The 57,671-nt window shown below is 37.1% G+C and carries 60 protein-coding genes, 1 pseudogene and 1 riboswitch (1 of these 62 running past the window's edge); of the genes and pseudogenes, 38 read left to right on the top strand and 23 right to left on the bottom strand.

Annotated elements, in window-relative coordinates:
* The 3 genes and pseudogenes from mnmA to AC1DFT_RS06385 form a co-directional block, all read left to right on the top strand.
* Window positions 1–468, top strand: partial view of a tRNA 2-thiouridine(34) synthase MnmA gene (mnmA, locus tag AC1DFT_RS06395; protein ID WP_477918360.1) — the end only. 648 nt of this gene lie to the left of the window's left edge; 468 of the gene's 1,116 nt are visible here — the last part of the coding sequence; its start codon lies off the left edge, out of view; its stop codon occupies window positions 466–468.
* Between the two features lie 16 nt (window positions 469–484).
* Window positions 485–708, top strand: a pseudogene (locus tag AC1DFT_RS06390) (cytochrome c biogenesis CcdA family protein); the annotation flags it as partial.
* Window positions 709–734: 26 nt separating this feature from the next.
* Window positions 735–983: a glutaredoxin family protein gene (locus AC1DFT_RS06385; RefSeq protein WP_477918359.1), complete on the top strand. Its 249-nt coding sequence runs from the start codon at window positions 735–737 to the stop codon at window positions 981–983.
* Between the two features lie 100 nt (window positions 984–1,083).
* Here AC1DFT_RS06385 and AC1DFT_RS06380 read toward each other — a convergent pair whose 3' ends face one another.
* A complete protein-coding gene (locus AC1DFT_RS06380) occupies window positions 1,084–1,842 on the bottom strand; it encodes an MBL fold metallo-hydrolase (RefSeq protein WP_477918358.1) in 759 nt (252 codons plus the stop codon).
* A gap of 116 nt (window positions 1,843–1,958) precedes the next feature.
* Here AC1DFT_RS06380 and AC1DFT_RS06375 point away from each other — a divergent pair, with 116 nt between their 5' ends.
* From AC1DFT_RS06375 to AC1DFT_RS06325, 11 genes are all read left to right on the top strand, one after another.
* Window positions 1,959–2,369, top strand: coding sequence for an Lrp/AsnC family transcriptional regulator (locus tag AC1DFT_RS06375; protein ID WP_477918357.1), 411 nt, complete (start codon window positions 1,959–1,961; stop codon window positions 2,367–2,369).
* A 105-nt stretch (window positions 2,370–2,474) separates the two neighbouring features.
* Entirely contained in the window at window positions 2,475–2,735 is a 261-nt protein-coding gene (locus tag AC1DFT_RS06370; protein WP_340779741.1) for a metal-sensitive transcriptional regulator, read from the top strand.
* Between the two features lie 79 nt (window positions 2,736–2,814).
* The gene (locus tag AC1DFT_RS06365; protein ID WP_477918356.1) at window positions 2,815–3,042 is read left to right on the top strand and encodes a sulfurtransferase TusA family protein; all 228 of its coding nucleotides are present in this window, start codon (window positions 2,815–2,817) and stop codon (window positions 3,040–3,042) included.
* A gap of 69 nt (window positions 3,043–3,111) precedes the next feature.
* On the top strand, window positions 3,112–3,477 hold the full coding sequence (locus AC1DFT_RS06360) for a rhodanese-like domain-containing protein (RefSeq protein ID WP_477918355.1): 366 nt from the start codon (window positions 3,112–3,114) through the stop codon (window positions 3,475–3,477).
* Window positions 3,478–3,494: 17 nt separating this feature from the next.
* Window positions 3,495–3,791 (top strand): rhodanese-like domain-containing protein, encoded by a 297-nt coding sequence (locus AC1DFT_RS06355; protein ID WP_477918354.1) that lies wholly within the window; start codon window positions 3,495–3,497, stop codon window positions 3,789–3,791.
* A gap of 58 nt (window positions 3,792–3,849) precedes the next feature.
* Window positions 3,850–4,245: a DsrE/DsrF/DrsH-like family protein gene (locus AC1DFT_RS06350; protein ID WP_477918353.1), complete on the top strand. Its 396-nt coding sequence runs from the start codon at window positions 3,850–3,852 to the stop codon at window positions 4,243–4,245.
* Window positions 4,246–4,283: 38 nt separating this feature from the next.
* Window positions 4,284–5,411: an MBL fold metallo-hydrolase gene (locus AC1DFT_RS06345; RefSeq protein ID WP_477918352.1), complete on the top strand. Its 1,128-nt coding sequence runs from the start codon at window positions 4,284–4,286 to the stop codon at window positions 5,409–5,411.
* Window positions 5,412–5,473: 62 nt separating this feature from the next.
* Window positions 5,474–6,262 carry a sulfite exporter TauE/SafE family protein gene (locus AC1DFT_RS06340; protein ID WP_477918351.1) on the top strand — a complete coding sequence of 263 codons (789 nt, stop codon included), beginning with the start codon at window positions 5,474–5,476 and terminating at the stop codon, window positions 6,260–6,262.
* A gap of 58 nt (window positions 6,263–6,320) precedes the next feature.
* Window positions 6,321–6,764, top strand: coding sequence for a DUF6526 family protein (locus AC1DFT_RS06335; protein ID WP_477918350.1), 444 nt, complete (start codon window positions 6,321–6,323; stop codon window positions 6,762–6,764).
* Between the two features lie 72 nt (window positions 6,765–6,836).
* Complete coding sequence (ytxJ, locus tag AC1DFT_RS06330) at window positions 6,837–7,163, top strand: bacillithiol system redox-active protein YtxJ (protein WP_477918349.1); 327 nt, start codon at window positions 6,837–6,839, stop codon at window positions 7,161–7,163.
* 53 nt (window positions 7,164–7,216) lie between these two features.
* Window positions 7,217–7,546 carry a thioredoxin family protein gene (locus AC1DFT_RS06325; protein ID WP_477918348.1) on the top strand — a complete coding sequence of 110 codons (330 nt, stop codon included), beginning with the start codon at window positions 7,217–7,219 and terminating at the stop codon, window positions 7,544–7,546.
* Window positions 7,547–7,707: 161 nt separating this feature from the next.
* On the opposite strand, the gene ahpF is transcribed toward AC1DFT_RS06325, so the two are convergent.
* Both ahpF and ahpC read right to left on the bottom strand, forming a co-directional pair.
* Window positions 7,708–9,237, bottom strand: coding sequence for an alkyl hydroperoxide reductase subunit F (gene ahpF / locus AC1DFT_RS06320; protein WP_477918456.1), 1,530 nt, complete (start codon window positions 9,235–9,237; stop codon window positions 7,708–7,710).
* 12 nt (window positions 9,238–9,249) lie between these two features.
* Window positions 9,250–9,819, bottom strand: coding sequence for an alkyl hydroperoxide reductase subunit C (gene ahpC, locus AC1DFT_RS06315; protein WP_477918347.1), 570 nt, complete (start codon window positions 9,817–9,819; stop codon window positions 9,250–9,252).
* Between the two features lie 497 nt (window positions 9,820–10,316).
* On the opposite strand from ahpC, the gene AC1DFT_RS06310 reads away from it, so the two are divergent.
* The 3 genes from AC1DFT_RS06310 to AC1DFT_RS06300 all read left to right on the top strand — a co-directional run bounded on the left by AC1DFT_RS06310 (window position 10,317) and on the right by AC1DFT_RS06300 (window position 11,572).
* A complete protein-coding gene (locus AC1DFT_RS06310; protein ID WP_477918346.1) occupies window positions 10,317–10,508 on the top strand; it encodes a helix-turn-helix domain-containing protein in 192 nt (63 codons plus the stop codon).
* A complete protein-coding gene (locus tag AC1DFT_RS06305; RefSeq protein WP_477918345.1) occupies window positions 10,505–10,792 on the top strand; it encodes an IclR family transcriptional regulator domain-containing protein in 288 nt (95 codons plus the stop codon). Before AC1DFT_RS06310 ends, AC1DFT_RS06305 begins: the two co-directional genes overlap by 4 nt.
* Before the next feature lie 147 nt (window positions 10,793–10,939).
* On the top strand, window positions 10,940–11,572 hold the full coding sequence (locus AC1DFT_RS06300) for a LysE family translocator (protein ID WP_477918344.1): 633 nt from the start codon (window positions 10,940–10,942) through the stop codon (window positions 11,570–11,572).
* A gap of 102 nt (window positions 11,573–11,674) precedes the next feature.
* Here the strand turns inward: AC1DFT_RS06300 and yiaA are convergent, their stop codons facing one another.
* A complete protein-coding gene (yiaA, locus tag AC1DFT_RS06295) occupies window positions 11,675–12,145 on the bottom strand; it encodes an inner membrane protein YiaA (RefSeq protein WP_477918343.1) in 471 nt (156 codons plus the stop codon).
* Window positions 12,146–12,319: 174 nt separating this feature from the next.
* Complete coding sequence (locus AC1DFT_RS06290) at window positions 12,320–12,646, bottom strand: YflT domain-containing protein (protein WP_477918342.1); 327 nt, start codon at window positions 12,644–12,646, stop codon at window positions 12,320–12,322.
* A 156-nt stretch (window positions 12,647–12,802) separates the two neighbouring features.
* Here AC1DFT_RS06290 and AC1DFT_RS06285 point away from each other — a divergent pair, with 156 nt between their 5' ends.
* Window positions 12,803–13,300: a flavin reductase family protein gene (locus tag AC1DFT_RS06285; protein WP_477918341.1), complete on the top strand. Its 498-nt coding sequence runs from the start codon at window positions 12,803–12,805 to the stop codon at window positions 13,298–13,300.
* Window positions 13,301–13,947: 647 nt separating this feature from the next.
* Window positions 13,948–14,343, top strand: a complete 396-nt coding sequence (locus tag AC1DFT_RS06280; RefSeq protein ID WP_477918340.1) for a VOC family protein — start codon at window positions 13,948–13,950, stop codon at window positions 14,341–14,343.
* A gap of 59 nt (window positions 14,344–14,402) precedes the next feature.
* Here the strand turns inward: AC1DFT_RS06280 and AC1DFT_RS06275 are convergent, their stop codons facing one another.
* Window positions 14,403–15,440 carry a PTS sugar transporter subunit IIC gene (locus AC1DFT_RS06275; RefSeq protein WP_477918339.1) on the bottom strand — a complete coding sequence of 346 codons (1,038 nt, stop codon included), beginning with the start codon at window positions 15,438–15,440 and terminating at the stop codon, window positions 14,403–14,405.
* A gap of 222 nt (window positions 15,441–15,662) precedes the next feature.
* On the opposite strand from AC1DFT_RS06275, the gene AC1DFT_RS06270 reads away from it, so the two are divergent.
* Window positions 15,663–15,941, top strand: a complete 279-nt coding sequence (locus AC1DFT_RS06270) for a hypothetical protein (RefSeq protein WP_477918338.1) — start codon at window positions 15,663–15,665, stop codon at window positions 15,939–15,941.
* A 188-nt stretch (window positions 15,942–16,129) separates the two neighbouring features.
* Here the strand turns inward: AC1DFT_RS06270 and AC1DFT_RS06265 are convergent, their stop codons facing one another.
* Both AC1DFT_RS06265 and AC1DFT_RS06260 read right to left on the bottom strand, forming a co-directional pair.
* Window positions 16,130–16,867, bottom strand: a complete 738-nt coding sequence (locus AC1DFT_RS06265) for a metallophosphoesterase family protein (protein ID WP_477918337.1) — start codon at window positions 16,865–16,867, stop codon at window positions 16,130–16,132.
* A 39-nt stretch (window positions 16,868–16,906) separates the two neighbouring features.
* Entirely contained in the window at window positions 16,907–17,596 is a 690-nt protein-coding gene (locus tag AC1DFT_RS06260) for a TVP38/TMEM64 family protein (protein ID WP_477918336.1), read from the bottom strand.
* A 245-nt stretch (window positions 17,597–17,841) separates the two neighbouring features.
* On the opposite strand from AC1DFT_RS06260, the gene AC1DFT_RS06255 reads away from it, so the two are divergent.
* On the top strand, window positions 17,842–19,101 hold the full coding sequence (locus tag AC1DFT_RS06255) for an erythromycin esterase family protein (protein WP_477918335.1): 1,260 nt from the start codon (window positions 17,842–17,844) through the stop codon (window positions 19,099–19,101).
* Window positions 19,102–19,139: 38 nt separating this feature from the next.
* On the opposite strand, the gene AC1DFT_RS06250 is transcribed toward AC1DFT_RS06255, so the two are convergent.
* Window positions 19,140–19,955: a DUF2785 domain-containing protein gene (locus tag AC1DFT_RS06250; protein ID WP_477918334.1), complete on the bottom strand. Its 816-nt coding sequence runs from the start codon at window positions 19,953–19,955 to the stop codon at window positions 19,140–19,142.
* A gap of 406 nt (window positions 19,956–20,361) precedes the next feature.
* Between AC1DFT_RS06250 and dacB the strand changes: the two genes are divergently transcribed.
* From dacB to AC1DFT_RS06230, 4 genes are all read left to right on the top strand, one after another.
* Window positions 20,362–21,846, top strand: coding sequence for a D-alanyl-D-alanine carboxypeptidase/D-alanyl-D-alanine endopeptidase (dacB, locus tag AC1DFT_RS06245; RefSeq protein WP_477918333.1), 1,485 nt, complete (start codon window positions 20,362–20,364; stop codon window positions 21,844–21,846).
* A 138-nt stretch (window positions 21,847–21,984) separates the two neighbouring features.
* Window positions 21,985–22,560, top strand: coding sequence for a TetR/AcrR family transcriptional regulator (locus tag AC1DFT_RS06240; protein WP_477918332.1), 576 nt, complete (start codon window positions 21,985–21,987; stop codon window positions 22,558–22,560).
* Between the two features lie 97 nt (window positions 22,561–22,657).
* Complete coding sequence (locus AC1DFT_RS06235) at window positions 22,658–24,751, top strand: MMPL family transporter (RefSeq protein ID WP_477918331.1); 2,094 nt, start codon at window positions 22,658–22,660, stop codon at window positions 24,749–24,751.
* A gap of 208 nt (window positions 24,752–24,959) precedes the next feature.
* Window positions 24,960–26,699, top strand: coding sequence for a methyl-accepting chemotaxis protein (locus AC1DFT_RS06230; protein WP_477918330.1), 1,740 nt, complete (start codon window positions 24,960–24,962; stop codon window positions 26,697–26,699).
* Window positions 26,700–26,815: 116 nt separating this feature from the next.
* Here AC1DFT_RS06230 and AC1DFT_RS06225 read toward each other — a convergent pair whose 3' ends face one another.
* Entirely contained in the window at window positions 26,816–27,544 is a 729-nt protein-coding gene (locus AC1DFT_RS06225) for a polysaccharide deacetylase family protein (protein ID WP_477918329.1), read from the bottom strand.
* A 178-nt stretch (window positions 27,545–27,722) separates the two neighbouring features.
* Here AC1DFT_RS06225 and AC1DFT_RS06220 point away from each other — a divergent pair, with 178 nt between their 5' ends.
* Window positions 27,723–29,270, top strand: coding sequence for a histidine kinase N-terminal 7TM domain-containing diguanylate cyclase (locus AC1DFT_RS06220; protein ID WP_477918328.1), 1,548 nt, complete (start codon window positions 27,723–27,725; stop codon window positions 29,268–29,270).
* A gap of 135 nt (window positions 29,271–29,405) precedes the next feature.
* Here the strand turns inward: AC1DFT_RS06220 and AC1DFT_RS06215 are convergent, their stop codons facing one another.
* The 4 genes from AC1DFT_RS06215 to AC1DFT_RS06200 all read right to left on the bottom strand — a co-directional run bounded on the left by AC1DFT_RS06215 (window position 29,406) and on the right by AC1DFT_RS06200 (window position 31,514).
* Window positions 29,406–29,975: a manganese catalase family protein gene (locus AC1DFT_RS06215; protein ID WP_477918327.1), complete on the bottom strand. Its 570-nt coding sequence runs from the start codon at window positions 29,973–29,975 to the stop codon at window positions 29,406–29,408.
* Between the two features lie 15 nt (window positions 29,976–29,990).
* Window positions 29,991–30,257 carry a spore coat protein CotJB gene (locus tag AC1DFT_RS06210; protein WP_477918326.1) on the bottom strand — a complete coding sequence of 89 codons (267 nt, stop codon included), beginning with the start codon at window positions 30,255–30,257 and terminating at the stop codon, window positions 29,991–29,993.
* Complete coding sequence (locus tag AC1DFT_RS06205; protein WP_477918455.1) at window positions 30,254–30,463, bottom strand: spore coat associated protein CotJA; 210 nt, start codon at window positions 30,461–30,463, stop codon at window positions 30,254–30,256. The genes AC1DFT_RS06210 and AC1DFT_RS06205 overlap by 4 nt, the downstream gene beginning before the upstream one ends.
* 145 nt (window positions 30,464–30,608) lie before the next feature.
* Entirely contained in the window at window positions 30,609–31,514 is a 906-nt protein-coding gene (locus AC1DFT_RS06200; protein ID WP_477918325.1) for an AEC family transporter, read from the bottom strand.
* Between the two features lie 199 nt (window positions 31,515–31,713).
* On the opposite strand from AC1DFT_RS06200, the gene AC1DFT_RS06195 reads away from it, so the two are divergent.
* The 5 genes from AC1DFT_RS06195 (at window position 31,714) to AC1DFT_RS06175 (ending at window position 35,840) form a co-directional block, all read left to right on the top strand.
* The gene (locus AC1DFT_RS06195; protein ID WP_477918324.1) at window positions 31,714–32,475 is read left to right on the top strand and encodes a DUF2935 domain-containing protein; all 762 of its coding nucleotides are present in this window, start codon (window positions 31,714–31,716) and stop codon (window positions 32,473–32,475) included.
* A gap of 271 nt (window positions 32,476–32,746) precedes the next feature.
* On the top strand, window positions 32,747–33,313 hold the full coding sequence (locus tag AC1DFT_RS06190; protein ID WP_477918323.1) for an NADPH-dependent FMN reductase: 567 nt from the start codon (window positions 32,747–32,749) through the stop codon (window positions 33,311–33,313).
* A gap of 138 nt (window positions 33,314–33,451) precedes the next feature.
* Complete coding sequence (locus AC1DFT_RS06185) at window positions 33,452–33,874, top strand: MarR family winged helix-turn-helix transcriptional regulator (RefSeq protein WP_477918322.1); 423 nt, start codon at window positions 33,452–33,454, stop codon at window positions 33,872–33,874.
* A gap of 3 nt (window positions 33,875–33,877) precedes the next feature.
* Window positions 33,878–34,498: a nitroreductase family protein gene (locus AC1DFT_RS06180; RefSeq protein WP_477918321.1), complete on the top strand. Its 621-nt coding sequence runs from the start codon at window positions 33,878–33,880 to the stop codon at window positions 34,496–34,498.
* Window positions 34,499–34,556: 58 nt separating this feature from the next.
* Window positions 34,557–35,840 carry a diguanylate cyclase domain-containing protein gene (locus AC1DFT_RS06175; RefSeq protein ID WP_477918320.1) on the top strand — a complete coding sequence of 428 codons (1,284 nt, stop codon included), beginning with the start codon at window positions 34,557–34,559 and terminating at the stop codon, window positions 35,838–35,840.
* 54 nt (window positions 35,841–35,894) lie between these two features.
* Here the strand turns inward: AC1DFT_RS06175 and AC1DFT_RS06170 are convergent, their stop codons facing one another.
* The 5 genes from AC1DFT_RS06170 to AC1DFT_RS06150 form a co-directional block, all read right to left on the bottom strand.
* A complete protein-coding gene (locus tag AC1DFT_RS06170; RefSeq protein WP_477918319.1) occupies window positions 35,895–36,200 on the bottom strand; it encodes a hypothetical protein in 306 nt (101 codons plus the stop codon).
* 203 nt (window positions 36,201–36,403) lie between these two features.
* Window positions 36,404–37,510, bottom strand: a complete 1,107-nt coding sequence (locus AC1DFT_RS06165) for a 5-methyltetrahydropteroyltriglutamate--homocysteine S-methyltransferase (RefSeq protein WP_477918318.1) — start codon at window positions 37,508–37,510, stop codon at window positions 36,404–36,406.
* Window position 37,511: 1 nt separating this feature from the next.
* Window positions 37,512–38,699, bottom strand: a complete 1,188-nt coding sequence (gene metC, locus AC1DFT_RS06160; protein WP_477918317.1) for a cystathionine beta-lyase — start codon at window positions 38,697–38,699, stop codon at window positions 37,512–37,514.
* Window positions 38,696–39,817, bottom strand: coding sequence for a methionine biosynthesis PLP-dependent protein (locus tag AC1DFT_RS06155; protein ID WP_477918316.1), 1,122 nt, complete (start codon window positions 39,815–39,817; stop codon window positions 38,696–38,698). The genes metC and AC1DFT_RS06155 overlap by 4 nt, the downstream gene beginning before the upstream one ends.
* Window positions 39,818–39,895: 78 nt before the next feature.
* A riboswitch (SAM riboswitch) is annotated at window positions 39,896–40,002 on the bottom strand.
* A gap of 967 nt (window positions 40,003–40,969) precedes the next feature.
* The gene (locus tag AC1DFT_RS06150; protein WP_477918315.1) at window positions 40,970–42,709 is read right to left on the bottom strand and encodes an ABC transporter ATP-binding protein; all 1,740 of its coding nucleotides are present in this window, start codon (window positions 42,707–42,709) and stop codon (window positions 40,970–40,972) included.
* A 193-nt stretch (window positions 42,710–42,902) separates the two neighbouring features.
* Between AC1DFT_RS06150 and AC1DFT_RS06145 the strand changes: the two genes are divergently transcribed.
* From AC1DFT_RS06145 to AC1DFT_RS06135, 3 genes are read left to right on the top strand one after another with little or no spacing between them, the layout of a single operon-like run.
* Window positions 42,903–44,279 carry an ABC transporter permease subunit gene (locus AC1DFT_RS06145; protein WP_477918454.1) on the top strand — a complete coding sequence of 459 codons (1,377 nt, stop codon included), beginning with the start codon at window positions 42,903–42,905 and terminating at the stop codon, window positions 44,277–44,279.
* A gap of 19 nt (window positions 44,280–44,298) precedes the next feature.
* Complete coding sequence (locus tag AC1DFT_RS06140; protein WP_477918314.1) at window positions 44,299–45,789, top strand: ABC transporter permease; 1,491 nt, start codon at window positions 44,299–44,301, stop codon at window positions 45,787–45,789.
* A gap of 29 nt (window positions 45,790–45,818) precedes the next feature.
* Complete coding sequence (locus tag AC1DFT_RS06135) at window positions 45,819–47,630, top strand: ABC transporter substrate-binding protein (RefSeq protein WP_477918313.1); 1,812 nt, start codon at window positions 45,819–45,821, stop codon at window positions 47,628–47,630.
* Between the two features lie 59 nt (window positions 47,631–47,689).
* Here the strand turns inward: AC1DFT_RS06135 and AC1DFT_RS06130 are convergent, their stop codons facing one another.
* Together AC1DFT_RS06130 and AC1DFT_RS06125 are read right to left on the bottom strand one after the other, a co-directional pair.
* A complete protein-coding gene (locus AC1DFT_RS06130; protein WP_477918312.1) occupies window positions 47,690–47,884 on the bottom strand; it encodes a hypothetical protein in 195 nt (64 codons plus the stop codon).
* Between the two features lie 678 nt (window positions 47,885–48,562).
* Window positions 48,563–49,363 (bottom strand): TIGR00266 family protein, encoded by an 801-nt coding sequence (locus AC1DFT_RS06125; protein ID WP_477918311.1) that lies wholly within the window; start codon window positions 49,361–49,363, stop codon window positions 48,563–48,565.
* Between the two features lie 266 nt (window positions 49,364–49,629).
* Here AC1DFT_RS06125 and AC1DFT_RS06120 point away from each other — a divergent pair, with 266 nt between their 5' ends.
* Window positions 49,630–50,793: a saccharopine dehydrogenase family protein gene (locus AC1DFT_RS06120; RefSeq protein ID WP_477918310.1), complete on the top strand. Its 1,164-nt coding sequence runs from the start codon at window positions 49,630–49,632 to the stop codon at window positions 50,791–50,793.
* Between the two features lie 154 nt (window positions 50,794–50,947).
* Here the strand turns inward: AC1DFT_RS06120 and AC1DFT_RS06115 are convergent, their stop codons facing one another.
* A complete protein-coding gene (locus tag AC1DFT_RS06115) occupies window positions 50,948–52,267 on the bottom strand; it encodes a short-chain fatty acid transporter (protein WP_477918309.1) in 1,320 nt (439 codons plus the stop codon).
* A gap of 181 nt (window positions 52,268–52,448) precedes the next feature.
* Here AC1DFT_RS06115 and AC1DFT_RS06110 point away from each other — a divergent pair, with 181 nt between their 5' ends.
* Window positions 52,449–54,362, top strand: coding sequence for a beta-propeller domain-containing protein (locus AC1DFT_RS06110; protein WP_477918308.1), 1,914 nt, complete (start codon window positions 52,449–52,451; stop codon window positions 54,360–54,362).
* A gap of 259 nt (window positions 54,363–54,621) precedes the next feature.
* Here the strand turns inward: AC1DFT_RS06110 and AC1DFT_RS06105 are convergent, their stop codons facing one another.
* Window positions 54,622–56,088, bottom strand: a complete 1,467-nt coding sequence (locus AC1DFT_RS06105; protein ID WP_477918307.1) for a polysaccharide deacetylase family protein — start codon at window positions 56,086–56,088, stop codon at window positions 54,622–54,624.
* A 149-nt stretch (window positions 56,089–56,237) separates the two neighbouring features.
* Between AC1DFT_RS06105 and AC1DFT_RS06100 the strand changes: the two genes are divergently transcribed.
* Complete coding sequence (locus AC1DFT_RS06100) at window positions 56,238–56,981, top strand: threonine/serine exporter family protein (RefSeq protein ID WP_477918306.1); 744 nt, start codon at window positions 56,238–56,240, stop codon at window positions 56,979–56,981.
* A 12-nt stretch (window positions 56,982–56,993) separates the two neighbouring features.
* Window positions 56,994–57,443 (top strand): threonine/serine exporter family protein, encoded by a 450-nt coding sequence (locus AC1DFT_RS06095; RefSeq protein WP_477918305.1) that lies wholly within the window; start codon window positions 56,994–56,996, stop codon window positions 57,441–57,443.
* Window positions 57,444–57,671 lie beyond the last annotated feature (228 nt).

Here is a 57,671-nt window from a genome sequence, read left to right as displayed (position 1 = left end):
GCTCAAAAGGGGAATATGGAGACGTTCGATGGGAAATTGGTTGGGCAGCATGATGGATTAATGCACTATACAATCGGGCAGAGGCATGGATTGGGTATCGGAGGAGCCGGCGATCCTTGGTTTGTAATTGGAAAGGATATGGAAAGAAATGTGCTGTATGTCGAACAGGGCTTCCACCATGAAATGCTATATTCAGACAGCATCATCTCTGACAATGTAAGTTGGATTTCAAATGAAGGTATAGGTGATACATTTGAATGTACTGCAAAGTTCCGCTATCGCCAATTGGACAATAAAGTAACGGTAAAACGGTTGGATGATTCCAAAGTTAAAGTCATCTTCCACGAACCGATTCGTGCCATAACACCTGGACAAGCAGTTGTCTTCTATCAAGGAGAAGAATGCCTAGGTGGAGGAACGATTAATCAAGTGTATCGCGACAATGAACAATTAACATATGTAGGATAAAGTGGAGGGGTCATTGATGGCGGACATTTCAATATTACTTGCATTCAGTGCAGGTGTCTTAACTTTCATATCGCCTTGTGTATTTCCACTTTATCCTGCATTTTTATCGTATATTAATGGGATGAGTGTAGCAGAAATACAAACTGGTGAATTAAAAGGACAGCGCAAAGCAATTTTCATACATTTTTCTTTTTGTTAGGATTTTCAATAATCTATTTAGTGCTTGGTTTTGGAACAGCAGGATAATAGGAAAAGAGGATACAAAGATGAAGCATAAAGTAACGGTTTATACAACAACACTATGCCCTGTATGCCAAATGGTGAAGCAATTTTTAAATGACTCTGACATACCTTTTAAAGAGGTAAATGTGGATTTCCATCCAATTGCCATGATTAAACTAATTGGGAAAACGAAGAGACTTACGTTTCCACAAACAAATATGTATGGGGAATGGATTTCAGGATTTGATCCTGTACGGATGCTGTCAGCAATTAGTGTTGAAGGTGAAATATAAATATTTTATCATTCATTATCCCGTGCGTTTGGCATTTTTACAACTATGAAACATGAATAAAAAAACAGACAGAAATATTGTTTTTCTGTCTGTCTTACTATTAAAATGAATATGATTCCCCATCATCCGGCACCAAAACATTATCGGAAATACCTTTTTCTTGACTGAAGCTTTTCAATTCTTCTCTTGATAATGTCCAGTGATTGATAGCTTCCATATGGTTAGAAATAATTTTCGCGTTAGGGGCAGCCTTGTACACTTCATAGATATCTTCTTTCCCCATTACGAGCGAACCGCCTACTAGGAATTGATTGTCACCGCCAGCTACAACGATGATTTCTGGTTTATGTGTTTCAATCACTTCTTGAACACCTTCATACCAAACAGTATCTCCTGCTAGATATAAAGTTTTTTCACTTGGATGCTTGAAGACAACGCCACATACTTGACCGGCAAGTTCTAATACCGGGCCTCTTCCATGCTCGCCTTTTGTTTTAACTAATTGAACATCTTCAAAGAGCGTATCCTCTTGTAAAACCTCTATATTATTGAAACCAGCTTTTTGAATTACTGTCGCATCCTCCGCATTTTGAACAAATAATTTAATATCTTTCGGCAATGCTTCTATAGCGGCATCATCCCAATGGTCTAAATGCAGATGCGTGACGATTACCGCATCGACATTCATTAATTCCTCAATTGATGTAGGCAAATTAACCAATGGGTTGTTTTGGTCTTGTCTTAATGAATTAGGAAAAGGTGGGTAAGCACCTTTCTCTGCTAACATTGGATCTATTAAAAATTTTTTGTTTGCGTATTTAATAACGAGCGTAGCATTTCGAATTTGTTTAATATACATAATTACAACTCCTTTTCTTTGATTCGTATATAGTTTATACTATGGTCAATCAGCGATACATAGATAAAATCAAGTGTTTTTGCGGTTTGACTTGAGAAATGAAAGGAGTTGAATAAATGTTAGATAACACGGATATGCATATCATAGAAGAACTGTCTAAGAACAGTCGTATTACGATGAAAGAATTGGGCGAGAAAGTCCATTTAACTGGACAAGCTGCTTCTGCAAGGGTTGCGAAATTAGAGGATAACGGAGTGATTGAAGAGTACACAATTAAAGTTAATCAAGTTAAAATGGGCTATTTTATATATGCTTTTATTACGATTATCACACAAAGCACTTATCATCAACCCTATCTATCGTTTTTAAAAACTCAAGAAGCATACATAATTCATAACTATAAAATCAGTGGAGACGGTTGTTACATTCTCGAATGCAAATTTCCGTCTAATAAAGCACTGGATGAATTTCTAGAAGACTTAAACAAGCATGCAAATTATAAATTATCGATTGTCATCAATAAGTAGTGGGCAATAATAGAGTATGATTAGTTGTCAATGTTGACAATATACCGGAGAGGGTATATCATACAGCATGTCAGTAATTTTGTGATTAATAGGGAGGAGAATTCCATGGAATACAATGATCAAATGAAAAACAGAGTAAAGCGTATGGAAGGTCAACTTCGAGGGATCTTGAAAATGATGGAGGAAAACAAAGATTGTAAAGAAGTCATTACGCAGTTGTCAGCTGTTCGCTCAGCAGTAGACAGAACAATAGGTGTGATAGTGAGTTCAAACTTAGTTGAATGTGTTCAAGATGCCGGAGTAAATGGAGAAAAAACAGACGAAATGATTAAAGAAGCTGTCAACTTGCTTGTAAAAAGCAGATGAAACTTAAGGGTTGACATCTTTTTTTTCTTTCGTTAATATACCCATAGGGGTAATTATAAAAAGAAAAGGAGGAATAAAAATGAATGTTGATAAAGTATTAGATGCAAAAGGATTAGCATGCCCAATGCCGATCGTAAAAAGTAAAATGGCCATAAATGAACTTGAAGGGGGTCAATTACTAGAGGTGCACACAACAGATAAGGGAGCTAAAAACGACTTTCCAGCCTGGGCTAAATCCGGTGGGCACGAGCTTCTGAAACATGAGGAAGAAAATGATGTATTAAAGTTTTGGATTAAAAAGGGCTAATTCTATTTTTTTATATAAATTCATACCCATAGGGGTAAATAAACAATATCCATTAAGGTGGTAAAATATTTGGAATACGTTACTTACATCATTATTGTGCTTTTCTTGGTTTTCATTTTACAGCGCGCTCTACCGGCAAAAGGTGTGAGACAACTATCAACAGCAGATTTAAAGGAAGAGTTAAGTAACAAGGAAAAGCAATTTATTGATGTTCGAACACCCGGTGAATTTAATGGCAATCATATTAAAGGCTTTAAAAATATTCCTCTCCACCAACTCTCTCAGAAAGCGGAGAAGGAACTTTCAAAGGAAAAAGAAGTGATTATCATTTGCCAAAGTGGAATGAGGAGCCAAAAAGCCTGTAAGATGCTCAAAAAAATAGGCTTTACAAAAGTGACGAATGTAAAAGGCGGCATGAGCACCTGGAGAAAATAGAATAAGGGGGACTTACGATGAAAGAAATGACTGCAAAAGAAGTAGATTTTTTAATAAATGAAGGAAAGCTATTAAATATCATCGATGTGCGTGAAGTAGAGGAAGTTGCAGAAGGGAAAATTCCTGGAGCAATAAACATTCCATTAGGATTAGTCGAATTTCGTATGCATGAATTAGATAAGTCAAAAGAATATATCATGGTTTGTCGTTCAGGAGGAAGAAGTGGTCGTGCAACAGAATTCCTAGAAGACCAAGGTCATAATGTGATAAATATGCAAGGTGGCATGCTTTCTTGGGAAGGGGAAGTGGAATAAATTTTTTTGAAAGTTTTAATACCCATGTAGGTATAAGATAAATTAGGAGGAAAAATAAATGAATGAAAAAGTAGCAATTATCGCAAGCAATGGTGGATTATTTGATGCATACAAAGTGTTTAATATTGCAACTGCAGCTGCAGCAACGGATCAAGAAGTAGCTATTTTCTTCACATTCGAAGGTCTGAACTTAATCCACAAAGAGGCAAATCAGCAACTTCCGATGCCGGAAGGAAAAGAGCATTTTGCAGAAGGATTTACAAAAGCCAATGTTCCATCCATCCCAGAATTAGTTGCGATGGCTAAAGAAATGGGCGTTACATTCATTGGCTGTCAAATGACAATGGATGTTATGGGATTAGATAAAGAAGTCTTTATTGATGGAATCGAAGTAGGCGGGGCTGTTACATTTTTAGGGTTTGCTAAAGATGCGGATGTAACACTGACATTTTAATTTTTTTAAGAAAATAATATACCATAGGAGGTAAAGGTATGGATATAAATACAATGACTTCAAAAGAAGTAACACAAAAAGTATTTAACAAAGAAGAACTATTTATTTTAGATGTACGAAATACGAGTGATTTCGCAGACTGGAAAATCGAAGGTGAAAACTTTGATTATTTAAATGCTCCCTACTTTGAATTAATGGATGGGGTGGAAGGAATCTTGGATGAGATTCCTAGTGATAAAGATGTACTCGTTGTTTGTGCAAAAGGGCGTTCATCTATTATGGTTGCAGAAATGCTTGTAGAGGCGGGACTTTCTGTTTCTTCCTTAGAAGGTGGGATGAGTGCATGGAGTGAACATTTGGAACCAGTTAAAGTTGGGGATCTAAAAGAGGGTGGAGAGATTTATCAGTTTGTACGAATCGGTAAGGGATGTTTGTCTTACATGATCGTCTCCAACGGTGAGGCTGCCATTATTGATGCGGCAAGAATGACCAATGTCTATCTTGAATTTGCAGATCGTATTGGCGCAAAAATTACCTCTGTATTTGATACACATCTACATGCCGATCATATTTCTGGTGGAAGAAAACTTGCTGAAAAAACAAACGCAACATACTTGCTTCCACCAAAAGATGCTGTAGATGTAATCTTTGATTATGAACCACTAGAAGATGGAGATGTAGTGACAATTGGTAATGCTTCTATAAATATTCTTACCTTATATTCTCCAGGTCACACAATTGGATCGACATCATTTGTTGTGGACGAAAGGTTCTTACTATCAGGAGATATTTTATTTATTGATTCAATTGGAAGACCGGACCTTGCTGGGTTAGCGGAAGATTGGGTTGGAGATTTAAGAGAGAGTCTATACACGAGATACAGAGAATTATCTGGGGAACTAATGGTACTGCCAGCACACTTTATGATTATTGATGAATTAAATGCAGATGGTAGTGTATCTGAAAAGTTAAGTACGCTCTTTGAAACAAATCATGGACTAAACATTAAGGATGAAAATGAATTTAGAAAAATGGTGACTGAAAATTTACCGCCACAGCCAAATGCATATCAAGAAATTCGAGAGATGAATATGGGGAAAGTTACCTCTGATGAAGAAACGCAACGTGAAATGGAAATTGGACCAAATCGTTGTGCAGTTCGATAAAAAGGTTGAAGATGATTAAAAAGGGAGCCCATAGTAGGTTCCCTTATTAGGAGGAGGTTAAAATGGATATAAGCTTTATTGCTATCATCTTCTTCATCGGATTAATAGGCTCATTTATTTCGGGAATGTTAGGGATAGGTGGATCCATTATTAATTTCCCGATGTTGTTGTATATCCCTTCTGCACTTGGTATTGCCCAGTTTACAGCTCATGAAGTGGCAGGAATAACTGCAATCCAAGTGTTCTTTGCGACGATTGGCGGTGTCTATGCTTATCGAAAAGGTGAATTTTTAAATAAAAAATTAATTGCTTACATGGGTGTTAGTATTTTAATCGGTAGTTTTTTGGGGGGATTAGGCTCTACACACATGCCTGAAAGTGGCATCAATTTGGTATATGGAATTTTAGCGATAGTTGCAGCCGTCATGATGTTCATACCTAAAAAAGGAATTGATGATATACCCCTTGAACAAATAATATTTAACAAATGGCTTGCCGCATTACTTGCATTAATCGTTGGGATAGGGGCAGGTATTGTTGGTGCAGGAGGAGCATTCTTGTTAGTACCGATTATGCTTACCGTTTTAAAAATACCTACACGAATGACAATTGCCTCTTCCTTGGCTATCACACTTATTTCATCGATTGGTGCGATCTCTGGGAAGGTGTCAACGGGGCAAGTGGAATTCTTACCATCACTTATCATGGTGGTTGCTAGCTTAATTGCCGCACCGCTTGGGGCGATGGTTGGAAAAAAGGTAAATACAAAAGTGTTACAGGTGATTTTAGCTTTCTTAATATTTGTAACGGCAGTGAAGATTTGGTTAGATATATTAATTACGAACAATTAATAAGTTCCATTCATAGAGAAAGCAATACTATACGAAAAAAACGATAGGGGGTATAAATTTGGAAGAAAAAAAGCTGCAAACCTATGAAAATCACATACGACTTCACCCTTTACAACATTTTATATTCATGCCGATTGGTGCAATTACATTATTGGTGGCGATTGTCTTTACAATTACGAGCATCGTGAAAGGTGATTTTTCTTTCATTACATTTTTAATAATGGCTTTAGTTATCATGAGTATTATTGCAGGACTACTCTCAAGGATGAATGCGTTAAAAGTTCAAGATCGGACGATTCGAGTGGAGGAACAATTGCGCTATTTTATGTTAACAGGATCACCAATCGACTCTAATATTACGATGCCGCAACTGATTGCCTTGCGCTTTGCTTCAGATGTTGAGTTTCCTGGTATTGCTTCAAAAGCTGCATTAACTGGCATGACACCTGATGAAATAAAAAAAGAAATTCAGCAATGGCGAAAAGACGAGCACCGGGTCTAAAATAGGTGCTATGGTGTGGATTGTTTGCGCAATCCTTTTGACGCTAGTTGGGATGTTGGAGGTGAAATATATATGGAACGGATTAAATCGGTAGAAGCGTGGCGGAGTTTATTGGGAAAGTCAAAAGAACAGCCTTTTCTTCTGTTTAAATTCAGTATGACCTGCCAAAGTAGCCTATCAGCCATGAAAGAATTACAAGCGCTTGATACAGAACTTCCTAAATACATCGTCATTGTACAGGAGGATAGGCTTGTTTCCAATACAATTGAAAAAGATCTAGGTGTGAAGCATGAATCACCTCAACTCCTAATCTTAAAAGGTGAAAAAGGAATTTGGCAAGCTACTCATTACAAAATAAAGAAGTCCCTAGTAAACGAGGCAATTAATACGCATGTTTGATTACTGGTGACTGGTATCCAAAAATAAACCCTATGAAAATGAAAGGAGAAGATATGATTACATTAACATCACTCACCTCGGTAGAAAAGTTTATCGAGGATTATCAGTTTAGTTTTTTATATGTATCACGAACTAATTGCGGCGTATGTCATGCTATATTGCCTCAAGTGAAGGATTTACTGACAGAGTTTCCACTCATTCAGCTGGGACATATCAACGCAGATGATGTCGAAGAAATAGCTGGACGTCTTTCGATATTTACGGTACCTGCACTACTTTTATTTGTAGACGGTAAAGAAGTGATAAGGAAAGCACGATTTGTTCAAATGCAATCTTTGCATGACAAGATAAGCAAAATTTATCATATGTTGGTGACGGAATAAAAGTGAATTTGGTTTACTGCTCGCTGCAAATCATTCACCAGATTCTTGAATAATTTGTTGTATTTGGTGATTGGAAAAGATACCGGTATTTAGAGAGCTGAATAATCTGCACAAAAAAGGAACAGGCTCATTTTTGGCCTGTTCCTTTAATAATGCATTTATTAATTTCGGACTAGATAATCAAATGCCCCTAAAGCAGCGGTTGCACCTGAACCCATCGAAATAATAATCTGTTTATAAGCGCTGTCCGTGCAGTCTCCTGCGGCAAATACGCCAGGTACGTTCGTTGCGCCACGTTTATCGACAACAATTTCGCCAAATTTCGTGCGTTCAACGGCGTCGCCTAGCCATTCTGTACTCGGCACAAGACCGATTTGAACAAATACGCCAGCTAGTTCGATATGCTGTTCTTCACCTGATTCACGCTCAATGTAAGTAATACCGTTTACGTTATCAGTACCGGTAATTTCCTTCGATTGAACATTTTTCAGGACCGTAACATTCGGCAAGCTATAAAGACGCTCTTGTAAAACAGAATCGGCTTTCAACTCCGGCATAAATTCAAGAACGGTTACATGGTTTACGATTCCAGCAAGATCAATCGCTGCCTCTATTCCAGAATTACCACCGCCAATAACCGCCACATCTTTACCTGCAAATAACGGACCGTCACAATGTGGGCAGTAAGCGACACCTTTGTTTTTAAACTCAGCCTCGCCAGGTACTCCAACATTGCGCCAACGCGCTCCTGTAGATAGGATAACGGTTTTACTCTTTAGAATAGCACCGTTCTCCAGTTCAATTTCAACTAAATCTTTCTTTTCCAAGCGTTTCGCGCGCTGTAAGTTCATCACATCGACATTGTACTCTTTTACGTGTTCCTCAAGGCTTGAAGCAAGTTTAGGGCCTTCAGTACGATTAACACTAATGAAGTTTTCAATAGAAGCTGTATCTAAAATCTGCCCACCGAAACGATCGGCAACAATCCCTGTACGAATCCCTTTACGTGCCGCATAAATTGCTGCACTTGCACCCGCTGGTCCAGCACCAATAACGAGTACATCATACGGATCTTTATCAGCGAATTCTGATGCATCTGGTCCGCTTCCTAGCTTGGCTAGTATTTCTTCAATGGTCATACGACCGCTAGAGAATGATTCTCCATTTAGTAATACAGTTGGAACAGCCATGATGTTTTTGCTTTCCACTTCATCTTTAAACGCTGCACCATCAATCATCGTATGTGTAATGTTAGAGTTTAACACGCTCATTAGGTTAAGTGCTTGTACAACTTCTGGACAGTTTTGACAGCTTAAACTAATATACGATTCGAAGTGGTACTCACCTTCAAGTTTTTTCACTTGTTCGATTACTTTTTGCTCTACTTTAGGAGCTCTGCCACTCACTTGCAATAAAGCAAGAACGAATGAAGTGAATTCATGTCCAAGTGGAATACCAGCAAAAGTAAGGCCAGTATCTTCACCAATACGATTGATACTAAAGCTCGGTGTTCTTTCTAAATTCACCATTTCTACTTGAATGCGAGATGACATGGTGGCTAATTCATCTACTAGCGCTGTCATTTCACGCGAAACTTTATCTTCTCCAGCGCTAACTTTAAGTAGCACATCGCCCTCCATCAATTCAAGATATTGGGCTAATTGTGCTTTTATATCTGCGTCTAACATGATCCTATCTACTCCTTATATTTTCCCAACAAGGTCAAGGCTTGGTTTAAGTGTTTCTTCGCCTTCTTTCCATTTTGCTGGGCAAACTTCACCTGGGTTGTTGCGTACATATTGTGCCGCTTTAATTTTGTCAACGAGAATACTTGCGTCTCGACCAATGCCATCCGCATTGATTTCAACTGCTTGAACGATGCCGTCTGGATCAATAATGAATGTACCGCGTTGTGCAAGTCCTGCTTCTTCGTCAAGTACATCAAAGTTACGTGAAATAGTTTGTGCAGGGTCACCGATCATGACATATTCCAGTTTGCTAATCACATCTGAATGATCATGCCATGCTTTATGCGTAAAATGTGTGTCCGTTGAAACAGAATATACTTCAACGCCAAGTTCTTTTAGTGTTGCGTATTGATCTTGAAGATCTCCAAGTTCAGTAGGGCAAACGAATGTAAAATCTGCTGGGTAAAAGCAAACTACACTCCATTGACCTTTTAGGTTTTCTTGAGAAACCTCGATAAACTCGCCGTTACCGCTATTGAAAGCCGAAGCTTTGAATGGTAATATTTCTTTTCCTATTAAAGACATAATAAATATTCCTCCTAATGTGTTTTTTGTACATAGTTAGTTTAGGTTATATAGTCCATTCCTAAACGGCAGTAATAATTAATATATATTCATCATTACTTATACAATAATAATTCTAATTACATAATTATTATCGTATATGTAATATTGTTTGTCAATAATATTACTTTAATTTTTCACTATGTCTGTCATTCAATATCAATACTGGCAGGTCCTGTATTCATGAACTACTTAATTATACCTATCTTATATTTACAGAAAATAGGTTAATTTTATTTTATTGTAATCTTCAAATTCTCAATTAGCGTACCAAATCGAGAAAATATAGAATATTCCGATATTAGCGTGGCTTTACTTTAGAAAAGAAGCTGATGTAAAGTTTTAGTCGGTTTCTTTTTATTACAAGTTGTTGGTAAATAACAATTAAGAAATTGATTGCATTTTGTTTCAAATAGTGAAAGGCCACCTAAAATGATGTCAGAGTAGAGGTGATTTGGATGAGTAAATATGAAGTTTCAACATTAAAAAAGGGGCTTCAAATTTTAGAATTATTGCATGAGGAACAATTTCTAACTTTGACAGAAATCACAAAGGCACTGGATATAAAGAAAACAACTGCTTTCCGGTTGCTAAGCACGCTGGAAAATATGAATGATATAAAAAAAAGATACGTATTTTACAAGGAATGAGGAAAAATTCCAAACAACCGGAAGAAAAAGATCACTGGACTACATTACGTACACCTTACCAATTGGGAGTAAGTGTGGCAGAAGGTGTATATATTGGGGTGTTGGAGCAAATGATTAAACCTTCCTTTATAGAACCATATCAACTCGAAATAGGAGATCGTTCCCCTTCCTATATTAGTGCGCTTGGTAAAGTGATATTGGCGAACTTAAAGCTTACTGAACAGCAAGAAGCTTTTGCGTCATTGTTTTATTACAAATTGACCCAGCTATCCAAAAATAGTTAGGACAATTTTCTACTTTCTGAAAAGGAAGAAGGACAGAATAATCTTACTTAATTAGATTGTGTATTTATTTACATTTAAATGTATTTTTATGCTAAAATATTTACAAACGGACGTATGAAGGGATAAAGTTTGGAAGAAGTGTTTCTTTTGAGTTTATTTTTAACGTATTTACTAGCAGGACTTGCGATTGCAATGCCTGTAGGAGCAATGACGGTTGAAATGACCAAGCAAGGTTTGAAAAATGGTTTCATGCGTGGGTGGGCAGTGGGACTTGGAGGAATGACGATTGACTTCCTTTTAATTATTGCATTATATATGGGCTTGGCTTCGGTCCTTGCTACGCCTTATATTCAAATACCAATGTGGCTTATTGGTGCATGCTTTTTAGCTTTTTTAGGTTATGAATCTATTAAAAATGCTGATCAGGGTATTACCTTAGCAGGCGATAAACCAACTAAATCATTTTTTAGCTCATATCGTAATGGTTTACTCGTAGCTGTTTCGCCAGGAAACCTAGTGTTTTGGATATCCGTCTTTGGAGCAGTACTTGCCGATTCTTATGATACGACGCAACCGGCAACATTTTTAATCGTTGGAGCAGGTATTTTAGCAGGTATCTTACTTCATGATGTTGGGCTACTTGCTATTGTTTCCGTAACAAGGAAAGTAATGAATCAAGCCATGATAAAATGGGTATCGATTGTCGCTGGATGGATACTAATTGGTTTTGCGGGATACTTTTTATATGAGTTTGTGATGGCGATAAAAGCAATAATATAGTTCCCCGTTAACTATCAGGATGGAACATAACAGCTTAGCGATGAACTAATAAGTGCCAGTCACTCACACATTTAATAGTGTGAGTGACTGGCACTATTCATTTTATTCTACTTCTCTTGCTTTCTGCGTATCTCTGACATTTTTCTGAACGGTTATTGCGGCAAATATACTAAGCACAAAAGCCATACCATAAAACCCTTTTTCGCTTAAATCAATACTTCCTGCATTGTATAAACCGATTCCCATTAATAAAATAGATATAATTAGTGCAACCCAGCTAATACCATAATAAATATTGGTAACTGGGATTCCTTCATCTTTATCCCTTACTGCTTTTTGTAAAGATACAGATGCATAAAGTCCAAATATTAAAATTGCAAAGTAATAGCCTTTTTCATTCAATTCCATAGCTGCATTGAACAAACCTATTAGATAAGCAGATATTCCTATTAGTAGTGCTGCCACAGAAGCCCCTTTGAAAGCGGAAGTAGGTTCACCATCTTTTCTTTCCATTTTCATTTTTGGGACATTTTGTTTTTCCTTATCAAAAAATCCTTCATTATCGTTAGTCATTGAATTTTCCCTCCTTTATAGACAATCATATCCAAGCGACTATTAATCATCAGTGTTTTTTAATAGCCCATCTTTTCTAAATTAATATATGCTCAAATGAAAAATCCTATTTCCCTTTTTGGGAAATAGGATTTTTGCTGGTTAATCATTCTGTTAATAACATTGCTACATTTATTATTGCGGTTTATGTGCAATAACTACAAGCTTCCCTTTATCCAACTCTGCTTCTGCAGCCGCCGCTTCTTCTTTCGATAAACCGGTTGCCTCCATTTTGTTTCGGAGTTCGTCTCCTCGAGAAGTGAAAATATTTTTCATCGAATCAAGGAGGCCTTGTTCTTTCAAACCAACGTCTTTCGTATCTAGTGCATCATTAATATCGTCGGCTCTTTCTTTGAAATGGGCGAAAATATGAATGTGGTCTTTTGAATATCCTTGTGTCTCTAATTTTTCGATTTCTTGTTTCGCTTGTAAGGCATTTTCTACTGTTAATTTGACTGTCATTATAATTCCTCCATTTGTTGTTTTATTTGTGATATAACTATCTTTACCCTTCCAGATATGATTTAAACAAAAATGAAAATTCTGTGGAATCAAAAAGTGTGAAAGAATATAATGACTTTGATATGCTTAAAAGAAAATAKAATGGAAGAAGTTCATATGGATAATAAAATAGAACAGATAGCAAGTTTTAAAGCGGCAATGGGCAATTACCCTACAGGTGTTACTGTTGTAACAGCATTTAACCAAGAAGGAAAACCTATGGGACTGACAGTTAACTCATTTGCATCGGTTTCACTCGAGCCACTACTTATTTTATGGTCAATTGATAAGCGAGTGTACTCGTATGAAGAGTTTTTAAAGATAGACAAATTTACGGTGAATATTTTAGCATCTGATCAAAGTGATTTATGTACGCTATTTTCTAGTAAAGTAGAAGACCGCTTTAGTCAATGCGACTGGGAAAAGTCTGCCTTAGATTTACCAGTACTTTCGAATACATTAGCCACTTTACAATGTAAAGTATTTAGTCGAATCGATGCAGGGGATCATACAACGATAATCGGTGAAGTGCTAGAGATTCGAAACGAAGACAAAGAACCGCTTTTATACCACCGTCGTACAATCGGTGCAATACCGGAAAAATTTTATCATTAATAAGAAAAAAGATGTCTTCGATTTCATAGAGGACATCTTTTTCATTGTTTAGGCAGAGGAACAAAGAGTAAGAGCGCCACATCGTGTGGAAACGCTATATATAAAATGTTATACAGGTTTTTCGACTATTTTTATCCAGTAAATGGATTAGGGCAACCATTCGGTCATTGAAAGCAACCAATTCTATTCCAAAAGCAATCAAATCAACGCGAGAGCAACCAAATTCCTGGCGAAAGCAACCAAATTCCTAAAAAAACAAGTTGACTTGGAGTGAGACGACCAGGAATTTGACCCATTATTTATAAACCTTGCGTAAATGGTCGATAATGTTGCGAGTAATGCCTGTAAGGTTGCGCATTCTTTTATTGGACAATTTTCTCCAAATAAATAGAGCGTATATATTTGCCGTATCGCTGCTTAAGCCGCATGACTGCGGCAAGCGCGAAGGCTAGCTGTTACCTTAAAATAGATTTTCCCTATTATGTGCTTTTTTGCGCCATTCCATTCTGCTATATCGGATCAGAGACAGGCGCATTAGTGCTTTGGTTCATTTTGAAAAAATATTGGTTATTAATCGTAAATATTCAGAAAATGTGACATAATCACATTGTATATGTTTCCAATAATTTTAGAAAAGAGGTTGTCAGATGGGGAAAGTTGTACATTTTGAAGTTCATGTGGATGATATGGATAGAGCGAAGCAATTTTATGGAGAAGTTTTTGGCTGGCAGTTTGAAGATTGGAGCCAATTTGCAGGAACTCCTTATTTTGGAGCAATTACAGGAGGCAAAGAAGAGAGGGGGATTGACGGTGCATTAATGCTACGAAGAACACCAACACCTGAAAGCGGACAAAGTATGAATGGATTTGTTTGCACGATGCAAGTGGAGGATTATGATTCAACAGAAGCAGCAATTTTAGCTCATGGCGGTACGGTTTCCGTTCCTAAACATCCGTTACCAGGAATGGCTTGGCAAGGATATTTTACAGATTCAGAAGGAAATCTTATTGGAATTCACCAACCAGACGAAAACGCCAAATAAATTATAAATGCCAGGAACCAACACTATTCTATATAGTTTGGAATCCTGGCATTATTCATTTATTCAAAATCTAATTTATAATCATTTGCTTTAATCAGTTTTAACTTTCGAGCGAAGACATAGATGAGACCGATATTTAATATAATCGGAAGGATTAAAAATGCGCTTAACATGATGGTGATATTTTCTAGTGTCCATCCGCCATCTGCTAAGTTTATGTAGTTTAAAGGCCCAACTAGTCCAGATATGCCGAATCCAGCACTATAAGGTGTCCCTTGGATATTAAGTACGCCGGCTAATGCCCCTAGTATTGCAGCTGTAATGAGCATGGGAAAAGCAATCTTCGGTTTCATAAAAAAGTTTTTCATTTGAATCTTCGGTGAACCTAGCACATGTGCAAGAGCAGTTCCAAGGCTATTTGCTTTATAACTTGCAATTGCCATACCAAAACCAGTTGCAACAATACCTAGATTTGCGGCGCCTGATCCAATACCAGAAAGCATAATAACTGTCGCTACTCCAACAGTAGAAATAGGGGAGAGCATAATGAGAGTAAAAACTACTGCAATAATGGCACCCATCAAAACTGGTTGTAAAGTTGTCAGATATGCCACACCTTCTCCTAACAATCCAGTCGATTTTTTCATAAATGGTAATAGTAAATATCCAATCATCCCAGGAACTAAAATAGTTAAAGTGGGAATAACTAGAATGGAATATTCTCTTAATTGATCTCCAACAAGTTTCACGAATAATACAGCGAGTCCTGCAGTAATTCCTGTGTTAATAACAATACCGATACCTTGAAGTGCAAACAGCCCATCCGCTGTTTTTTGAACAGCACCACTACCGACCATCGCTGCAATCCCAACGCTAGCTGTTTGAATTGGCGTTAGATTAAACTTAATCCCAACCATAACCCCAATCATTACAGGTAATAAACTCATGACAAACACAGTAATATCAAATAAATGTTGTAATGCTGGAACATGAGGGATTATTAACTTTAAAATTTCCCCTAACAAAGCATTGGGGATTAATGCTACTACAATTCCAATGCTCATACCTGTTAATAACTTGCTGAAAAAATCTTTCACGTTACTAATCTCCATTTCTATAATATATTGCTGTTAATTATAGGGAGTATTCTGAATGTAAGCAATATACTTTAGCACTTTAAAGTGAGAGTGTAAAAATATCCATCAAAAAAATATTATATCATGATATGTATATGTGGATGTATTTAATAATCCCTTTGAGCGATATAATGCTCAAAGGGATCGTCTTTGGAAAGGCAGTTAGTATTCGAGGGATTTATCGTGGCATTGGAAATCCTGGATTCCCCGGAAAACCTTGTTGCCAGTTTTGGCCTTGATGGCCTGGAAAACCTTGTTGCCAGTTTTGACTTTGATGGCCCGGAAAACCTTGTTGCCAGTTTTGGCCTTGATGGCCCGGAAAACCTTGCTGCCAATTTTGACCTTGATGCCATGGATATCCTTGTTGCCAGTATTGATTTTGGTGCCAAGGATAGCCTTGACGCCATTGTTGACCTTGATGCCATGGATATCCTTGATGCCAATATTGACCTTGGTACATAGGAAAACCTTGATGTCCATAATTCATTGAGTAATGGTGATCGAAATTGGGACTTTCCTGTTCCCACTGCCTACTCATTCAACTTCACTCCTTTATATCCTTCAAAATAGGATATGAAAGAGGGGATATATGAATTGGGTTAAGTTAGGTAATGATTGTTCAAATTTACTATAGAACGGAATTTTTCAGGTCACTCACCAACATAAAAAAGCTTAAACATAATTTCTCTTTGTGGAACTTGTAGTGTTTCGAATTTTTGTAAGAAAGCTTCTTTGTCGTAAGCGGCGTGATGAATTCTTATATTAGGTATTAATTGACCAAAGTCAATAATGGCATAGGGAGCCGTAGAACCTTTAGATACACCTAGCGCTCCTGGATTTAAATAGATTTGGTGCTCATTTTGAAAAAAGTGTTCTGGATGATTGTGACCAAAACAAATAATTTCAGCAGGATAATTAGTAAACATTGTTTCCATATTTTCTATAGTTGGTTCTAATATGGTGTGAAAAGGTTCTTCTGTGATCGGAGCATTGCGTTTATCTAATTCTATATGATAATGAATGCCTATTATACGAGAACCATTTACTTCTTTTTCAAGCATTCTAGGTAATTGCTTTAAATGGTTGATGTTGTCTGTGGACAATTGCGCTGCAACCCATTCGTGATGTTCTCGTGTATGCTTATAAGTTTCTGGATGACCTTCACCAGCAAGGAGTGACAAAATGGCTTCGTCGTGATTACCAGTAATCATACGAATATTAGAACGCGCAAAAAGCAAATCGAGTACTTCGTTCGTATCAGGACCCATTGCAATCATATCACCAAGACACCAAATTTCTTCTATACCCTCCTGTGCATCAATTTCATTTAAAGCAGCTTTTAGCGCTAATTCGTTTCCGTGAATGTCAGTAATAATTGCAAGTTTCATACGTATTTCACCTCAAATGTATTTAATTTTATGAAGAAATTAATCCAATGTATCGACCTTATTTAGGGCATCTTTTCTTTTTTTTCTTACCAATTTGATGAAATAATAAAGTAACACAACTCCTAAAATGGCGACCCAAATAATATATTCATTAAAATTTGCTTTTAATATTCCAGCTGGTATAAGGGCCAATACAAAGAAATAAAGGAAATTTCCCAAGGCTGTTGCAATAATATATGGCAACATTCGAATTGTACTTAAACCGCCTAAAATATTGACTAAACTTGTTGGGACAAAAGGGAAAATACGTGCTTGGAATACATAAGCAAAGCCACTAGCATCCACTTTTTCAAGTAATTTGGGATTAAATTTTTCAATAATTATGTCTTGCAAAATATAGCGGGCACCATAAAATACAATGACGGCAGATAACATACTTGTAAACCAACTCCATAAGAAACCATTTAAAAATCCAAATAACGTGACATTAATCGTAATGACAAGAATCAGTGGAAACACAGTGAAAGAGTTTTGAATAAGCATGACTAATGCCATGAAGATGAAGGCATAATTCATATTTGTATGTAAAAAAGTCCGAATGTTATTTACGTCTCCAGCGAGTAACAACTTGATTAAATCTTGATTGAGTACAAAAAATAATAAAAGAAATAGATAGCCGCTCCATAATAACCACTGTTTTCTAGATAGTTTATTTATTATCTTTTTCATCGTCACCCATTCTCTCTTAGTATCAACGAGTTTTTCAAGTTTTATTATTCAATCGTATCATGCTTTGGACTTTGTAAAAACTTTTGCGTATTGATACTTTTAAGTATGCAAAAAAGTTATTTCATCTTATACCAAAAGATATTAATCGCATCGATGAATTAGACTTTGATAATTTTCCTACTAGTAAACATAATGAATGAAAGACCAATGCCTAACTCAAACTAAAGGGAAAAGGAGGGTGCCCATTGATTTCAATAGAAGAAGCGATTAAAAAATATGCCCTAGCTTATGACTCGAAAGAAGATTTAACACCTATTCTCGAAGCAATTGGAGATGCAAAAATCGTTCTTTTAGGGGAAGCAAGTCACGGTACTTCTGAGTTTTATACGATCCGTGCAGAACTATCCAAAAGATTAATGGAAGAGAAAGGATTCTCACTTATTGCAGTGGAAGGAGATTGGCCTTCGACTCAGCATATAAATAGGTTTATAAAAGGTTATAAAGAAGGACCGGTAGATGTTCAACATGCGCTTGAAGCCTTTAAACGGTGGCCGACTTGGATGTGGGCAAATGAAGAAATTGCTGAATTTGTTACATGGTTAAAGATACACAATGAACAAAAAGAAGAGAAAGTAGGATTTTACGGGATAGATGTATATAGTTTATGGGAATCATTAGATGAAGTGATTACTTATTTAAGTAAAATAAATCCTCAAGGAACTGATTTGGCTTTTGCGAAAAAAGCATTTGCTTGTTTTGAACCATTTAATCGCCATCCCGAAACGTATGCAATATCATCCGTTAATATTTCGGAAGCATGTGTAGACGAAGTATCAAAGTTGTTGACTTCCATAAGAGCGCATGAAGATAAGTATAAAGATACCGAAGAAACGGATTTAAATTTAAAAATAAATGCCATGGTTGCTCAGAATGCAGAAGAATACTATCGTGCAATGGTTCGTAGTGATGAGTTGTCATGGAATGTGCGTGACGAGCATATGGTTGAGGCTATCAATGAGATCATGGATTACCATGGAAAAGATGCGAAAATAATCATTTGGGAACATAATACACATATCGGAGATGCTTCTGCAACAGATATGGAAGCTGCCGGGATGGTAAATGTCGGACAAATATTACGTTTGCAAAATAAAAAAGAAAATGTATTTGCTATTGGTTTTGGGACGCATAGAGGCACAGTTATCGCATCGAACGAATGGGGGCTTCCATATAAGGAAATAGAGGTGCCTCCTGCAAGGAAAGAATCTTGGGAAGATGCACTACATAATGCTGGTGCATTTAATAAACTGTTAATATTTAATGAGGAGAACCGATCGTTATTCAATAATTGGCTTGGACATCGAGCAATAGGGGTCGTGTACAATCCAGAATTCGAGGCATATGGCAATTATGTACCTTCTAAAATCGGAAGTCGTTATGATGCTTTTATCTACATTGATCAAACAAAAGCACTTTCACCGATACAATTACAAGGATTGAAATAAAAAAGGCGCTCGAAGAATACTGGAGCAGCCTGGCATTACTAATAAAGTATTTTTACTACAAGGTGTTTGATGGTCTCTTTCAAACTTTCTTGAAGAGCCTTTTTTTCAAGTAAAAAATAAGTGGATTTCAAAAAGTTTTTAAATGCGAGCTGGGCATAATATGGTTGTAATGCGCCGTTAGCATTTGCTTGTTTATCAACAAGTAATTGATGAAGTTCTAATAACCAATTAGTGATTTCTGATTCTTGAAGATGATGCTTTGTTAACGTTACAAATGCATAGGACAAGCGCTCTTCTTCGTTATCCTGGTAACCACGAGCAATGGTCATAAATCTAGCGATATGCTGTAGAACTTTTCGTGCATCCTCTTCCGTTGCTATTGGATGTTTGATAAGCGAATCTAACAAATCTGCCCCATGTGCGGCGGCATGGGCCCAACCTTTATGTTCCACATAGCCTCTTACATCTTTCTCTTTTGTCATGTAATCGTGAGTAGTATCCATTACTTTTCTTACTATATCAGCATTGATTACCTGTTTACTCGCATCGTATTCTAATACTGCCGCATAGACAAGAGAAGTGAATGATCGTGTAAATACAAAATCTGATGTAGGCTGTTCGATATTCATTACTAATGATTGATTCGCTAGTAGCTTATTTAAGATGTATTCCAGTTGATGTTTATCTAAATGATCCTTAGATATTAATGTCCAAAATGCAGTGTAAATTAATTTATCCCTTAAAATGGGGTCTGTAGAACCGATATTTTCAATCATTTCATCTAAAAAGTCAGAAGAAACAAGTTCTAAGTCTCCTGTTACGATGCTTTTTAATAGTTCTTCGAAGGTAGCCATTTTTTTCTCCTTAAGTTCCTATTTTTTTCATTATCCAAGAAATGAGTAGCAACATTGCACCTACTCCTAAAGAAACGGTCCAAGGAAAATCAAAAGAGGGACCAAAACTTTTCATCCAATGAAGGGCAATGTTTCAAATAACTAAAAACCTTCATATTAGGTTACTGCTAGTTCGCTAACGAATTTAAACTGGGGCAAGTGGCCAATAACTTAGTATGAACATAAATAATACTTTTCATTTTCTTCTATAAGCGACTATCATTTTTGATATGAGTGTAAATAAAGCTTATATAAATGTCAATTAGGAAAATGAATCGTCTTTTGAGAGAGTTGGAAAATCATCTTATTTTCTGACAAATACGTGGTAAACTAACTGTAACTACATATTCAAATTAGGAGGTACATAGTGAAAAAGTGGGGGAAGATTTTAATTAGTTTTGTTGCTACTTTGATGATTGGGAGTTCAGTATTTGTTCCTCTAACAGAAGATTCATCAGTTGAAGCTGCAACTTCGTATGCAAGTCTAAAAAGCAAAATGAATAATATTATGTCGGATAGTAGGATGAAAAATGCAACAACTAGTGTGACCGTTAGAAAGGCCAAGAATGGAGAAATTGTGTATCAACATAATGGAGACAAAGAAATTACTCCGGCCTCCTCATTAAAATTGCTGACAGGCGCAGCGGCACTAGAAACACTCGGAGAGAACTATCGTTTTTCTACTATCGTCTTAACAGATGGAAAAGTGAAAAATGGAACGCTAAATGGCAATTTGTATTTAAAGGGTCAAGGAGATCCGACTTTATTGAAAAACCATTTGGATAATTTTGCGAGTGGTTTAGTGAAGCAAGGAGTGAAAAGGGTTTCGGGCAATTTAGTCGGAGATGATACTTGGTATGACGATGTTCGCTTGTCTGCGGGGATATTGGCAGAAGATGAGCCATATTATTATGCTGCTCCCATTTCAGCGCTAACGCTTTCACCTAACGGAGATTTTGATGCGGGCTCTGTCATGGTGGAAGCAAAACCAGGAGTGAATGGGAAATCGACAAAAGTGACGATGACACCTGTTACAAGTGTTTTACATGTAGTGAACAATTCCAAAACGGTTCCTAAAGGAAGTAAAAATACATTAAAAATTACGCGTCAACTGGGGACTAATAAGGTGATTATTACTGGCAATTCTCCAATAGGAACTTCTGGGATAAAAGAATGGATTTCAGTAACCAGTCCAACTATTTATGCGCTTGATATTTTTAAAAAATCGTTAGCAGAAAAGGGTATTACATTTATGCCTTCTTCTAAAGTTGTACAAGGAGTTACCCCTAAAAATGCAAAGGCCTTAGTTTCACGAAAATCAATGCCATTGAAAGAATTGATCATTCCGTTTATGAAACTAAGCAATAACACGCATGCTGAAATGTTAGCTAAAGAAATGGGCAAGGTAAAATATGGAGAAGGCAGTTGGGATGCAGGCTTGCTGGTTATGCATGAATACGCAGCGTCGATAGGGTTAGATGTATCGAAATGGAAATTTGAAGATGCATCTGGGATGTCTTATTCCAACAAGGTCAGTTCTAGCCAGCTGTCTCAGTTATTGTATAAGGTTCGCGCGGAGCCTTGGTACAATACATATTACAATAGCCTTCCAATTGCGGGAGTATCCGACCGTTTCGTAGGCGGAACCCTTCGAAATCGATTGAAAATAGCTCCAGCTAAAGGCAATATACAAGCGAAAACAGGCAGTCTCGAAAATATTAAATCACTTTCAGGCTATGCTAAGACTAAGAGTGGAGAAACTCTAATTTTCACGGTATTAACCGAAAAGAACAAAACAAGCACCATCCCAGTTATAGACCAAATCGCAACAACCATTACAAACCATGAATAACTAAGAAAATAGCAATGTTACAGAAGTGTTACGGGTGCCTGGCACCAGTAACACTTCTGTAACATTTTTTTGGTTTGAAGAATTGTTTATGAAATGCGCATCATGTACTATACTTAAACGTATAATGAGGTGATTGAGTTGGCACGTGAACGAAAGTTTACAGATGAGCAGTTGTTTAAAGCGACGAAGGAAATGATTATTCAAGATGGTTATGAAGCATTTACTTTTAGTAAATTAGCGGCTATTTTAGATGTTTCAAGAGGAAGTATTTATAAATACTATGAAAATAAAGACGAGTTAATATCCGAATTCCTTATGTACGAAATGAATCGTTTTCTGCATGAATTTCAAAAACTTGATAAATCGGGGGATTTCCGTACTCAATTTGACTCATTGATCGATTTTATTTTTGAGCAAAGTAATATGAATCAAGTGTTAGAGATTATTCAAGAAATTCCAACGAATACAACGAAAAGAGTAACAGATAACAAAAACCGATTGAATGAATACCATATTGATATGTACCAACAATTACAGGGGCTTATTGATTTAGGAAGAAAAGAAAACGTCATTAAAAATCATTTGCCTACAGCGGTTTTGTTAGGAATGACTTTTCAAACGATAGCAATTCCAAACCACTTTAATATACCTCAAGAAGAATGGGTCGCTTCTATAAAGGAAGTATTAACTCATGGAATGTTAAAGCAAGATTAATTGACATAACTGTCACCTTTACACATAATGGTAAAGATAGTTATGTTTTTTTTATTCAAAGTGACACTAGTGTCACTTAAATGAGGAGAGTGAAACAATGAAAAAAGTGTTACGTCATGTTACGGATTTCATCGCTACAAAAAAGGGGATGTGGATTACACTAGGGGTTTGGTTAGCCATCACCTTAATGTTAGCTATTTTCGCGCCAAGTGCAGAAGAATATAAAGTGTCAGGTGTTGCTTCTTTACCGGAAGAGGCAAAGTCAGTCATTGCGCAAAAAAATATTGATGAACATTTTAAGGATGCCGAAAGTTTGCCTGGAATTCTTGTTCTTCAATCTCAAACCGGGGAGGTAAATATCAACGTTCTAGGTGAGGCATTAGATGAAGTAAGCGATGCCAACATCAATGGGCTAAAAGATATGATTCCCTTTAGTAGCCTTCCGCCACAAGCGCTTGCTGGGTTATTATCCGAAGATAAGGCGACGGTAGTGATACCACTAGCATTCGACCCTTCAATAGATACAAAAGATTTAGAAGTAAGTTTAGAAAAAATAAAAACAATAGTTTCCGAAAGAACAGATTCCACCATTTATATGACGGGTCCAGCTGGAATAGCTGTCGATACGATTAATCTCTTCTCAAGAGCAGACATCGTTTTATTACTATCAACAGTCGGGATAATTTTAATATTACTTATCGTTATTTATCGCTCTCCCTTACTTGCATTAATCCCACTTGTAGCCGCGGCTTTTGTTTACGAAGTGGTTAACCAACTATTGGGAATTTTCGGTAAAAGTGGATTGGAGTTAGCGACACAGTCTACATCCATCATGTCCATCCTGTTATTCGCTGCTACCATTGATTATTCTCTATTTGTTTTTTCCCGTTATCGAGAAGAACTAAAGAATCATGAAAGTAAATTTGATGCGATGAAGTGGGCAATGCGTGAAACAGGAATACCTGTCTTTTTTGCTGGCGGTACCGTACTTGCGGCGATGTTAGTATTGTTTTTTGCGAATTTTGGGGATTATCGAAACTTTGCCCCAATCTTTGGAACAACTATGCTTGTCATTATGCTTGCATCGGTCACCTTAATACCTGCCTTATTTACGCTATTCGGAAGAAAGTCTTTTTGGCCAAAAGTTCCGAAGTTTGGGGACACAGAAGTACGAAAGAATGCCTTGTGGAATAAAATTGGATCTTTTGTTGTGAGAAAACCTATTATTTCAGCCTTATCCATTTTAATTATTTTAGTTATATCGGCTTTAAATATGTTCAATCTAAAATATGAATTTGATACGATTAAATCTTTCCCTAGCGATATGCCGTCGCGTGTTGGATATGAAATTATAGAACAAAGCTTTGAGAAAGGGGATCTTGCCCCAACGACTGTACTTTTTGAGTCCGACGGTGAAATTACCTCTGATATGCAAGAAAATTTGATGAAACAGCTTTCCAAGCAAAAATTAGTGAGCAGTGTTCGTCCAACAGGAATTTCGGAGGATGGGCTCGCGATTCAGTATCAATTAACATTTAAAGAAAATCCTTATTCGATTGAATCAATGGATGCCTTAGAGGATATGGTGGAAAACGCTAATAGCATTGTGGAAGCTAGTAACGTCGAAGGGACTCTTTACTTTGCGGGCGAAACGGCAAACAAAGTTGATGATCGTACGATTAATAATCGGGATTTACTAGTAATTGTGTTGCTTGAAACTATATTAATCTTTGGAATGTTAATATTTTTAACCAAATCGATCAAAATGCCGATTTATATGATGGGTACAATATTATTATCTTTCTTGGCGGCTGTTGGATTAGGAATGTTCTTATGCAATCTGTTCTTTGATATCGACACAATTAGTAACCGGGTTCCGCTCTACTCATTTGTATTTTTAGTAGCGCTTGGAATTGATTATAATATTATTTTAATATCGAGATTTTTGGAAGAACGAAAAAAGCATAATGTTAAAGATGCCGTTCAAATTGCAGTGGCAAATACAGGAGGGGTTATTTCTTCCGCAGGAATTTTATTAGCCGCAACTTTTGCGGTGCTTATGACACAGCCAATTCAGATTCTATTTGTATTCGGCTTTATCGTAGCTGTAGGAATAATTTTGGACACTTTTCTTATTCGAGGTATTTTGCTACCTTCATTAATAGTGCTATTTGAAAAAGACAAAAAATAGAAAAATGCTTGGTTACGGGTTTTACCTGTACCAAGCATTTTTTATTACAATATTATTACGGGTGCCTGGCACCCGTAATAATATTGTATTTTTTCAGTAATTTAAATATTCCGATAGTTACTTATCAAATAATGGTCCTAATCAGCCGATATTAAACTGAGAGTATTTTTTTATGGAAATTTGGTTGATTATTAGGGGGATGGATTTGATGAAAAAAAATAAATCATTAAGTACGAAGATGGCTTTAATGCTTATTACTATCATGTTATGTTTATTTGTCGTAGTTTCCACATTTTTCACGATGAGCACGCTTAGTACAATACAAAACACGATAAGGAGTCAGGCGGTATCAAATGTCGAGTATTTGGCAAGCAAAGTAGATGGGGATAAGTATAAAGGGTTTTTGGAGGACCCGGTTGAAAATGATGTTTATTGGGAATTACGTAATCAGCTTATAAATATATTAGATAGCACTGGAGTACTTTATCTGTATGTGTTAAAAGCAGACGAAAAATCAGTTGAAATAATGATGGACGGATATCCAAAAGGTGCAGATGGTGCGGCAACTATTGGACAAAAAACAACTGGAACAAAACCCGAAGATGTCAGTCCGGTTTTGGATGGGAAATCTGTTAGTACAAAAATTATTAATGACCCTGATTTCGGGAGATATCTATCTGCTTTTGCTCCTATTAAAGATAGCAATGGTGAGATTGTGGGTATTTTGGCAGTGGACACTGCCGCGGAAAATGTAGCGGATATTCAGAGTGGGGTGCTTAAAACTACTATTCCTCTTATAGCAGTAATTTTTCTTGTTGTTATTTTAGTTTTTTCCGCCATATTCTACATATACACGAAGAAAACATTAGCACCTCTTGGCATAGTTAGTGAAGCGTTAGGGGATTTTGCAAAAGGTAAGTGGACCGTTGCATCTAAAAAAGTGGATAAGATTAAATTTAAATCAGAAAATGAAATCTCCTCATTGGCAAAAGCATTTATGACTTCTTATGAACAATTAAGTACTGTGATGAGTGAAATAACAAAACATTCTAACTCGGTTTCCCAATCATCCACTCAATTATTTGGAACGATTGAAAAAACAATAGAAACAAACCAAATGATAAACATAAATATGGTTGAGTTAGCAGAAGGAAGCGCAAAATCTCTCCAAAATAGTGAAGAGTCTGTAGCGGCCCTTGAAGAAATGTCCATCGGCATTCAACGGATTGCAGATTCCGGGAATGATATGTCGAATACGTCCAATCATGTTGCTGAATTTATTAGTCAAGGACATGAAGAGTCCAAACAAGTTGTAAGTCAAATAAAACAAGTGAAAGAAATGTTTCTTCAAACAGGTACAAAAGTAGAGGAACTTAGTCATCAATCAAAAAAAATCCAAGAAATTACAGTTGTCATAACAGGAATTGCAGAACAAACGAATCTACTTGCATTAAATGCAGCAATTGAAGCTGCCCGCGCTGGAGAGTCTGGGAAAGGTTTTGCTGTCGTAGCAGCGGAAGTAAAAAAATTGGCCGAACAATCGAAGCAATCAGCAGAAGAAATAAGAGCACTCATTGAAAATTTTGAACTTGTTACGAATGAAGTGAGCGATGTAATGGTTGTAACCACATCCAAAGTAACGGAAGGAACAGAATCTGTACAAGAAATTGGAGATATGCTCGAACGAATCGTGAAGATGATTAATAATATAAATCTAGAAATTCAAGAAAACTCAGCGATTACTGAAGAAATGTCAGCAGGTTCTGAGGAGATTCTTGCAGCATTTGAGGATATTAAAGGATTTGCACGCAATACAGCCATTCAAACAGTGGAAGTAGCTGGCTCTACAGAAGAACAAACTAATGCAATGGGCACTTTAGAAAAAATGAGCGGAGATCTTCAAGAAGTTTCCCGTTCCTTAAGTGAACTAATCGAGAAATTCGAATAGTTTTGGATGGGAGTACGACGAAGCCTTCTGGAAATAATAGCGAAAAAGGTAAGAGCAAACCAATTGTACTTATGGTTTGCTCTTTTCACATACAAATAGAAGCATTCTACCGATGTTTATTTTTTTAAGCTCATACTTGTTATTTCCAATAGCTCTGATACAGTTACGAACTCGTATCCTTGTTCTTGTAATTTGGGTAGAATTTCTTCCAATGCTTTTACCGTTTGAGAACGATTTCCACCAGCATCGTGAAAGAGCACGATATTGCCTGGTTTGGCACCAGATAAAACCGTTGTGACAATTTTATCTACACCCGGTGATTTCCAATCTTCTGTATCCTGATGCCATGACCACATGACAACTCTATAACCGTTTTCCACAGCTGTGTTGATGATTTGGTCATCGTAACTTCCTCCTACAGGTCGATAGAATAACGGATAGGTACCAGTGATGTCATGAATGACTTCATTTGTCTTTTTTAGTTCATCTTCTAGTTTTTCAGGGGTGATTTTATAGGGATGTGTATACGTATGATTGGCTATTTCGTGACCTTCTTGTCCCATTTGAAGAATTATGTCGGGCATTTTTTCTGCCCGTTCTCCGATGACAAAAAATGTGGCTTTAGCGTCGTACTGAGCGAGTAAATCTAAAATTTGCGTTGTATAAGTAGCGTGAGGTCCGTCGTCAAACGTAAGCGCAATAACTTTTTCATCTGTCTTAATGTCCCAGAGCACATATCCTTTCTGTTCATAATAAGGTCTTCCTTTATCCATAGCTTGCGATGCATAAGCAATACAAAAAATCAAAACTACAAATAATCCGATCTTCCATACTAAAGGTTTCATATGTCATTCCTCCTAGTTAAGCTATAGTGAGGGAAGTTTATAATCGATATAATTATTGTTCACCTGTGCTGATGGATTATGCGGTCATTTTTACCTCAAATACTAGTCAGAGGAACAAACGCTACTATATAATACAAATAACAATATGAATTAATTGGAAACGGAGTAATAACTATTAATGTACATACTAATAGTAATATTAGCTGGAGCGATAAGCTTTTTTTTATGTTTGTATGCCCGATTTAAGCTTAAGGAAGCACCTGGTGCGCGTGCCTACTTTTTAGTAACGTTATTGTCGACTATCTTCACACTCTCCTATGCATTTGAGCTAGCAAGTACAACTTTTATGCAAGTACAATTTTGGTTAAGAATGGAGTATCTTGCCTTACCTTTTATACCGGTCTTTGTTTTAATCATGTGTTTTGATTATGTAGGACAAAAACTAAAGCAGTGGATATATTCTGCCCTTTTTTTAGTGCCGATTACGACTATTTTTATGCTGAACACAAATGATCTTCACCATTTATATTATACCTCGATGAGCTTAAGTTACGATGGACCAACGCCTATTCTAGAATTAGAATATGGTCCTTGGTTTTATATTCATTCTATCTTTGTTTTTTTGTGTTTGATGATAGCTATTATTATGTTGTTGATGCAATTGAAAAAATCTCAATTTAGATTCCAAATGCAGATTTTGCTAATGGTGGTAGGACTTATTATTCCCATTTTAGCGAGTTGTTTGTATTTAAATGGTTTAAGTCCGTATGGGATTGATCTTGGGCCTGTTTCTATGAGTATTACTTTTATCTTTCATGGTGTTGCACTTTTATCCTATCAAATGTTTAATGTAGCTCCAATTGCGAGAGAAAAAGTATTTGAAAGCATGAAAGAGGGAGTCATTGTAATAAATCAAAATGGCGCGCTAGTCGACTACAACAAAGCAATCTTAAAAGTTATTCCATTGTTGCAATCCCGTGATATTGGGAAAACGTTGACGGATATACTTGGGAATGAACACCAACTTGCTAGCGTTATTTATACTGGCAGGGAATGTGATTTTAAAATAAGTGTAGATGACAATATTACTTACTTCCATATTAGTTTTTCATCCATTCAAAACAAAAAGAATATGTATTTAGGAAAGATTATGACCTTTGCAGATGTAACGGAAAGAGTGAATATGCAGGAAAAGCTTAAGCAATTAGCTAGTATAGATGGCTTAACACAAGTGCTTAATCGAACATTCTTTATGAAAAAAGCGGAAATGATAATAGATGAGCTTGCTTTCACTGGTGGGAATGTATCAGTTATTATGTTTGATATTGATCATTTTAAAAAAGTGAATGATACATTTGGTCATGAGGCAGGGGACATTGTATTAGCTCATGTGACGAATATCGCAAAAGAAATCATACGGGCAACTGATGTAATAGGGCGATACGGTGGCGAGGAATTCATCCTATGTATGCCTAATACCCCTATGCATGAGGCGTATGAATTAGCTAACCTTCTAAGGGAGAATATATTTGCAAAGCATACGGCCATTAATGGAAAGGAAATTTGTATAACTTCTAGCTTTGGTCTTTCCAATGCGTTCATCGAAGAGGACGATAATAGCCTATTGTTGCAAGTACTAATCAGACAAGCTGATCAAGCTTTGTATGAAGCAAAAGAAAACGGCAGAAACTGTGTTCACATGTATGGAAATAAAGAATTTTGTTAACCATTCAGTCAATGAAAATGCTTGATAGCTGGGATTAGCTTCCCTCGCTATCAAGCATTTTTTATGTATATCTGGAGCTTGTATTACAGAATTGTTACTGGTGCCAGGCACCAGTAACAATTCTGTAACAAATATTTAGTATATCTTTTTTCGATCTCTTTCGTCTTTTAATATTTCTACGGATTCTCTAAATCGGAGGGAGTGGACGTTTTCTCTTTCTCTTAAAAACCTTAACGCGTCTGTAACACCAGGGTCGTCTGAAATATCAATTAACCATTGATAAGTTGCACGAGCTTTTTCTTCGGCTGCGATGTCTTCATACAAATCTGCTATTGGATCTCCCTTAGCTTGAATATAAGTCGCTGTAAACGGAACACCGCCAGCGTTTTCATAAAAAAGCGAATGTCCATGATTGACAAAGTGGGCCCCGAGACCCGCTTTTTCCAATTGTTCAGGCGTAGCGTCTTTTGTTAATTTGTAAATCATTGTTGCAAGCATTTCAAGATGAGAAAACTCTTCTGTCGATATATCGGTTAAAACACCAATAACCTTATCTGGAACAGTGTAACGCTGGTTCATGTAACGAAGAGCAGCGGCAAGTTCACCATCTGCACCACCATATTGCTCCATGAGGTACTTTGCAAGCATTGGATTACAAGTGGTGACTTCTACAGGGTATAACAGTTTTTTTTCATAAACCCACATTGCTTTTCCCCTTTCTCATCTTTGCCATGGCCAAGGTGTATTGCTCCAGCGCCATCCTACGTCTAGTGCCTGTGTTGAAGGAACAGATAAAAGAGAAAGAGGACCAAATCTTGCTTCGTATTCCCTTCGAACCCTAGATGCTTCCTTTATAGCGTCACGCCACTGTTTGAGAGCTTCGACGTCATTAGGGTGTGTGTCTGTATATAAAGTTAGTTCTACTACTACAAAATCCGCTTGTTGCACMTTTTTTAACATGTTCCATTCTTCTTCATTTGCATTCATGAAATACCCTCCTCACGAGAAAATCCATCCACAAATTGCGGCCAAAGAGAACCTTGTTTTAAGGCTTCTGCTGGAGAATTTTGTGGCAGGCCGGGCTGTTGGAAATTCGTAAAGAGTTGAGGCGGTAAAACAAAAGTTTTCACTAAAATAGGTGGGCACGGGTCCCGCGGCGAGATATAGGGTCTATATGTTCCCCGGAATTGCAATTGATCCAACCTAAATCACTCCTTCAGACTATCCTATGAAGGCAAGGATTAAATAATACTGGAGGACAACTTATTTTCAGTAATCTTGTCGAAAATAATAAAAACCTTCTTCATTTAGCAGAATGAAAGAAGGTTTTTATTTGGATTATATCCCCAGAAAAAATAAGACGAAAGGAATGGTAACAATACTAATAATTGTCGTGATAAAGGTTGTGAAGGATACAAGATCCGGTTCCGTGCCAAATTGAAGTGCAAGGAGCGTCGTATTCGCAGCAGTTGGCATGGCCGCTTGTATGATAAACACAGTTTTGATCATATCATTGAGTGGCATAAAATAAACGACTAAGGCTGCAATGATAGGGGAAATAACCATTCTTATAATCATTGCTACGGACACATAACGATAAGCAACCCTTTTTCTTGAAATGACAGCTAGCTGCATACCAAGAACGAGCATAACCGTCGGGATAGAAGCATCCGCAACAAGTCCAACTCCATCCATTACCGCTTTAGGAATAGAAGCTCCAACTAACTGCAAAATGATTCCTAAGGCCGCCGCATAAATGAGTGGCATGCGTATGACTCTTTGCAAAGATTGACGCCAAGATGCCTTTTCCTCTCCCCCTAAAGAAGCAAAAAAGATCCCAAACGTATTGATGAATAAACCATGTAAAACCATAATAATAACAGCATAATCAAAGCCAACAGCACCTAAGGCAAAAAGAACAACTGGCGCACCATAGTTCCCGCTATTCGGAAAAGCCGCACCGAGCATTAAAGCCGCAAATTGCGGACGAGTAGATTTCATCAAACGTGCAGTTATCCAAACAATCAGGAAAAGTCCAAATATAAGCAAGACACAAGCTAACACCATATAAAAATAATCAATCGTTAACGCATGCGTATAAAACGTACGAAAAGCCAAAAAAGGCGACATGAGATAAAGCGCCGCCGTCGAAATAGACTTAATATCAAACCCTATTAATCTCTGCCCCATAAATCCAATGAAAAAGATAATAAACACAGGTAAAATGATCAACAACAAATCCAAAAAACTCACCCCGTCAATATATTACAATTTCGTTACAGGTGCCTGGCACCCGTAATAAAACACTTTTATGTATTAAATAACTATAACATTAATTGGTTATTCTTTTTTAATAATTTGAAAACTAGACTGAATTTGTCCAATATTGACACCGTTTTTTTTATTTTGCATATAATTTTATAGTGTAAAAGGGGGAATTCAATTGGCTTTGTCATTTCAAGAATCTGCATTGTATGAACTTCATTTTTGGTTGCAAGTGTTGGGGGATCACGGAAGATTTATTCATGATTCATTGGCTCCAAGTGAGAAAGAGAAAATTGAGATTGCCAGTTCTTTTATTAAACGGTTTGATCAATTACTTGAAACTTCCAAAAAGTCATTAGATAATCAGGGAATTGCTGAGTTAGCTCAAAAAGCAAAAATAGCGAGTGAAAAGATTCGGGCGTTCAAGTTATGGTTAATAAAAGACCATTTAGTAGGGGAAATAAAGATTTCTTTGCCGCCATCCTTCATCAATCATATGGTAAATGAAGTAGAAGAGGCTATACGGGTATTCTCCTATTTAGAGAAAGGTCAAAACGTTCCGGCAGTCCATCCTTTGCATCATGATTTGTTATGGTTAATCGATGCTGCAGGTCATGCTGGTGCTATAGATGCGGATCTGGATAGAGTGGAAAAGCAGTTGAAAGAAAAAGGGCAGCAGTTCATGAAAGAATGGGAAGACTTTTATTTAAAAGCAGTAGAATTAGCTGGGTACTTACGAGCAAATGTGGATAAATTCCCGGCATTAGATAAATTCCATGAGGATATAGAGTTGGAAATGACCATTTTCAAAGGATTCTTGAAGGAACTGGAAGAAATGAAAATAAAAAAAGAAGCCTTAGGAACCTTTACGCCGCTTATGGCAGATCATATGTTAAGGGAAGAAACATACTACTTAAATAAGATTGAACAGGTTTCTTAAAGAGAAAAACCTCCCAATTCGTGGAGGTTTTTTGTTGTGAGAAGAAGAACAATCAAATGATGAACCTAGCCATAATCGTTTTAGAAACAATACGAATGGAAATATTAAAAAACGTGAGCTGATGAATTGACACTTAACACTGCCATGAACTATAGTTATTTTGAATTCAAAATGTATTGGAATGAGATACATTAATTCGAATTAAGGATGTTGATAAGCTATGGGTTTTCTAGACAAATTATTTGGCAAAGCCAAACAGGAGGAAGAAACTATGACGGTAGAAAAATTAAAAATCGGTATTGTAATCGGGAGTGTTCGTCAAGGACGTAATGCAGAAGCGGTAGCTAACTGGATGTATGATTTTGCAACAAAACGAAATGACGCAGAATATGAATTAGTAGATCTTGCAAACTATAAATTACCTTTCTTAGGAGAAGAACTTCCTACGGAAAGACAAGAAGAAGCAAACACTGCTATTAAATCTTGGTCTGATAAAATGGCTTCATACGATGGCTATATTTTTGTAACTCCGGAATATAACCATGCAATCGGCGGAGCATTAAAAAATGCTTTAGACTACTTAAATCCAGAATTGAACAACAAAGCAGCTGGATTTGTAGGATACGGTAGTTTAGGTGGTACTCGTGCACATGAAAATATGCGTTTAATCCTAGGTGAACTTCAAGTAGCAGATGTTCGCACAGCAGTAACTTTTTCATTAATGGCTGATTTCGAAAACATGAGCGTTTTCAAACCTGCTGATTACCATGAAGGAAATGCTAATACAATGCTTGACCAAGTGCTTGCATGGAGCGGCGCTTTAAAAACTATTCGCTAATTAATATGTAAAATGCCAAGATGAATGTAGTATTCATCTTGGCATTTTTTTATCATTCATTTGACGCAATTTAAAATAAAAGTTATAATATCTTTAATTCAAGATAATTAATTTCAAATAAAAAAGGGAGGGGTCCCAGTGTCAAATAATCTATCTTTAAAATCCTTCGTTGTATTAATGAAAGCTTCCAAAATAGTACAAGAACGAACGAAGAAGGACATTAATAATTATAATATGCACATGTCAGAGTTTATGGTACTAGAAGCCTTATACAGTAAAGGAAAACAAACAGTACGACAAATTTCAGATGCAGTTCTCATTAACTCGGGTTCTATAACATACGTCATGGATAAATTAGAGGCGAAAGGTTTACTCGAAAGAATTGACTGCAAAGAAGATCGCCGTGTTGTATATATCCAAATAACAGATGAAGGAAAAAAGTTAATGGATGAAATTTTTCCAAAGCATCAATTAGTAATTGAAGATATCTTCTCTTGTATTACAGATCAGGAAAAAGAACTATTCATCGACTTATTAAAAAGAGTGGGAAAGAAGGATTAAGCAATGACAGAGTTTATAAAATTAATAGAAGCACGTCGCTCAGCTAGTAACTTTTTAAAGGACAACCTAATTCCTCAAAAAGATTTAAATGAAATATTTGAAATGGTCAAATTGGCTCCATCTGCTTTCAATCTTCAACATTCTAAATATATAGTAGTAACAAACCCAGAAGTTAAGGAACAAATACGTGCTGCTGCAAATGGTCAATATAAAGTACATTCTGCTTCCGCGGTCATTATCGTGCTCGGCGACAAACTGGCATATAAAGACACAGCAGCTATTAATGAAGGCTTGCTCATGCTTGGAATCGTCAATAAACAAGAATACGATTTGATGGTAGAGGATACCGTTTCGTTGTACGAAACAAGAGGGGAAAACTTCCAACGGGACGAAGCCATTCGAAACGCATCGCTTTCGGCAATGATGTTCATGCTTGCGGCAAAAGAAAAAGGTTGGGATACTTGTCCAATGATTGGCTTTGATCCGGACAAGGTAAAGGAAATATTAAATATCAGTGATCAATACGAGCCTGCATTAATGATTACAATCGGTAATGAAAAGATAGAAAGTAGAAAACCAAGAGGCTACCGTAAACCAGTTGGTGAATTCGTATCTTTTATTTAAATAGATATTACTAAGTGTAATAATTCTTTCATCGTAAGGAAAGGAAGCGAATGGTGCATTGAATACATTTAATACTATGGAATCCAATCCTAGCTTAGAGGAATATTTATTAATCTGGGAAAATACAAATGATGCTATTTTTATTTTGCAAAAAGATGGTGCCATTATACAAGCTAACCCTGCTTTTACCAAAATATTAGGCTGGTCTTTAGATGAAGTAAAAAACTTGTCGAAAATTCCTTTTTTTGAAGATGATTTTACTTCAGAAGACCATGAGAAACAGCTCGATACATTAAGAAGTGGAGAAAGCATCCCTTATTTTGAAACGAAAAGAAAGCATAAGAATGGTGAGATAAAAGATATTCTGGCATCCTACCGACCGATAAATCAAAAAGACATACTGGCAGTTGCAATGTACAAAGATATTACGGAAGAAAAGAAAACACAGCGCAAGCTTCGATTAACTGAAAATTGCTATCGAACATTAGTCGAATATTCCCCGGATGCTATTATCGTTCAAAGTAGTGGCAAAATCACATTTGTTAACCCTGAAGCGCTTCATATAATGGGGGCAAAAAAAGACACAGATATAATAGGAACATCCTTATTGGATTACATTGATATAGGGGACATAGAGAGCGAAAGTGAATTGTTTCGATTACTTCGGCAAGAAGAAATGGTCAAAATAGAGCCGACCATCCAACGTTTGAATCGGATGGATGGGACAAACATTTGGGTCGAAATCATTGCAATACCGTTAAAGTTCGAAGGAGAAATGGTTATCCAAGCAATTGTACGCGATGTTACTGTAAGGAAGTACTACGAAGACCAATTAACTTATATGGCAACCCACGATCCAATGACGGATGTAGTAAATAGAAGTACATTCATGGAAGTGTTGGATAAAAAAATAGAAGAAGCGAAAGTGACAAAAGAAATGCTCGCTTTATTATTCATTGATTTGGATAAGTTCAAAGAGGTGAATGATACACTAGGCCACGGAAAAGGGGATTCATTGCTTATCCAGTTCGCCAAAAGGATGAAAGAAAATATTGGCCAGGAAGATATAATTGGAAGAATTGGTGGGGATGAGTTTCTAATTTTATTGAAAGATATAGACAAGAAGAAGGTTAATGCAATTGTGAAGAGCATGCATTCTAATTTTAGCCAGCCCTATGTAATCGACGGGAAGGAAGTTATTGCTACATCCAGTATTGGCATTGCATTATACCCTGAAGATGCTATGAGTTCGGACAAACTAATGGGTTTTGCGGATGAAGCACTTTATAAAGCAAAAGAAGTGCGCAATCATTATCAATACTTCAACAAAAAGCCTCAGTAGACCGAGTACATTTGTAATTGGTCTGCTGAGGTTTTTCAGATCTATACAAATCATCTACTGTTTTTCCGCATGTCGCCATTCAATTTCTTCCCCAGTTTTTGGAGAAGTTAGAAAAACATCACCTTTAACTAAAGGCATTTCATGTCCATTCGTATCTATATATGTGCCGGATTCAGGCACTACTTCTCCAGTTTTATGGACATGGCCTTCCGCATGTTTCCAATAAGTAGCTATTTCAGTTTGTGGACAGGAAGGGAACTTATCGCCTTCATATAGTTTTTTCGTAATGCCTTCTTCGCACGTATAATCTCCGGTTTCTGGTACAACGTCATCTGTTTGGTGTCTATACATATTTTCCAAATCGTATTCCTCCTTCACATATTAACGTACAGTCATTGTTTACCCGTTTATCAACCGCACAAACATTCCAGCTAATTTGATTTGATCATGCCGCCTATTGATGCTTATGGAGAAGTAGAAATTGGAGCATTAACTTCTAACTAAACAAATAAACGCAAGCAGAAAAGTAAACAACTTTTCTGCTCGCGTTTTTGATTGTTAAGTTATTTCCAAGCATCCTCAGCAATACGTACCACATGGCGAATTTTTTCCCATTGTTCTTCTTCCGTTAAAATATTTCCTTCTTCTGTTGAAGAGAACCCGCATTGTGGACTTAAGCAAAGTTGCTCAAGTGGGGCATACTTAGTAGCTTCTTCAATTCTTGCCTTCACTTCATCTGCATTTTCAAGTGCTCCGTGCTTAGAAGTGATCAATCCTAACACGATGTATAAATCCGGACGACTAATATGACGAAGCGGTTCAAAGTCACCAGAGCGTTCATCATCAAACTCTAGGAATAAACCATCTACATCTAAGCCGTTAAAAATAGTTTCCGACACAAGTTCATAGCTACCGCTTGTAATATAAGTAGAACGGAAATTCCCGCGACAAATATGCATGGTAACAAGCATATCATCCGGTCTTTTCGCAATGGATTCATTTATCGCACGCGCTGAAAGCTCTAGGGCCTCCTCCACACTAAGTCCTCTTTCTTTAAGTCCAGCAATACCTTCCTCCGAGAAAGAAGTTGCCCATGACGTGTCATCGATTTGTAAATAACGACAGCCTTCATCGTACAATGCTTGGATAAACCCTTGGTAGGCAGTGATTAAATCAGCGAATAATTCTGCATCACTACTGTAAACACCTTCTTCAATAGTTGCACGATAGTATAGCATATTCGGGCTTGGTATAGTAAATTTAGCAACAGCGTCACCAGCCACACTTTGTAAAAACTTAAAGTGGTCGATCATATAGTGTGTGCTAAATCCAATTTTTCCAGTTACTTTAATACCATGTGCACGAGTTTGCACGCCTTTAAACGAAAGTCCTTTGTCTGTTTCATAAAATTCGACGCCATCTAAGCCACCAAGGAAGTCAAAATGCCACCATTTACGGCGGAATTCACCGTCAGTTACTGATTGAAGACCCGCTTCTTTTTGTTTGACAACAAGTTTCGTAATTTCTTCGTCTTCAATTTGTTTTAATTGATTTGCAGTAATTTCATTATTTTCAAATTGTGTACGTGCTTCTTTTAAACGTGTTGGTCGTAAAAAACTACCTACGTGATCTGCACGAAATGGTGCTTTTTGGATTAATTGTTTTGTCATGTTAAATTCCTACTTTCTGTTTTATATTAGATGCGATTGCTAGTGCTTGGTCGAAGTCTGCGATTAGATCGTCTACATGCTCCAGACCAACAGAGAACCTTAAAAGGCCATCTGTAATTCCTCTTTTTTCACGTTCATCCTTAGGTATTGCAGCATGAGACATGGTAGCAGGGTAGGAAAGAATGGATTCGACTCCACCAAGACTTACTGCGAAAACTGGAATTTGAAGGCTTTCTGTAAAAGCTTTCGCTGTTTCCCTGTCCGGAAGTTGGAAAGATAATACTGCCCCTGGACTTTTCGATTGTTTAGCATGAATCTCGTATCCGGGATGTGTAGCTAAGCCTGGGTATAACACTTCCTCCACTAAAGGATGATTAGTTAAATAGGTCGCAAGTTTTTGTGCTGACTCGGTTGATTGCGTCAAGCGTGCCCCCATTGTTTTAATGCCTTGAATTAATGAAAAAGAATCTTGTGCCCCTAAAATGGCACCGAAAGAGTTTTGGATAAATCCTAATCGATTTCCAAGTTCCTCATCTTTTGTAACAGCTAGCCCAGCAATTATATCGCTATGGCCAGATAAAAATTTCGTAGCACTATGTAAAACGATATCCACACCTAGATCAAGCGGACGTTGATAAAGAGGGGTCATGAAAGTGTTGTCTAGAAAGGTCAAACAATCATTTGCTTTTGCAAGTGCCACAATTGCATCGATATCGGTAATACCTAATCGTGGGTTTGCAGGTGTCTCGATATAAAGGACTTTCGTATTTGGACGAATCGCTTTTTCAACTGCTGCTGCATTTGTAAAATCGGCAAATGTATGGTCAATGCCGAATCTTGGTAAAACTACTGTGATGAAACGATAAGTGCCTCCATATACTTCTTCTGTTACAACGATATGATCGCCAGAAGAAAGAAGCATTAAAGCAGAGGAGATTGCCGCAATCCCAGAAGCAAAAGCAAAACCTCTTGTGCCACCTTCTAATTCTGCGATCGTTTTTTCAAGGGCGTCTCTTGTCGGGTTGCCGGATCTACTGTAGTCGTATGGTCCAAAGCTATCAAAACTTTCTTGGTGGAACGTAGAAGATAAATAGATTGGTACATTTACTGCACCTGTTTTTTGTTCATAATTCCCACGTGTGGAAGCAGTGATTAAGCTAGTTTCTAAACTTTCTTTAACAGTACTCATGAATGAATCACATCCCTTTCTAATTTTGCAAAAACTTGTTTCAAATCCGCAATTATATCTTCTGCTTCTTCCACTCCAACTGAGAAGCGTAGCAAACTATTATCCACACCTCGTGCAATACGTTCATCTTCTGGAATTTCAGCATGCGTTTGCGTAGCAGGGTATGTAATAAAGCTTTCGACACCACCCAAACTTTCCGCGAAAACGATTAATTGAAGGTTTTTTAAAAAAGGTCCAACCCATTCGCTTTTTTGTAAGCGGAACGAAAGCATGCCACCAATTCCAGGGTAAAGAACATCCTTTATAGCCGTTTCATTTCGCAAAAATTCCACGATTTTCTTCGCATTAGCATCATGCTGTTTCATGCGTAAGTGGAGTGTTTTTAAACCGCGTATTAATAACCATGAATCGAAAGGGGAGAGAACTGCTCCTATTGCATTATGATTTATAAGTAATTTTTCGCTAAGTGTTTTCCCTTTAGTTACAACAAGACCAGCCAGCACATCATTATGCCCACCAATATATTTCGTTGCGCTATGCATCACAATGTCTGCCCCTAGTTCTATTGGGCGTCGTAAATAAGGAGTTAAGAACGTATTATCCACAATCAGTAGTAATTGATACTTTTTGGCCAAGACGCTGTATTGTGCAATATCAATATCTTGCATAAGTGGATTTGTAGGCGTTTCAATAAAAATTGCTTTTGTGTTTTTCGTTATTAATGCTTCTACTTCTGCGACGGAGTCAAATTTAGCGTAAGACGTGCAAATATTGTAAGCGTCGGCATATTGATCGAACAGGCGATATGTTCCTCCATAAAGGTCATCGGGCGCAATAAGCTCGTCTCCAGATCGGAAAAGCGACAATATTAACTGGATTGCTGCCATACCCGAGCCACAGGCAAAGCCGGCATCTCCGCCTTCTAGTTTGGCAATTCCTTCTTCTAAAATTGCGCGCGTTGGATTTTTTGTACGTGTGTAGTCGTACCCAGTAGATTGGCCAAGCCCAGCATGTATATAAGCTGTTGATAGATGAATAGGTGGATTGACGGCACCTGTCAGCGGGTCACTATGATTTCCTAATTGAACTAATTCGGTTTCTAAAGATTTTTTTGTCATGAATAATCATCCTTTTCAAATAAAATAAAAAGAGGATTCCCTGTAAGAAGAGAATCCTCAAAAAAATTGAAGTTTGTCTTCTTATCTTCTAGACGGAGTACGTCTATTGGAGTTAGCACCATACCTAAACTTGGCTGGTTGCTGAGACATCTTCGGGCCAATCCCTCCGTCTCTCTGGATAAGAAATAAAATATGAAATTTTCAAAATCTTGAATTTCAATTAGTTTACCATGGTAAGTAAATTAATACAAGATGTATTTTATACGGGTGAAGTTAACTATTTTATACCGGTTTCGTTCATCAAGAAAAAACATGAATTGTACGTATGTGTTTCAATTCACTTTTTAGGGACACTGCGACGTAGTGCGTTGAATAAAGTGTCCGCTGTGATTTTCGCTGCAGGACGGACGCTTTCCACGGGGTGAGCGATGAGCCTTCACCGCCGCTTGCGCGTACGTTGTGAAGTCTCATCATGCTCACTTAATCCCGTTGGAGTCGCCACCTGCAGCGAAAATCAATGGAAATTGCCCAATTATCCATACCATCCCGTTAAAAAACAAAATTTCAACCAGTTTTTCCATTGCATGCATCCAATAAATGGCTTAGGGCAACCAACCGATGACTGGGAGCAACCAGTTCTACTACGAAAGCAACTAAATCAACACGAGAGCAACCAAATTACTCGTGAAAGCAACCAATTCTCAAAATGGCTCTTTACTCGATGTGAGACAACTATAATTCTTACATATTATAGGAATTATATGTCTTAAAGCCCGTCAAACACGCCTGGCCGGCATCTACTCGACTGGTTTGTCGTGTTCAGCTGCCTTATTGTCGCGTTCGCAGTGGATATTGTCTCGTTCAACCATTTATTGTTAATTTCAGATACTGATAAGTAAGTAAGTACCATTGATTTTCGCTGCAGACGTCGACTCCTGCCGGATGAGTGGGCTAATGAGACATCTTAGGCGTACGCCTAAGGGCGGCGGGGATGGCTCATCGCTCACCCGGCGGAAAGCGTACGACTGTAGCGAAAATCCTAGCGGTCACCCAATAGGTCTTTTACCACGCAGTGTCCCAATAATAAGCACAAATTAGTTCTCGATGATCCATTGAAAAAGAGGAAACTAGCGACGCATGTGAATTTAGTTCTTACATTTTCGGTATTGCAACCCAATGATCTTTTGATACTTCTACTAGTTCTGAGTTTTGCAATTGATATTTGTCCTTCCCGGTATCCTCTTCCATAAGGGTCCGCTTTTTCTTTGCTTCGACTTTCGGATCGGGTATTGGAATAGCAGATAACAATGCCTTCGTATATGGATGCTGTGGGTTGGCATATAATTCTTCGCTTTCCGCAAGCTCTACGATTTTTCCTGCATACATCACCGCAACTCTATCACTAATATGCTTAACCATGGATAAATCATGCGCGATAAAAAGATAAGTAAGCCCTAAACGATGTTGAAGATCCTCTAATAATTCAACTATTTGTGATTGAATGGATGCATCTAGCGCGGCAAGGGGTTCGTCGCAAACGATAAAATCAGGTTCTACCGCAAGTGCCCGGGCAATTCCAATTCTTTGACGCTGACCGCCGGAAAACTCATGTGGATAACGCATCGCATGACTTGGTTCTAATCCTACCATCACAAGTAATTCTTCCACTCTCTTTTTGCGTTCTTCCTTATTTTTACTTAAACGATGTATATCTAATGCCTGCCCAATAATATCCAATACTTTAAAGCGCGGGTTAAGGGATGAATATGGATCTTGGAAAATCATTTGCATATGGCGGCGCATTGTTGTCATTTCCTCTTTGTTAAGCCGGTTAATAGCCATGCCTTGATATAATATGTCTCCGTCAGTCGGTTCATGAAGACGTAAAATAGCACGTCCTGTAGTTGATTTACCCGAGCCGGATTCACCTACTAAACCTAAAGTTTCTCCTGGTTTTATAAAAAAGCTAATATTATCCACAGCTTTAAGTACATTCCCTTTTCCAACTTGGAAATGCTGTTTCAGCGATTTTACGTCCAGTAATGGTTTTCCTTCTTCGATTTCATGTGAACGTAAAGAAGGGCGTTTTGGTTTTTTCTTCTCATCCAAGCGAGGAAGAGCATTTAGCAATCTTTTTGTGTATGTATGTTTGGGACTTTCAAAAATTTCTTCTGTTGTTCCTGTTTCCACAATTTTTCCATCTTTCATGACAGCTACACGGTCGCACATACCTGCAACGACCCCTAAATCATGGGTGATAAGAATGATGGAGGTGCCAAAACGTTTTTGCATATCTTTCATGAGATTTAATATTTGTGCTTGAATGGTTACATCAAGGGCAGTCGTTGGCTCATCCGCTATGAGAAGTGCAGGACGACAAGCTAAAGCGATTGCAATCATAGCACGTTGGCGCATGCCCCCAGAGAACTCATGTGGATATTGATTGAAACGTTCTTCACTGTTTTTTATACCAACGAGCTTCAATAGTTCGATTGTTTGTTTTTTCGCTTCTTTTTTGGAAAGTTTTTGATGTTTTATTAAACTCTCCGCTATTTGTTTACCTATTCGAATAGTAGGATTAAGAGAGGTCATTGGGTCTTGGAAAATCATACTTATATGGCGTCCGCGGATATTCTCCATTTCTTTCTCCGTTTTATGTACTAGACTTTCTCCGAGAAATTCAATTTCTCCATTTTTCATAAAGGAGGGAGGGGACGGTAAAAGCCGCATGATGGATCTTGCAGTGACACTTTTTCCACTGCCGGATTCTCCAACAATACCAAGTGTTTCCCCTTTTTTTACTTCAAAACTTACACCTTGTACAGCTTCAAATTCTTTGTCACTCGTTAGAAATGAGACACTTAAATCATTTACCTTTAAAACCGTCTCCAACTAAAACACCTACCTAATTATTTTATGTAATTTATATGGAATGCCATTGACTTAATAAAAGTTCGAATCTATACTATACAATACCACTCGGATTTATACAATAAGAGGGAGGAGGAATATTGCGGTGGAAACAAAAAGCCAATCATTGTATAAATTAGGCTTTTCTGAAGTGCTTATCTATACATACGGAAAGATGGTACAGCGGAATACATTTAACTATTTATTGTTCATACTAGGTTTTCCTGTACATCTAATAACTCTTCTTTTCTATCGATCAAAACAGAAAAAAGATACATATTATTCAATCCTAGAAGAAATAAAAGCATCTTTCATCGCATCTGGAATAGAAAATGAATGGAGAAATGAATATAAGGAACAGTATATCCGTAAGCAAGCTTTTTTTAACAGGCAAGTAAAGGAACAAGAAATGAATGATGAAATAAATAAGCTTGTAGAAGAAAGATTTACGAAGGAACTAAAAGAAAAAGCAAATGAAATAAGTGAACAAAAAGGGATTAGGCAGCTAACATATCATACATATTTTCAAAGTTTGCTTGAAAAACCATTCTTTTTATTACTAACTTTCATTCCAGGAATTTTAATGTATTTGTTACTTGTGATCTATAGCAATGCGTATGTGCAATTTATTTTTGAACGATTAATTATGAGTGTCTTTGTTATAGCGGGAGTTTCTATTTTAGTATTTACGATTTTGTATTTATCACCATTCGATTCAGCGGCGAACTTACTCGGTGAGGCAGCTACAAAAGAGCAAATTGCCGCGTTCAATCAAATGCATGGATTGGATCTACCGTATTTGTCCCAACTATGGAATGCACTAAAAGGAATTGCAACGTTCAATTTGGGAGCTTCCTTTACGGGCAATGAAGATGTAGCAACTAGTATAGCGAATAAATTTCCGATAACATTAATCATTGCAGTTCTTTCCTTGTTAATGGCAGTAGTAATAGCGATTCCAGTTGGAATTATTTCTGCAACAAGACAGAATTCCTTTTTGGATTATTCCTTTATGTTCATTGCATTAATAGGATTATCAATTCCTAATTTTTGGCAAGGACTCATTTTTATATTAAATTTCTCGATTAAGCTGCAATGGCTTCCAGCGACTTATAGTCCGCAAAACTGGTTATCTATTATTATGCCAGTTATTGTGCTAGGTACTGGTCTTACTGCATCCGTCGCTAGAATGACGAGATCCTCCATGTTAGAAATCATTAATGAAGACTATATCATTACAGCAAAAGCAAAAGGACTTAATGAGCGACAGGTACTTTGGAAACATGCTGTAGGGAATGCAATGATTCCGATTATTACAGTTATTGGTTTGCTTTTCGGGGGAATGCTCGGGGGAGCGGCGGTAACGGAGAAAGTATTCAATATTAGCGGGATTGGAAGTTATATAGTGGATAAGCAATTTATCCCTGATATTCCGGCAATTATGGGTGGGGTTATATATATTGCTATAACGATATCTTTAGTGAATGTGCTCATCGACATTTTGTATGCGTTTTTTGATCCACGTATTCGATCCAAGATGAAGCAATTGTAAGGAAGAAGTGGGTGTTAAAATGATTTCTCATCAAAAACATGCATTAAAGGTGTCTAAAGAATATACCCAAGCAAACTTTGCGTGGATTCTTTCATCTATCATGACATTTATTCTATTATGGAATAGTTTTAATTTTAAAGAAGGAAATGTAAAATCGAATGTCTTTTATGCTTTCCTTATTTATGCTGTGTTTACTGGCTTTCAACTGTTTCTTACTTGGAAAATAAAGCGTGATTTATTGAAATATGGTGAAATACAATCGAAAACAAGAAGGCTAGGATATATACAGCTTATTAGCATAGTAACAGCGAATATTTTCACAGCAGCTTTTGCCTTTAATCTAATCAAAAAGAAAAAAACACCTGAGTATGTGTTTGCTGTGTACATGGTATTGACGCAGTTATTTATACTTGCAATTTCTTCTTTCAATTTATTTAAACCATATGTAACAGATAGCTTTATACCGGCAATGGGGACATTACTGGTCATACTAGTTTTTCAAATAGTTATGTTGGTGCTCGTAGCAAAATATGTGCAAGCTGGAGCAGCTCCTTCCTGGATGTTGATACCAGCAGTATTATTAATTATTACTTCTATAACAGGAAATCTATTTAACTTGTTGTTAGGTATAAGTTTAATCGTTAAAGTTCGTAGTCATGATCAATCGAGAATAATAAAGTGGAATACGATGTGGGATAAAATTACTCGAAATTCTACTGCTATTCTTGGAATGTTTTTTATCATTCTTTTATTTTCCCTATCGATTTGCAGTACATATACATTTGACTATGATATGGCTGTTGAAAATAATTATGGTGCATTACTTCAAAAACCAAGCTTGGCTTATCCTTTTGGAACAGATGACTTTGGCAGGGACTTATTTTCAAGAATTATTTTTGGAGCGAGAATTTCACTTTTAGTGGGCTTTGCTTCGACATTGATACCAGTAGTAATTGGAGGATTTCTTGGCGCGTTGGCAGGGTATTACAGTAAGCGCGCAGACAATATTATTATGCGATTGCTCGATATTTTGTACGCAATACCAGGTATTTTACTTGCAATTGCCATTATCGCAGCATTCGGTGCAAATACAATGAATTTAATACTTGCGCTAAGTGTAGGAGCCATTCCAACCTATGCAAGAACTATGCGTGCCAACGTTTTAATGGTATCCAATTATGAATTTGTAGAATCGGCACGTGCACTTGGTTCATCGGATTGGTCGATTATTTTCAAACAAATTGTTCCGAATTCGCTTGCTCCAATGATTGTGAAAGCTACATTAACTATCGGTGGAGCGGTTATTGCGACAAGTAGTTTAAGTTTCTTAGGACTAGGAGTAGAACCGCATATCCCAGAATGGGGCAACATTTTAAAAATAGGTAGTACGTATCTAGAGTCTCACTCGTATCTTGCGATTATACCGGGTCTTGCTATTATTGGCCTAGTATTGTCATTCAACTTTTTAGGAGATGGACTTCGGGATGCTTTAGATCCAAGAATGGATTAACTATAAAAATTATTTGGGGGTACTTAAGGATGAAAAAAAGTTTACTAGCTATCCTGTTTGTGGTTGTTTTAGTGTTAGCGGGATGCGTAAATACCAAGTCGGATGTTTCGGACAAAGCAACTGATAAAAAGGATTCAACAACAGATCAAAGTGATGTAGTTATTGAGTTATTAGGTATGAGCACTGGGGAAGCAGATATGAACATTGTTCGTGATCAATTGATTAAAAATGGCTTTCAAGTGAAACTGAATATTCAACCAGACTACGGTAGCTTTACGGCACAAAAAGATGCTGGAAATTATGATTTAGCCTTATCTAGCTGGACGACAGTTACTGGAAATCCTGACTACGCAGTACGTGCCTTATTCAAAACAGATGGTGCAAATAGTATTATGTCTGATGAGGAAATTGACAAATTAATTGATCAAGCAAGTACGGAAACATCGGACCAATTTACAGAGACATACAAACAATTTGAACAACGTCTTGTTCTCGACAAAGCGTATATTGCACCACTTTACAATTCATTTAAAGCACAAGGTGTAAATAAGGAAGTATTAAACGTGGATACGGTAAGACTGGCAAAATCACGTGCAGTCGCATGGGAACCAATAGATTTTGTAGATACTTCTAAAAGAGATTCAGAGCCATTAATTATGCAACAAGCAATTGGAACATTAACATCATTAGATCCGATTAAAGGAAATGATGGTTCCATTAACACATTAAATACGAATATGTACGTAAGACTTGTTAACTTAACGGATGATGATGTAGTCGTATCAGATGGATCATTATCGCTTAATCATGCAATTGCTGAAGGAAACCAAGATTATTATTTCCTTCTTCGTGACGACATTAACTTTGCAGCAATTACAGACGGAAAAGCAGTAGATTCAGGCGAGCGAGTTGGTGCGGACGATGTTGTGTTCTCATTAAACCGTGCAAAAGATAAAGATTCTGTACCTGATCACCGAACATACAGCCTACATGAAAGTATGCAAGAAATAGCAGTTGTAACGGACCTTTCAGAATTAGAAGTCAAGCAGTCTGGAAGTGATACAACGGTAAAAGAAGCGCTAGAAGATGGTCTAGATACGAAAATTACAGAACTAGTAGAAGATAAAACAACAGCTGATAACGCGGCAGGTAAGTACCAAGTGGTGAAAATTACAACTGTAAATCCATTCCCACAAGTGTTGAATTATTTAGCTCATCAATCTGCAGGAATTGTTTCTAAAAAACAAGTAGAAAGCATTAATACGTATGATGTTGCATCTTTTGATGTAAACAAAGACATTGCTTATGGTGACCAAAATACAGTGACAGAAGGCGATAAATATAACAATACCTTATATGCAAGCGGTCCATACATTTTGTCTCATAAAAATGACTATGAAGCTGCGTTCCTAAAAAATCCTGCTTACATGCCAGGTACGGAAAATGAAGCGAAGATTTCAAATGTAACTGTACGCTTTATTCAAGATGCTGACAGTGCACTTTCAGCACTTCGTAATGGGGAAATTCATATATTCAACGGTGTGCCTGAAACAAAATATGATTTAGTAGAAGGTGACAGCAAGTTATTCCTACAAAAAAGTGATAGCAATGCTGTAACATATTTGCTATTCAATACGAAAAATCGAGAAGTAGCAAATAGCGAAGACTTAAGAAAAGCTGTTTTATATTCCATTAACCAAGATGAAATTTTAAATTACTACCAAGGTAACAAGAAAAAAGCAGTTTCTACTGTTAGTCCACTTGTCGACACTGGAAACGAATTAGTTTCTGATGCAGCTAAAGTACAAGAATACTTAGATGCTTATCAAGCAAGTAAATAAAACACTAAAAAAGCTCGACGAAGCAAAACGCTTCCTCGAGCTTTTTATTATTTCAGTTGCTACAACATGGGAAGAAAGAATGCAATTGCTCCAAGTACAATGGAAGCCCAAGCTAGGAATTTTTGAGGGAATGTTAAGCCGATTAAGCCTAAAACTACTGCAGCACCGCCAAGCCAAAGTGGGTAATAGAAGAACCCAGCGATTGCCAGTATAATTCCTATCCAGCCGATCCAACTACCTAAAGAAGCTTTCATCACAAACACCTCCTTTTTACTATTGGAAAGAACAATAAATGACTAAAAATCGACATGATTGTTCTTTTTACTAGTATATGAAGAGAGGGGATATAAATAATAAACAATTCGGACGAAATTTGTAGAATAATAGAGTTTTAGTTCCGGAAAGGATAAAAAAACAGCATTCAAAAACACAAAAAAGTACAAGCTGTTGAACTTGTACCCAAATTTCTGCTCAGGACCCTATATAGTTTAGACATATGGATAAATTCTCAAGTAGCAAAAGGTATGGCAATTATTATATCGCCCGTGATATAAGGATACTGTTTCGTAAGGTGACTGCTATGATTTACGCTGCAGTCGGACCCTTTTCCGCCAGGTGCAGCTTAAATCATAGGGAAATTGCTTATCGGCTCAATTTCAACTTACTAAAAATAAAATTTTATCCAGTTTACGGAATTTTATTAACAGTAAATGGCTAAGGGCAACAAATCGTTCATTGAAAGCAATCAATTCTACCATGAAAGCAACCAAATTAATCCGAGAGCAACCAAATTGCCAGTGAGAGCAACCAATTCTCAAAATAGCTCTTAACTTGGATTGAGACAACGATGACTACGACGCATTATCCCTATTATGTGGACCATACCAATCTCTGTCCGAGGCGGCGATAGTTCTTGTACCTTTATTTTTGTATTATTTCCCGCCTAACAGATCAAAAAGACCGCCAGCAATACTTCCTTCACCTTTGGATCCGCCACCTGGTGTTTGAGGAGCAGCTGCAAATACACGGCTAGCTAAACGGCTAAATGGTAACGACTGAATCCAAACAGTACCCGGTCCACGAAGTGTTGCGAAGAATAACCCTTCCCCACCGAATAATGCTGTCTTTACTCCTTTTACCATTTCGATATTATAATTTACATCGGATGTCATCGCTACTAAACATCCTGTATCTACACGTAGTGTTTCCCCTACCTGCAAGCTTTTACGATGAATAGTACCACCTGCATGAACGAAAGCCAAACCATCACCTTCAAGTTTTTGCATAATAAATCCTTCACCGCCGAAGAACCCAGCCCCTAACTTGCGTTGAAATTCAATACCAACGGAAACTCCTTTTGCTGCGGCTAAAAAGGCATCTTTTTGACAAATAATTTTACCGCGGTATTTGCTTAAATCCATCGGAATGATTTTTCCTGGATACGGAGAAGCAAAATAAACATGTTTTTTTCCACTACCAGTATTCGTAAACGTAGTCATAAATAAACTTTCACCTGTAAGCATACGTTTACCGGCGCCCATAAGTTTCCCCATGAGTCCGCTACTACTAGAAGCGCTTGAACCATCTCCAAAAATAGTTTCCATCGAAATGTCATCTTCCATCATCATTAAGCTACCAGCTTCAGCAACTACCGTTTCCCGTGGATCTAATTCGATTTCTACAAATTGCATATCATCCCCATATAATTTGTAGTCAATTTCGTGATTGTTCATGTTTAATTTCCTCCTTTGTCATAACTAATTAAGTATACGAAAAAAGGGAAGAAAGGTTTCAAAGTAGAGTTCAGATTTTTCGAAAATTAATAAAGGGATTTAATAGGGATTATAGAATGTAGTAAACAAAGGCATTTTGACAAAAGAGTATTTGCAACAGCAGAGCAACTTTGCGCGGCATGTAGTCGGGTAGTGAAGCATAAGCATATTAAGAGGGAGTTAACAACTAGCAAACAAATAGACACTTAAATAATGGAGGTACCAACATGAAGGTTGCTGTATTAGGTGCAGGTTTAATGGGGAAAGAAGCAGCACGTGATTTAGTGAAAAGTCCTAATGTGGAGAAAGTATTATTATGTGATTTAGATGTGGGACAAGCGAATATGTTCCGGGAAAGGCTTCAAAACGCGAAGATTGAAGTTTGTAGATTAGATGCAAATGAAGATGAAAGTATAATAGAAATTATGAAAAAAGCTGATGTAATTATCAATGCACTTTTTTATACGTTTAATGAAAAGATAGCAAGACTAGCTGTTGAAGTAGGCGTGCATTGCATTGATTTAGGTGGACATATTGGTGGAGCGACGGATGCGGTACTTTCACTAGATAAAAAAGCACAAGAAAAAGGGATTACCCTCATCCCTGATCTAGGAGTAGCACCAGGAATGATTAATATTCTTACTGGTTATGGAGCAAGTAAATTGGATGAAGTAGAAGGAATTCATCTATATGTTGGTGGAATTCCCGTAGAGCCAGAAGGGATTTTCAAATATAATATCGTTTTTTCACTTGAGGGAGTTTTTGATCATTACACGGATACTTCTCATGTCATTCGAAACGGAAAGCTACAAGAAGTAAAATCCCTTTCGGAAATTGAACCAATATTCTTTAAGAATTACGGGGAGTTAGAAGCATTTCATACTGCTGGTGGAACATCCACATTGAGCAAGTCATTCCCAAATGTAGATACATTGGAGTATAAAACTATTCGATATAAAGGTCATGCGGAGAAGTTCAAACTGCTAGTGGACTTAGGATTAACGAATAAAGACACGGTCGTCAATATAAAAGGCAATATGGTGAAAGCCCGTGATGTTTTAAAAGAAGTTCTAACCCCGCAGTTATTGCTAGGAGATAAGGACGATGCTGTTTTACTAAGGGTCATTGTGACGGGTATTGAAAATGGAGAAAATGTTACGTTCACATATGAACTCGCAACGAAAAAGGATCGAATATCTAGCACTACTGCAATGGCAAGAGCAACAGCTAACACGATTTCGGTTGCTGCTCAAATGATTGGCAATAATGTCATAACTAAAAGAGGTGTCTATCCTCCAGAATTAATTGTACCTGGCGACTTATATATAAGAGAGATGGCTGCCCGCGATGTAAATATTGTAGAAACGGAAGTGAGAGGGGAACGCGTATGACCTCTTAGTGCTTTGCGGAACGAGTATTACTTTGTAAAATAGAAAAGTGCATTTGAAGAATAATAAAAAGGTTTTCTTAATGCCATAGGCACCAAGAAAACCTTTTCTGTCCATATAATATAATAACTTGAAGGGGATATTCGAAAATAGTTAATTAAAAAAAGTAAAGTCCGATGCTAATAACGATTCCGCTCAATATGAGAACAAATATACAGAAGCCCATAATATCTTTTGCGCGAAGTCCAGCAATTGCTAGTGCAGGAAGTGCCCAAAATGGTTGGATCATATTAGTCCAAGCATCTCCCCAAGCAATAGCCATTGCCGTTTTAGCATAGCTTAAATCCAAGGCAGAAGCGGCATCTAGCATGATTGGTGCTTGAACAGCCCATTGTCCGCCACCTGATGGGATAAAGAAGTTTACTATACCGGCAGCATAGAAGGTGAATAAATAGAAAGTATGCTCATTGGAAATGTTTATGAATGCTTCGGATACCACTCCTGCTAGACCGGAAGCAACCATCATTCCCATAATACCTGCGTAAAACGGGAATTGAATAACAATATCACCAACTGTTTTTGCTGCATTTTTAACGGCGACAAGAAAACGTTTAGGTGTTCCATGACAAATAATACCGAGTGTAATAAATATTAGATTAACGACATTTAAATTTAAGTCAAAACCTTTTGTGATGAAGTGTTGGACAAGATATACAACTCCAAGTAAACCGATTAAAACAGTTAAAATATAGCTTCCTTCTAATCGTGAAGCTGGCGTTTTCTTTTCTTTTTCTTCTTGTTCAACCTCTGTATCTTCTTCTAGTAAGGAAGGATCGATTGAGTAAGTATCTTCTTTTTTAGGCATCATCCATCTATTTAATAAAGGAACCGAGATAAATAGTGCGATAACTATAACTAAGTTATATGTAGAAAATAATGTTTCAGTAGTTGGGATGACACCCATTTTTTCCGCAAAAGGATGCCCTTCTGTTGCGATGGAAAGTGGAACGGAACCTGCTAAACCACCATGCCACACGATAAATCCAGAATAGGCACTCGCGATAAGTAATCGGTAATCGACATTTTTTACTTTACGCGCAATCTCTTTTGCAAACAAAGCACCAATGACTAAACCGAAGCCCCAGTTGATCCAGCATCCGATTAAAGAAACGACAGTTACAAGAATAATAGCAGAACCAGGTGATTTTGCCGTACCTGCCATTGCGCTAAGTAATTTTTTGAATATAGGACTACTAGCTAAAACATGTCCTGCTAAAAGAACGACAACCATTTGCATAGTGAAAGAAAGTAAGCCCCAAAAACCATCTCCCCAGTAAGTTGCCATTTCAAGTGGTGTAGAATCCGTTAATGTTACCCCTAGTAAAAATACTAATAATGTTAGTATTGCTACAAAAATATATGGATCAGGTAAGTACCTTTCCATTAGTGCGTTTGAAAATCGTGTAAGTGTCTTCACAACTAATCTCCTTTGCTTTTTTGTATATCCCCTTCATACTATTATAATAGCCTAATAATATAGAATACTCTATTAGATAAATAATAATTTTGTAAATTAAATAGTTTCTAACTTTAGTGAAACTAAAAGGTGAATTTTCAGTCTAATGGATTAACAAGGAATTTAGGAAAGGAAGATGAAAGTGAAAAAGTGGCTTATATCGACCATTGCATTCGTTTTAATAATTGGAATTACAGGTGCATTTTATTTTTCTAAAACAGAGATAAGTGCCGAACGCAATGTATCAACCAATCAAGCATTTAAAGAAAGCAGTGAAATGCAAACCGTCCAATCCAAAGAACAATTAAAAGCTTATTTTGAAAAGGTAAAAGAACTACAAACGACACAACAGAATGGAGCAGCGGTAACTGCTGAATCTGCTAATACGATGGAAGCTAAAGATTCCTCCAGTGGTGGTCAAGGAGGAGACTATTCTACTACAAATAACCAAGTAGAAGGTGTGGATGAAGCCGATATCGTAAAAACAAATGGTAGTCATGTATTTACGATTAGTGAAAATAATGTAGTTATTGTTAATGTAAAAGATCCAAAGCAGATGAAAGAAGAAAAGAAAATCTCATTTGCGCAAGACTTTTATCCGACTCATTTACTATTATCAAATAATACGTTAATGGTTATCGGACAGAAAAACGTTTTTCGCACACTGGAAATGGAAAGTACAAATAGGATGGATAGCATGTCCTTACCAATGGATTCGATGACAACTGTATATTTCTATGACATTTCCAATCCAGCAACACCGAAACAAACAAGGGAAATTGCGACAGAAGGGTATATGAATGGCGCACGCCTAACAAATAATACCTTATATTATGTTACGACTGTTTATCCGAAGTTCTGGATGATAGAAGAAAACGAAGATGCGGAGTTGCGCCCATTTACGTATGATTCCAAATTCGACAAGGAAGCAAAACCGATGAGCTATAATAACATCGCAATCCTTCCTAGCACTATGGGAGGAAACTATAGTATTATTTCGGCAATCGATGTATCAAATCCAGTAGAAAATGAATTAAAAACGAAAGGGTATCTTGGCGGCAGTGAACAATTATACATGTCAAAAGATAGCCTATATTTAACATCAACCATTTATGAACAGAATAATTCCAATGCGAAAAAAATGATTTGGAATCCAGGAGAAATGGACACAGAAGTATTTAAGTTTGCATTAAACGATACATCTGTGCAATTTATTGCGTCGAATCGTTTAACAGGAACGATATTAAATCAGTTTTCCATGGATGAGCATAAAGGTTATTTCCGAACAGTAACGACAAAAGGGAATAGCTGGGATGAAAATAAAGTATCCGAAAATAATCTATTTATACTTGACGAACAGATGAAAACGGTAGGCCAGATAACTGGCCTAGCAAAAGATGAGCGAATCTATTCAGCAAGATTTATGGGAGATAAAGCATATATGGTGACGTTTAAAGAAACAGACCCATTATTTGTTATTGATGTAGCGAAACCAACCGCTCCAAAGGTATTAGGGGAATTAAAAATCCCAGGTTTTAGTAATTACTTGCATCCATTAGATGAAAATCATTTAATAGGTTTTGGTTATGAAACAATCGTAGATACGCAATTTGGTAATAAGCAACCTCTTATAATGACAGGTGGCATGAAGGTTTCCCTTTTTGATGTAAGTGATTTTACGAAACCGAAAGAATTGGATACCGAAATAATTGGGAACCAAGGAACATACTCCTCGATTCAATATGATCATCATGCTTTGTTCCAGCACAGTGAAAAAGGGTTATATGGTTTCCCAATTTCCATTTATAAAAAAGGAAAAGAGTATGCAGAATTTAAGCAAGATGGGGCACTAGTGTATGAAATTACACCTGAGAATGGGATTGTTTTAAAAGGAAACCTTTTAAACCCAGAAAATCCTTCTTTGCAATACGAAGAGTGGGAAAAAAGTATCCAGCGAATGATTTATGTGGAAGATTCTTTATATACAATCGCCATGAAAGAAATCAAAAGCTATAATCTTAATTCGTTTAAACAATTAAGTAAACTGTCGTATTAAAACAAAAAGACTCCAAAAGCGTTATAACGCTTTGGAGTTTTTTATATTATACGTGATATAGAGAAAATGCGTCTTAGTGAGTTGACTAGTGACCGCTATGATTTTCGCTGCAGTCGAACGCTCACCCCGTGGAAAGCGTCCACACTGAAGCGGAAATCCCAGTGGACTCTTACCAAGCACTATCTCTAATGTGCGTCATTCCATTCATCTATCCCATTTCTATGCAGGTCCTTGCACTTTTGTTATGGAGAAAATTTATTCAGTTTGCCACATTATTCAACTCAGATACTGTAACAAACGAATAGCCTTCGTCTTGCAAGTAGGCAAGTACAGCGTCTAAACCTTCTGCTGTAGACATATGTATATCATGCATTAAAATAGTAGAACCTTCCTTCACATGTTTTTTTACATGTGTAAGTAAATGATCAGCGTTTCGATATTTCCAATCGAGCGTATCTACATCCCACAAAACGACTGGCAGGGAAGTTTGTGCACGAACAATATTATTTACAGCTCCGTATGGTGGGCGGAATACAGTTGGTTTACTACCGGATGCTTGTTCAATCGCGTCACTCGTATTATTAATCTCTAAAGCAATTTTTTCAGCAGAAGCCTTTGTTAAATCTATATGATTCCATGTATGGTTGCCTAACTCATGTCCAGCTTCCTTCATTTCCTTTACTATCTCCGGATAGAAAGAAACACGACTTCCGAGCATAAAAAACGTGGCTTTGGCATTATACTTCTTTAGTGTATCGAGGATCAATCTAGTTGAATCTGGGTTTGGGCCATCATCAAATGTGAGTGCAACAACTTTGGTAGATGAATTTACAACTTTGTCATCCTTTTGTTTTTCACCGGAAGGTTGTTCCTCTTCTTTGGCTGATGACGTTTTGGGTGGTTGAATAGCTACCTCCGGGAGTTTGAAACTGTCGGCGATAATTTCGTTCATATCCTCGAGTGGAATAGATACGATTGGAGATCCTGCCGCACCAGCGGTAATTTCATAGTCGTCATAATAAAATTCGATTGAATCCTTCTTCAAGGAAAAGTTCGAATAATTATCCCAAGTAGGCATTGTTTTTTCTGTAAATTGTTTTTGAAGTATGTAGGGATTCAATTGTTCATCGGATAGTATAGATTCTCTTACTTTTGTAGCAAGTTTCACAAGTGCTTTTTCATTGTCCGCGAGCAAGTCATTAATTGTGAGCATGTGTCCAGACTGATTATGCAAACGGAAAATTCTCGTTTCGGATAATCCGTTAGCTCCATCTGAATTCATATAAGAATGAATTACAAAAGAATAATAGCCTGTTGTATGCTGAAAAACTTCAAATGATATATTCAATTCGCCGCTACGATGTATATTCGATTTAGGTAAATCATCGGTTTCCTTTAAATACAATTTTTTCAAATTATTTGTATAAGTCTTTACAAGGTCATTGAATTGGGGAACGTTACTTTGCGGAAATTGAATTGCATACGGTGTTTTTTCATCATTAGACGTTTCCGTAATAATACGAATTCCTGGATATACCGAATCGCTTTCATTAATTTGTTCTTTTGGAACAGTTGGAAGGTTGGCTGATACTACTTCTTTTTCTTTTTTTGCAGGATCTGGAAGCGTTAGAAGAAAAACCGTTAAACTACTTAATGCAAGAATAGTTATGATAAACGTAATATCAATCCAACGTCCTTTTTTTTGGAATCGTGGATGGGTGGACATGATGATGATTCTCCTTTTCTAGTACTTATCTATTATATTAGATTAGACGGATGAATAGGGAAGAAAGTTTTAGTTTTCATTGTTTTTATTATCAACGTTCGATAAGATTATCGTAGTTGAATTTCACTTTACAAAGGAAGGTGTTCTGATTGTCGCAAAACGCCGAATTAGCAGTAGAATGTTGTTTACTTGCAGGCCGTTTAATGATGGAGAGTGGAGCGGAGACGTATCGTGCAGAAGATACAATGGATCGGATGGCGGTTTCGCAGCAACTAACGCAATCACAAAGTTTTGTCACACCGACTGGCATCATATTTACAGGAAGTAATAGCCTTCCAACTAAACTAGTAAGGATTAGTAATAGGTCAACGGATTTAGAACGAATAGCACTTGTAAATAGCGTTTCGAGAAAACTTGTGAATCAGGAAATTACTTTACAAGAAGCGCATGCAGAGCTGGTTAGTATTGAAAAGGAACATAAAACGCTCCCATTATGGATACAAATAGTAGCCGCATCTATTGCATCTGCTTCTTTTCTTTTGTTATACGGAGGTACATTTAAAGACGTTCCCACTGCGTTAATAGCTGGAGGCGTAGGGTTTTCTATTTCTACGATGTTAGAGATGAAAACGAGGGTGAAATTTTTTGCGGAGTTTTTAGCGGCATTATTTATATGTTTGATCGCCATATTTTCGGTTTCATGGGGAATGGGAAATGAAGTTGATTCCATTATTATTGGTTCAGTCATGCCACTTGTCCCGGGATTACTTATAACGAATGCTGTACGTGATTTAATGGCAGGCCATTTTGTTTCCGGTGTATCAAAAGGAGCAGAAGCGTTTTTAACTGCTTTTGCCATTGGTGCAGGGGTTGCATTAGGTTTGTCATTTTAAGGAGGTTTGCCTATGTCGTATTTCATGCAAGGGATTTTAAGTTTTGCAGCAGCAGCAGGGTTTGGAGTTATATTTAATGCGCCGAAAAAATCACTTTTCTATTGCGGTATTGTTGGTATGACGGGCTGGCTTGTATATTCTTATGTAGACGATTTAAGTAATGACCCTGCAAAGTCCTCATTCGCCGGTGCATTTACAGTTGCTTTTGTTGCGCATTTAATGGCCAAAAGATTTAAAATGCCGATGATTATTTTTAGCGTAGCAGGCATTATCCCGTTAGTTCCAGGTGGCTCTGCTTATAATGCAATGCGAAATGTGATAGAGAAGGATTATACTGTGGCAATGGAATATGCATCAGTTGCACTTATTATCTCAGGCTCCATAGCGATGGGTTTAGTTTTTGCGGAGATTATTACGCAATTATCGGTGAAAGTAATAGGGAGACTAAAAGTAAAACCGTGAGAAAAATTCTCACGGTTTTTTTATTGCCTAGGAAGCTAAAAAAGTTTAAACATATGTATAACTTTTTTTTAGTAATACAAGGTATGGCATTCTTTATATTGTACGTAGTATAGGGAAACTGCGTGGTAGTAAGGCGAATAAAGTGTCCGCTGTGATTTTCGCTACAGTCGTACGCTTTCCGCCGGGTGAGCGATGAGCCATCCCCGCCGCCCTTAGGCGTACGTTGTT

The organism is Psychrobacillus sp. 05T411, from assembly GCF_056396485.1.
Note: the sequence above shows the minus strand (reverse complement) of the source record. Positions and strands in the feature narration are given on the sequence as shown.

Bases quoted from the DNA above. Each gene is read 5' to 3' on its own strand.
- AC1DFT_RS06385 (WP_477918359.1), top strand. From the start codon at position 735: ATGAAGCATAAAGTAACGGTTTATACAACAACACTATGCCCTGTATGC.
- AC1DFT_RS06380 (WP_477918358.1), bottom strand. From the start codon at position 1,842: ATGTATATTAAACAAATTCGAAATGCTACGCTCGTTATTAAATACGCA.
- AC1DFT_RS06375 (WP_477918357.1), top strand. From the start codon at position 1,959: ATGTTAGATAACACGGATATGCATATCATAGAAGAACTGTCTAAGAAC.
- AC1DFT_RS06370 (WP_340779741.1), top strand. From the start codon at position 2,475: ATGGAATACAATGATCAAATGAAAAACAGAGTAAAGCGTATGGAAGGT.
- AC1DFT_RS06365 (WP_477918356.1), top strand. From the start codon at position 2,815: ATGAATGTTGATAAAGTATTAGATGCAAAAGGATTAGCATGCCCAATG.
- AC1DFT_RS06355 (WP_477918354.1), top strand. From the start codon at position 3,495: ATGAAAGAAATGACTGCAAAAGAAGTAGATTTTTTAATAAATGAAGGA.
- AC1DFT_RS06350 (WP_477918353.1), top strand. From the start codon at position 3,850: ATGAATGAAAAAGTAGCAATTATCGCAAGCAATGGTGGATTATTTGAT.
- AC1DFT_RS06345 (WP_477918352.1), top strand. From the start codon at position 4,284: ATGGATATAAATACAATGACTTCAAAAGAAGTAACACAAAAAGTATTT.
- AC1DFT_RS06340 (WP_477918351.1), top strand. From the start codon at position 5,474: ATGGATATAAGCTTTATTGCTATCATCTTCTTCATCGGATTAATAGGC.
- ytxJ (WP_477918349.1), top strand. From the start codon at position 6,837: ATGGAACGGATTAAATCGGTAGAAGCGTGGCGGAGTTTATTGGGAAAG.
- AC1DFT_RS06325 (WP_477918348.1), top strand. From the start codon at position 7,217: ATGATTACATTAACATCACTCACCTCGGTAGAAAAGTTTATCGAGGAT.
- ahpC (WP_477918347.1), bottom strand. From the start codon at position 9,819: ATGTCTTTAATAGGAAAAGAAATATTACCATTCAAAGCTTCGGCTTTC.
- AC1DFT_RS06310 (WP_477918346.1), top strand. From the start codon at position 10,317: ATGAGTAAATATGAAGTTTCAACATTAAAAAAGGGGCTTCAAATTTTA.
- AC1DFT_RS06305 (WP_477918345.1), top strand. From the start codon at position 10,505: ATGAGGAAAAATTCCAAACAACCGGAAGAAAAAGATCACTGGACTACA.
- yiaA (WP_477918343.1), bottom strand. From the start codon at position 12,145: ATGACTAACGATAATGAAGGATTTTTTGATAAGGAAAAACAAAATGTC.
- AC1DFT_RS06290 (WP_477918342.1), bottom strand. From the start codon at position 12,646: ATGACAGTCAAATTAACAGTAGAAAATGCCTTACAAGCGAAACAAGAA.
- AC1DFT_RS06285 (WP_477918341.1), top strand. From the start codon at position 12,803: ATGGATAATAAAATAGAACAGATAGCAAGTTTTAAAGCGGCAATGGGC.
- AC1DFT_RS06280 (WP_477918340.1), top strand. From the start codon at position 13,948: ATGGGGAAAGTTGTACATTTTGAAGTTCATGTGGATGATATGGATAGA.
- AC1DFT_RS06265 (WP_477918337.1), bottom strand. From the start codon at position 16,867: ATGAAACTTGCAATTATTACTGACATTCACGGAAACGAATTAGCGCTA.
- AC1DFT_RS06260 (WP_477918336.1), bottom strand. From the start codon at position 17,596: ATGAAAAAGATAATAAATAAACTATCTAGAAAACAGTGGTTATTATGG.
- AC1DFT_RS06250 (WP_477918334.1), bottom strand. From the start codon at position 19,955: ATGGCTACCTTCGAAGAACTATTAAAAAGCATCGTAACAGGAGACTTA.
- AC1DFT_RS06235 (WP_477918331.1), top strand. From the start codon at position 22,658: ATGAAAAAAGTGTTACGTCATGTTACGGATTTCATCGCTACAAAAAAG.
- AC1DFT_RS06230 (WP_477918330.1), top strand. From the start codon at position 24,960: ATGAAAAAAAATAAATCATTAAGTACGAAGATGGCTTTAATGCTTATT.
- AC1DFT_RS06225 (WP_477918329.1), bottom strand. From the start codon at position 27,544: ATGAAACCTTTAGTATGGAAGATCGGATTATTTGTAGTTTTGATTTTT.
- AC1DFT_RS06220 (WP_477918328.1), top strand. From the start codon at position 27,723: ATGTACATACTAATAGTAATATTAGCTGGAGCGATAAGCTTTTTTTTA.
- AC1DFT_RS06215 (WP_477918327.1), bottom strand. From the start codon at position 29,975: ATGTGGGTTTATGAAAAAAAACTGTTATACCCTGTAGAAGTCACCACT.
- AC1DFT_RS06190 (WP_477918323.1), top strand. From the start codon at position 32,747: ATGACGGTAGAAAAATTAAAAATCGGTATTGTAATCGGGAGTGTTCGT.
- AC1DFT_RS06180 (WP_477918321.1), top strand. From the start codon at position 33,878: ATGACAGAGTTTATAAAATTAATAGAAGCACGTCGCTCAGCTAGTAAC.
- AC1DFT_RS06165 (WP_477918318.1), bottom strand. From the start codon at position 37,510: ATGACAAAACAATTAATCCAAAAAGCACCATTTCGTGCAGATCACGTA.
- metC (WP_477918317.1), bottom strand. From the start codon at position 38,699: ATGAGTACTGTTAAAGAAAGTTTAGAAACTAGCTTAATCACTGCTTCC.
- AC1DFT_RS06155 (WP_477918316.1), bottom strand. From the start codon at position 39,817: ATGACAAAAAAATCTTTAGAAACCGAATTAGTTCAATTAGGAAATCAT.
- AC1DFT_RS06145 (WP_477918454.1), top strand. From the start codon at position 42,903: ATGGTACAGCGGAATACATTTAACTATTTATTGTTCATACTAGGTTTT.
- AC1DFT_RS06140 (WP_477918314.1), top strand. From the start codon at position 44,299: ATGATTTCTCATCAAAAACATGCATTAAAGGTGTCTAAAGAATATACC.
- AC1DFT_RS06135 (WP_477918313.1), top strand. From the start codon at position 45,819: ATGAAAAAAAGTTTACTAGCTATCCTGTTTGTGGTTGTTTTAGTGTTA.
- AC1DFT_RS06130 (WP_477918312.1), bottom strand. From the start codon at position 47,884: ATGAAAGCTTCTTTAGGTAGTTGGATCGGCTGGATAGGAATTATACTG.
- AC1DFT_RS06125 (WP_477918311.1), bottom strand. From the start codon at position 49,363: ATGAACAATCACGAAATTGACTACAAATTATATGGGGATGATATGCAA.
- AC1DFT_RS06120 (WP_477918310.1), top strand. From the start codon at position 49,630: ATGAAGGTTGCTGTATTAGGTGCAGGTTTAATGGGGAAAGAAGCAGCA.
- AC1DFT_RS06105 (WP_477918307.1), bottom strand. From the start codon at position 56,088: ATGTCCACCCATCCACGATTCCAAAAAAAAGGACGTTGGATTGATATT.
- AC1DFT_RS06095 (WP_477918305.1), top strand. From the start codon at position 56,994: ATGTCGTATTTCATGCAAGGGATTTTAAGTTTTGCAGCAGCAGCAGGG.